General features: G+C 62.2%; 54 protein-coding genes and 5 pseudogenes (1 of these 59 running past the window's edge). 23 read left to right on the forward strand and 36 right to left on the reverse strand.

Annotated elements, in window-relative coordinates:
- Positions 1-12: 12 nt before the first annotated feature.
- Positions 13-296: pseudogene (locus C8K44_RS00005) on the reverse strand (IS21 family transposase); the annotation flags it as partial.
- A gap of 136 nt (positions 297-432) precedes the next feature.
- Here C8K44_RS00005 and C8K44_RS00010 point away from each other — a divergent pair.
- Positions 433-1,356: pseudogene (locus tag C8K44_RS00010) on the forward strand (IS110 family transposase).
- 184 nt (positions 1,357-1,540) lie between these two features.
- Here the strand turns inward: C8K44_RS00010 and C8K44_RS00015 are convergent.
- Positions 1,541-1,692: pseudogene (locus tag C8K44_RS00015) on the reverse strand (IS21 family transposase); the annotation flags it as partial.
- A gap of 263 nt (positions 1,693-1,955) precedes the next feature.
- Here C8K44_RS00015 and C8K44_RS00020 point away from each other — a divergent pair.
- Complete coding sequence (locus tag C8K44_RS00020) at positions 1,956-2,909, forward strand: LysR substrate-binding domain-containing protein (protein WP_245417295.1); 954 nt, start codon at positions 1,956-1,958, stop codon at positions 2,907-2,909.
- Positions 2,910-2,979: 70 nt separating this feature from the next.
- Here the strand turns inward: C8K44_RS00020 and C8K44_RS00025 are convergent, their stop codons facing one another.
- The 4 genes from C8K44_RS00025 to C8K44_RS00040 all read right to left on the reverse strand — a co-directional run bounded on the left by C8K44_RS00025 (position 2,980) and on the right by C8K44_RS00040 (position 5,745).
- Positions 2,980-3,828, reverse strand: a complete 849-nt coding sequence (locus tag C8K44_RS00025; protein WP_109573713.1) for an NADPH-dependent oxidoreductase — start codon at positions 3,826-3,828, stop codon at positions 2,980-2,982.
- 94 nt (positions 3,829-3,922) lie between these two features.
- Positions 3,923-4,369, reverse strand: coding sequence for a copper chaperone PCu(A)C (locus C8K44_RS00030; RefSeq protein ID WP_109573714.1), 447 nt, complete (start codon positions 4,367-4,369; stop codon positions 3,923-3,925).
- On the reverse strand, positions 4,370-4,978 hold the full coding sequence (locus tag C8K44_RS00035) for an SCO family protein (protein WP_245417296.1): 609 nt from the start codon (positions 4,976-4,978) through the stop codon (positions 4,370-4,372). It abuts the gene before it with no gap.
- A complete protein-coding gene (locus tag C8K44_RS00040) occupies positions 4,969-5,745 on the reverse strand; it encodes a transporter substrate-binding domain-containing protein (RefSeq protein ID WP_158282682.1) in 777 nt (258 codons plus the stop codon). The genes C8K44_RS00035 and C8K44_RS00040 overlap by 10 nt, the downstream gene beginning before the upstream one ends.
- 396 nt (positions 5,746-6,141) lie before the next feature.
- On the opposite strand from C8K44_RS00040, the gene C8K44_RS00045 reads away from it, so the two are divergent.
- From C8K44_RS00045 to C8K44_RS00070, 6 genes are all read left to right on the forward strand, one after another.
- On the forward strand, positions 6,142-7,230 hold the full coding sequence (locus C8K44_RS00045; protein ID WP_109573717.1) for an ABC transporter substrate-binding protein: 1,089 nt from the start codon (positions 6,142-6,144) through the stop codon (positions 7,228-7,230).
- A 71-nt stretch (positions 7,231-7,301) separates the two neighbouring features.
- Positions 7,302-8,141: an ABC transporter permease gene (locus C8K44_RS00050; protein ID WP_109573718.1), complete on the forward strand. Its 840-nt coding sequence runs from the start codon at positions 7,302-7,304 to the stop codon at positions 8,139-8,141.
- A 31-nt stretch (positions 8,142-8,172) separates the two neighbouring features.
- Positions 8,173-9,261, forward strand: a complete 1,089-nt coding sequence (locus C8K44_RS00055) for an ABC transporter substrate-binding protein (protein WP_109573719.1) — start codon at positions 8,173-8,175, stop codon at positions 9,259-9,261.
- A 35-nt stretch (positions 9,262-9,296) separates the two neighbouring features.
- Complete coding sequence (locus tag C8K44_RS00060) at positions 9,297-10,361, forward strand: ABC transporter substrate-binding protein (protein WP_109573720.1); 1,065 nt, start codon at positions 9,297-9,299, stop codon at positions 10,359-10,361.
- 60 nt (positions 10,362-10,421) lie between these two features.
- A complete protein-coding gene (locus C8K44_RS00065) occupies positions 10,422-11,201 on the forward strand; it encodes an ABC transporter ATP-binding protein (RefSeq protein WP_109573721.1) in 780 nt (259 codons plus the stop codon).
- A gap of 2 nt (positions 11,202-11,203) precedes the next feature.
- Complete coding sequence (locus C8K44_RS00070) at positions 11,204-11,677, forward strand: tetratricopeptide repeat protein (protein WP_109573722.1); 474 nt, start codon at positions 11,204-11,206, stop codon at positions 11,675-11,677.
- 223 nt (positions 11,678-11,900) lie between these two features.
- On the opposite strand, the gene C8K44_RS00075 is transcribed toward C8K44_RS00070, so the two are convergent.
- Positions 11,901-12,131, reverse strand: a complete 231-nt coding sequence (locus C8K44_RS00075; protein ID WP_281062978.1) for an aminotransferase class I/II-fold pyridoxal phosphate-dependent enzyme — start codon at positions 12,129-12,131, stop codon at positions 11,901-11,903.
- Positions 12,132-12,436: 305 nt separating this feature from the next.
- On the opposite strand from C8K44_RS00075, the pseudogene C8K44_RS00085 reads away from it, so the two are divergent.
- Both C8K44_RS00085 and C8K44_RS00090 read left to right on the forward strand, forming a co-directional pair.
- Positions 12,437-13,137 (forward strand): annotated as a pseudogene (locus C8K44_RS00085) (IS6 family transposase).
- Between the two features lie 177 nt (positions 13,138-13,314).
- Positions 13,315-14,052 carry a hypothetical protein gene (locus C8K44_RS00090; protein ID WP_199226972.1) on the forward strand — a complete coding sequence of 246 codons (738 nt, stop codon included), beginning with the start codon at positions 13,315-13,317 and terminating at the stop codon, positions 14,050-14,052.
- On the opposite strand, the pseudogene C8K44_RS00095 reads toward C8K44_RS00090, so the two are convergent.
- The 6 genes and pseudogenes from C8K44_RS00095 to C8K44_RS00120 all read right to left on the reverse strand — a co-directional run bounded on the left by C8K44_RS00095 (position 14,039) and on the right by C8K44_RS00120 (position 18,601).
- Positions 14,039-15,448 (reverse strand): annotated as a pseudogene (locus C8K44_RS00095) (ISNCY family transposase). The gene C8K44_RS00090 and the pseudogene C8K44_RS00095 overlap by 14 nt on opposite strands.
- 144 nt (positions 15,449-15,592) lie before the next feature.
- Positions 15,593-15,919: a type II toxin-antitoxin system RelE/ParE family toxin gene (locus tag C8K44_RS00100; RefSeq protein WP_109573725.1), complete on the reverse strand. Its 327-nt coding sequence runs from the start codon at positions 15,917-15,919 to the stop codon at positions 15,593-15,595.
- Entirely contained in the window at positions 15,916-16,155 is a 240-nt protein-coding gene (locus tag C8K44_RS00105; RefSeq protein ID WP_109573726.1) for a type II toxin-antitoxin system ParD family antitoxin, read from the reverse strand. The genes C8K44_RS00100 and C8K44_RS00105 overlap by 4 nt, the downstream gene beginning before the upstream one ends.
- Positions 16,156-16,421: 266 nt before the next feature.
- Positions 16,422-16,628, reverse strand: coding sequence for a hypothetical protein (locus C8K44_RS00110; protein WP_109573727.1), 207 nt, complete (start codon positions 16,626-16,628; stop codon positions 16,422-16,424).
- A 49-nt stretch (positions 16,629-16,677) separates the two neighbouring features.
- A complete protein-coding gene (gene dgoD, locus C8K44_RS00115) occupies positions 16,678-17,826 on the reverse strand; it encodes a galactonate dehydratase (protein WP_109573728.1) in 1,149 nt (382 codons plus the stop codon).
- Between the two features lie 37 nt (positions 17,827-17,863).
- Positions 17,864-18,601, reverse strand: a complete 738-nt coding sequence (locus C8K44_RS00120) for a FadR/GntR family transcriptional regulator (protein ID WP_109573729.1) — start codon at positions 18,599-18,601, stop codon at positions 17,864-17,866.
- A gap of 199 nt (positions 18,602-18,800) precedes the next feature.
- Between C8K44_RS00120 and C8K44_RS00125 the strand changes: the two genes are divergently transcribed.
- From C8K44_RS00125 to C8K44_RS27830, 7 genes are all read left to right on the forward strand, one after another.
- Positions 18,801-19,793 (forward strand): arabinose ABC transporter substrate-binding protein, encoded by a 993-nt coding sequence (locus C8K44_RS00125; RefSeq protein ID WP_109573730.1) that lies wholly within the window; start codon positions 18,801-18,803, stop codon positions 19,791-19,793.
- A 68-nt stretch (positions 19,794-19,861) separates the two neighbouring features.
- Entirely contained in the window at positions 19,862-21,373 is a 1,512-nt protein-coding gene (gene araG, locus C8K44_RS00130) for an L-arabinose ABC transporter ATP-binding protein AraG (protein WP_109573731.1), read from the forward strand.
- An 11-nt stretch (positions 21,374-21,384) separates the two neighbouring features.
- A complete protein-coding gene (gene araH / locus C8K44_RS00135) occupies positions 21,385-22,335 on the forward strand; it encodes an L-arabinose ABC transporter permease AraH (protein ID WP_109573732.1) in 951 nt (316 codons plus the stop codon).
- A 1-nt stretch (position 22,336) separates the two neighbouring features.
- Positions 22,337-23,215, forward strand: a complete 879-nt coding sequence (locus C8K44_RS00140) for an aldose 1-epimerase (protein WP_109573733.1) — start codon at positions 22,337-22,339, stop codon at positions 23,213-23,215.
- Positions 23,212-23,991, forward strand: a complete 780-nt coding sequence (locus C8K44_RS00145) for an SDR family oxidoreductase (RefSeq protein ID WP_109573734.1) — start codon at positions 23,212-23,214, stop codon at positions 23,989-23,991. Before C8K44_RS00140 ends, C8K44_RS00145 begins: the two co-directional genes overlap by 4 nt.
- A gap of 424 nt (positions 23,992-24,415) precedes the next feature.
- The gene (locus C8K44_RS27825; protein ID WP_245417329.1) at positions 24,416-24,646 is read left to right on the forward strand and encodes a hypothetical protein; all 231 of its coding nucleotides are present in this window, start codon (positions 24,416-24,418) and stop codon (positions 24,644-24,646) included.
- A 25-nt stretch (positions 24,647-24,671) separates the two neighbouring features.
- Positions 24,672-25,040, forward strand: coding sequence for a flavoprotein (locus C8K44_RS27830; RefSeq protein ID WP_245417323.1), 369 nt, complete (start codon positions 24,672-24,674; stop codon positions 25,038-25,040).
- 9 nt (positions 25,041-25,049) lie between these two features.
- On the opposite strand, the gene C8K44_RS00155 is transcribed toward C8K44_RS27830, so the two are convergent.
- The 5 genes from C8K44_RS00155 to C8K44_RS00175 form a co-directional block, all read right to left on the reverse strand.
- A complete protein-coding gene (locus C8K44_RS00155) occupies positions 25,050-25,688 on the reverse strand; it encodes a 2-dehydro-3-deoxy-6-phosphogalactonate aldolase (protein WP_109573735.1) in 639 nt (212 codons plus the stop codon).
- 13 nt (positions 25,689-25,701) lie between these two features.
- The gene (locus C8K44_RS00160; protein WP_109573736.1) at positions 25,702-26,637 is read right to left on the reverse strand and encodes a 2-dehydro-3-deoxygalactonokinase; all 936 of its coding nucleotides are present in this window, start codon (positions 26,635-26,637) and stop codon (positions 25,702-25,704) included.
- 25 nt (positions 26,638-26,662) lie between these two features.
- Complete coding sequence (locus tag C8K44_RS00165) at positions 26,663-27,943, reverse strand: TRAP transporter large permease subunit (RefSeq protein WP_109573737.1); 1,281 nt, start codon at positions 27,941-27,943, stop codon at positions 26,663-26,665.
- Complete coding sequence (locus tag C8K44_RS00170) at positions 27,940-28,482, reverse strand: TRAP transporter small permease (protein WP_245417298.1); 543 nt, start codon at positions 28,480-28,482, stop codon at positions 27,940-27,942. The genes C8K44_RS00165 and C8K44_RS00170 overlap by 4 nt, the downstream gene beginning before the upstream one ends.
- 75 nt (positions 28,483-28,557) lie before the next feature.
- Positions 28,558-29,559 carry a TRAP transporter substrate-binding protein gene (locus C8K44_RS00175; protein ID WP_109573739.1) on the reverse strand — a complete coding sequence of 334 codons (1,002 nt, stop codon included), beginning with the start codon at positions 29,557-29,559 and terminating at the stop codon, positions 28,558-28,560.
- 473 nt (positions 29,560-30,032) lie between these two features.
- On the opposite strand from C8K44_RS00175, the gene araD reads away from it, so the two are divergent.
- The 3 genes from araD to C8K44_RS00190 all read left to right on the forward strand — a co-directional run bounded on the left by araD (position 30,033) and on the right by C8K44_RS00190 (position 33,524).
- Positions 30,033-31,748 (forward strand): L-arabinonate dehydratase, encoded by a 1,716-nt coding sequence (araD, locus tag C8K44_RS00180; RefSeq protein WP_109573740.1) that lies wholly within the window; start codon positions 30,033-30,035, stop codon positions 31,746-31,748.
- Positions 31,749-31,759: 11 nt separating this feature from the next.
- Entirely contained in the window at positions 31,760-32,683 is a 924-nt protein-coding gene (locus C8K44_RS00185) for a dihydrodipicolinate synthase family protein (RefSeq protein ID WP_109573741.1), read from the forward strand.
- Between the two features lie 139 nt (positions 32,684-32,822).
- A complete protein-coding gene (locus C8K44_RS00190; RefSeq protein WP_158282683.1) occupies positions 32,823-33,524 on the forward strand; it encodes a FadR/GntR family transcriptional regulator in 702 nt (233 codons plus the stop codon).
- A gap of 96 nt (positions 33,525-33,620) precedes the next feature.
- Here the strand turns inward: C8K44_RS00190 and C8K44_RS00195 are convergent, their stop codons facing one another.
- Genes C8K44_RS00195 through C8K44_RS00210 form a run of 4 tightly spaced genes read right to left on the reverse strand, consistent with a single transcriptional unit; the run spans position 33,621 to position 37,543 of the window.
- Entirely contained in the window at positions 33,621-34,814 is a 1,194-nt protein-coding gene (locus C8K44_RS00195; RefSeq protein ID WP_109573743.1) for a hypothetical protein, read from the reverse strand.
- A 20-nt stretch (positions 34,815-34,834) separates the two neighbouring features.
- Positions 34,835-35,842 carry a succinylglutamate desuccinylase/aspartoacylase family protein gene (locus C8K44_RS00200; protein WP_109573744.1) on the reverse strand — a complete coding sequence of 336 codons (1,008 nt, stop codon included), beginning with the start codon at positions 35,840-35,842 and terminating at the stop codon, positions 34,835-34,837.
- An 11-nt stretch (positions 35,843-35,853) separates the two neighbouring features.
- Complete coding sequence (locus C8K44_RS00205) at positions 35,854-36,198, reverse strand: RidA family protein (protein WP_109573745.1); 345 nt, start codon at positions 36,196-36,198, stop codon at positions 35,854-35,856.
- A 40-nt stretch (positions 36,199-36,238) separates the two neighbouring features.
- Positions 36,239-37,543 carry an alanine racemase gene (locus tag C8K44_RS00210; protein WP_199226973.1) on the reverse strand — a complete coding sequence of 435 codons (1,305 nt, stop codon included), beginning with the start codon at positions 37,541-37,543 and terminating at the stop codon, positions 36,239-36,241.
- 102 nt (positions 37,544-37,645) lie between these two features.
- On the opposite strand from C8K44_RS00210, the gene C8K44_RS00215 reads away from it, so the two are divergent.
- Positions 37,646-38,593: an amidohydrolase family protein gene (locus C8K44_RS00215; RefSeq protein ID WP_109573747.1), complete on the forward strand. Its 948-nt coding sequence runs from the start codon at positions 37,646-37,648 to the stop codon at positions 38,591-38,593.
- Here C8K44_RS00215 and C8K44_RS00220 read toward each other — a convergent pair.
- Genes C8K44_RS00220 through C8K44_RS00235 form a run of 4 tightly spaced genes read right to left on the reverse strand, consistent with a single transcriptional unit; the run spans position 38,561 to position 43,078 of the window.
- The gene (locus tag C8K44_RS00220) at positions 38,561-39,493 is read right to left on the reverse strand and encodes an ABC transporter permease (RefSeq protein ID WP_109574035.1); all 933 of its coding nucleotides are present in this window, start codon (positions 39,491-39,493) and stop codon (positions 38,561-38,563) included. The genes C8K44_RS00215 and C8K44_RS00220 overlap by 33 nt on opposite strands.
- A 38-nt stretch (positions 39,494-39,531) precedes the next feature.
- Positions 39,532-40,503 carry an ABC transporter permease gene (locus C8K44_RS00225; RefSeq protein ID WP_109573748.1) on the reverse strand — a complete coding sequence of 324 codons (972 nt, stop codon included), beginning with the start codon at positions 40,501-40,503 and terminating at the stop codon, positions 39,532-39,534.
- Positions 40,500-42,008: a sugar ABC transporter ATP-binding protein gene (locus C8K44_RS00230; protein WP_109573749.1), complete on the reverse strand. Its 1,509-nt coding sequence runs from the start codon at positions 42,006-42,008 to the stop codon at positions 40,500-40,502. The genes C8K44_RS00225 and C8K44_RS00230 overlap by 4 nt, the downstream gene beginning before the upstream one ends.
- Positions 42,009-42,028: 20 nt before the next feature.
- Entirely contained in the window at positions 42,029-43,078 is a 1,050-nt protein-coding gene (locus C8K44_RS00235; protein WP_109573750.1) for an ABC transporter substrate-binding protein, read from the reverse strand.
- 802 nt (positions 43,079-43,880) lie between these two features.
- Between C8K44_RS00235 and C8K44_RS00245 the strand changes: the two genes are divergently transcribed.
- Complete coding sequence (locus C8K44_RS00245; protein ID WP_109573751.1) at positions 43,881-44,645, forward strand: IclR family transcriptional regulator; 765 nt, start codon at positions 43,881-43,883, stop codon at positions 44,643-44,645.
- A gap of 50 nt (positions 44,646-44,695) precedes the next feature.
- On the opposite strand, the gene C8K44_RS00250 is transcribed toward C8K44_RS00245, so the two are convergent.
- The 3 genes from C8K44_RS00250 to C8K44_RS00260 all read right to left on the reverse strand — a co-directional run bounded on the left by C8K44_RS00250 (position 44,696) and on the right by C8K44_RS00260 (position 48,593).
- Positions 44,696-45,871: a Rieske 2Fe-2S domain-containing protein gene (locus C8K44_RS00250; protein WP_109573752.1), complete on the reverse strand. Its 1,176-nt coding sequence runs from the start codon at positions 45,869-45,871 to the stop codon at positions 44,696-44,698.
- Between the two features lie 13 nt (positions 45,872-45,884).
- Complete coding sequence (locus tag C8K44_RS00255) at positions 45,885-46,850, reverse strand: PDR/VanB family oxidoreductase (protein WP_109573753.1); 966 nt, start codon at positions 46,848-46,850, stop codon at positions 45,885-45,887.
- A 75-nt stretch (positions 46,851-46,925) separates the two neighbouring features.
- The gene (locus tag C8K44_RS00260) at positions 46,926-48,593 is read right to left on the reverse strand and encodes a thiamine pyrophosphate-binding protein (protein ID WP_199226974.1); all 1,668 of its coding nucleotides are present in this window, start codon (positions 48,591-48,593) and stop codon (positions 46,926-46,928) included.
- Positions 48,594-48,909: 316 nt separating this feature from the next.
- Between C8K44_RS00260 and C8K44_RS00265 the strand changes: the two genes are divergently transcribed.
- The gene (locus C8K44_RS00265; protein ID WP_109573754.1) at positions 48,910-50,094 is read left to right on the forward strand and encodes an amino acid aminotransferase; all 1,185 of its coding nucleotides are present in this window, start codon (positions 48,910-48,912) and stop codon (positions 50,092-50,094) included.
- Positions 50,095-50,225: 131 nt separating this feature from the next.
- Here C8K44_RS00265 and C8K44_RS00270 read toward each other — a convergent pair whose 3' ends face one another.
- The 7 genes in view from C8K44_RS00270 to C8K44_RS00300 are tightly spaced (at most 47 nt apart) and all read right to left on the reverse strand, a layout consistent with a single transcriptional unit that may run on beyond the window.
- Positions 50,226-51,401, reverse strand: a complete 1,176-nt coding sequence (locus C8K44_RS00270; protein ID WP_158282684.1) for a 4-hydroxybenzoate 3-monooxygenase — start codon at positions 51,399-51,401, stop codon at positions 50,226-50,228.
- Positions 51,402-51,443: 42 nt separating this feature from the next.
- Positions 51,444-52,112, reverse strand: coding sequence for a 4-carboxy-4-hydroxy-2-oxoadipate aldolase/oxaloacetate decarboxylase (locus C8K44_RS00275; RefSeq protein ID WP_109573756.1), 669 nt, complete (start codon positions 52,110-52,112; stop codon positions 51,444-51,446).
- On the reverse strand, positions 52,109-52,765 hold the full coding sequence (locus tag C8K44_RS00280; protein WP_109573757.1) for an RraA family protein: 657 nt from the start codon (positions 52,763-52,765) through the stop codon (positions 52,109-52,111). The genes C8K44_RS00275 and C8K44_RS00280 overlap by 4 nt, the downstream gene beginning before the upstream one ends.
- Positions 52,762-53,424: an RraA family protein gene (locus C8K44_RS00285; RefSeq protein WP_109573758.1), complete on the reverse strand. Its 663-nt coding sequence runs from the start codon at positions 53,422-53,424 to the stop codon at positions 52,762-52,764. The genes C8K44_RS00280 and C8K44_RS00285 overlap by 4 nt, the downstream gene beginning before the upstream one ends.
- A complete protein-coding gene (locus C8K44_RS00290) occupies positions 53,421-54,437 on the reverse strand; it encodes a protocatechuate 3,4-dioxygenase (RefSeq protein WP_109573759.1) in 1,017 nt (338 codons plus the stop codon). Before C8K44_RS00290 ends, C8K44_RS00285 begins: the two co-directional genes overlap by 4 nt.
- Positions 54,438-54,484: 47 nt before the next feature.
- Positions 54,485-55,510 (reverse strand): amidohydrolase family protein, encoded by a 1,026-nt coding sequence (locus tag C8K44_RS00295; RefSeq protein ID WP_109573760.1) that lies wholly within the window; start codon positions 55,508-55,510, stop codon positions 54,485-54,487.
- A 43-nt stretch (positions 55,511-55,553) separates the two neighbouring features.
- Positions 55,554-56,651 carry the 3' portion of an FAD-dependent oxidoreductase gene (locus C8K44_RS00300; RefSeq protein WP_109573761.1) on the reverse strand. The gene runs 564 nt beyond the window's last position, so the window shows 1,098 of its 1,662 coding nt (coding positions 565-1,662); its start codon lies beyond the right edge, outside the window — the gene reads right to left on this strand; the stop codon is at positions 55,554-55,556.

Raw genomic sequence — 56,651 nt, forward strand, 5'->3', positions numbered from 1 at the left:
GAACACCTCCTAAACTGTGCGCTCGCCCTGTTCGGGATGGCGAGGCCCTTGGCATAGGCGACGCATTTGTCGGCCAGCCAGCCGTTCAGATCCTCCAGCGTCTTGAAGCGCAGCCTGGGCGTGAAGAAGCGCTCGCGCACCAGGCCGACCTGGTTCTCGACTTGTCCCTTCTCCCACCGCGACGCCGGCGTGCAGGCCTCTGGCTCGACAAGGTAATGTCCGCACATCTGCGCGAAGCGGCGGTTGTAGCGGCGATCCCTGCCGATGAAGATCGCGTCCACTGCCGTCTTCATGTTATGGGATGGACGCCTCCCTCTTCTCCGTCACCATTGGGTGACCAACCTGACGGAGGAAAGTATGACAAAGGGTTTGCTCGCAATCGATCTTGAAAAGCAATCCTTCCACCTGCATGGAGTAGATGGCGATGGCGCGATCATCTCGCGCAAGGTCAGCCGTGCAAAGCTCGCGAACATCGTCAACGAATTGGCACCAAAGACGATCGCGATGGAAGCTTGTGCCAGCGCCCATCATTGGGCTCGCTGGTTCATGGCTGACGGCCGACAGGGCCGGTTGATCAACCCACGCTTCGTAAAGCCGTTTGTGCGCGGCTCGAAGAACGATGCAGTAGACGCGGAAGCGATTTACGAAGCAGCGACACGTCCGACCATGCGGTATTGTGCCGGTGAAGTCGATTGAACAACAAGATCTGCACTGCATCGCATCCGGGAGCGTCTGATCGTCCAACGCACTTCGCTCATCAACCACGCTCGCGGATTGCTGGCTGAATATGGCATTGTGTTGCCGCAAGGACCATGGCGGTTTGCCGCCCAAGCACCAGCGGCCATTGCGCAGGCCGAACTTTCCGATCTCGCGCGCGAGCTGTTCGAGGAGTTTCTCGACCAGCTCCGAGACGTCAACACCAGTGTCGCCAAACTCGATGCGAAGATTGTCGAGATCTGCAGGGCTCACGAAGATTGCCGACGATTGGCGGAATTGCCTGGGGTCGGGCCAATCATCGCGACCGCGCTCGTCGCCAGCGTCGCTGACGCCCGTCATTTCCGCTCAGGTGGCGAACTCGCCGCATGGATTGGGCTGGTGCCGCGACAATATACAACCGGTGGCAAGCCTCGCCTCGGCGGCATTGGCCGACGCGCCAACCACTATCTGCGCCGGCAGATGATCCATGGCGCCCACGCCGTCATCAGCCGACTTGCAAAGCATGGTGATCGTCGCTCGGTCTGGCTGAAGGCGATCGTCGAGCGCCGCGGATTCAATAGGGCGCTCGTCGCGCTGGCCAACAAGACGGCGCGTATCGCATGGGCGCTGCTAACGCGAAAGGAGAGCTACGCCGGCTGATCTGCCGCCGACGAGTCACGGATCGCCGCAAACGCGGCGATGAGAGCGAGGTGGATACTGATGGCGCAACGGCGCGGACCGCAATTTCCCATCAAGGCCAGGAGCGTATTCGCTCCAGCGACAGGCAAGATAGATTCACGCATCCTTTGCCGCCGGTTACCAGCACCTGACCTTGCCCAGGAGGCGTCCATAGATTGTCGTAGATGCCGCGCGTGCAGGCCCCACCGAAGAAGGCAACACCTTCACCGTCACCGTCACGCCGTCCAGCAGGACGATCTCGTGGCTCCAGTCGAACTGGTAGGCTTCGCCCGGCGCGAAGCTCAGCGGGATATAGGCCACGCAGGCATCGCGCCGTGATCGCCTGCTTTCGAGCAATGCGAGATGAAGCGACCACGAGCCGGCGTTGACGAAACCAACCAACTTTCTTGCGGCCCTTCCTCAAGGACGGTTTGGCGGAAAAGTTTTCCAGCAGCGGTTCGCTTGCAGGTCGACAGGTGCTTGAGCGCCAAGCCTCTAGTCTCTTTAATCTACTAAATTTGTAGAATTAAGGATGAAGGCTTTTGGCAGAGAAAGCTGGGAAAAACAGGCGGCACATTCACGTGCCCACGCTTGCGCGCTTGCCGCCGCTAACGTCGTTGCGGGCCTTTGTCGCTGCGGCACGGCACCTTAGCTTCACTCGCGCCGCAGAGGAACTGCACGTCAGTTCCGCGGCCGTCGGTCAGCAGATCCGCTCATTGGAGGAATATGTCGGTGAGCAGCTGTTTCATCGCAACACCAGCCCGCTGCAGTTGACGCCGGCAGGCCGCGTGCTGATGCCGGGGCTGACCGAAGCGTTTGAGACCGTTCTTGATGCCGTCTCACGACTGGCCAGCGATATCCAGGATCAACCTGTCAGAGTTTCGGCCGCGCCTTCTTTTGCTGGAAAGTGGCTGGTCTCGCGGCTCGAGCGCCTGCGATCGTCGGTGCCGGACCTTAGGGTGCAGGTGAATGCCTCGACGGTTCTTGCCGACGTCGAGCGCGAGGACACCGACTGCGCGATCCGCTTCGGCAACGGCGCCTATCCCGGCCTGTTCGTCGAGCGCCTGTTTTCGGAAGCGGTGGTGCCGGTTTGCAACCAGGAATTTGCGGACAGGTACGATTTGCATCCGCGACTGAAGACGCTGCAAGGCATCCCGTTGTTGCACGAGGAAGGTCCCGAATACGACGGCTCGTGTCCGGACTGGCCGACCTGGCTGCGCGGCGAAGGCATGTCGACCCGCTTCATCGATGACGGCGTTCGGCTCAACCAGTCGTCCCTGGTGCTGGAGGCAGCGGCGGCAGGCCAGGGTCTTGCTCTCGGCAAGGTGCGCCTTGCCAACGCCGACCTGCGCTCGGGGCGCCTGATGACGCCTTTCGGAAAACCGCAACCGGTGGAGTTCGCCTATTATTTCGTGGCGGCGCCGCGAAAACTGAAGTCGCCACCGGTGGAACTGTTCCTGGGCTGGCTGCGGGCGGAAGTGCAGTTGGTGCGCGACATCGCCGTGCCGATCGAGGATCAGACTGCGGCCAACTAGCGGCTCAGCACGCGAATTCGGGGTCAGGTAGATTTGGTCGGCCTCGATCGAAGATATTTGCGGCTCTGCTTCAGCGCAGCTTGAAACCAAGTCCCGTCAGCTCCTGGCGCAGCTGGTCACGATTGCGCAAGGCCTCGGTGCTCGAGATCCGTTTGGCGGCCTGCTCGGTCCAGTCGATGGCCGGCATCCGCTGTTCGGCCTGAAAGCCGCGCAGGGTCTCGTTATAGGCCTTGAGGTCGGCTGGGTCAGCCGTTGTGTAGCGCTCGCGATGCAGTACCACGCGCTGGGGCAGTCGCGGCTTGACAGCCGATGCCGCGCGGGAATTCGGCACGCCGACGGTCATGCCGAACACGGCAACGACTTCCGGCGGCAATCCAAGCTCGATGGCGACCGCCTGGGGATGATTGCGCAGTGCACCGATGTAACAGGTGCCAAGGCCGAGCGCTTCAAACGCCACAAGCGCGTTTTGTGCTGCGAGTGATGCGTCGATGGCGCCGATGAGGAAGCTTTCGAGATAGTCCAGGCCAAAGGAGGGGATGCCTCGTTCAGCAGCGGCAGTGCGCAGCCTGGACAGGTCGGCCAGCCATACGAGCAGCACGGGCGCTTCCTCGATCTGGCGCTGGTTGCCGGCGAGGGCGTTGAGACGCGACTTCAGGTCCGCGTCCTCAACGACGATCACATCCCATGCCTGGAGGTTGGACGAGGACGGTGCCGACTGAGCCGTCGAGATGGCGAGTTCGAGCGCGCCGTCCGGCAATCCCTGGGGCAGATAGCGACGGACCGTACGATGCGACAGCATCGTCTCGATGGTTTCGTTCCAGTCTGCAGCTGGCGGGGAGCCGTTGCGATAGCGCCCGTGCCAAAGCGGCTGCAGGCGGTCCTGCAACGGGAATTCGGAGACGTGAGGGGCATATGTCATGCGCTTGGAATCCTGCTTGGGGCGTTGGGAACTGGCTGTTCGGTGTCCGGCGTGCGAATCGGCGAGAGCGTCTTGGGGGCTTCGATGGCCAGTTCTATCTATCGCCAGCATTGCGAAATGTAAGTTGAAGCGGAACGCGCTCACCCTCCTTCAGGGGTTGCTTAAGCCCGATGAGCATCAGGTGGAATGAACCTTCAGCGAATTCGACGCGGCCGTATGCGGGGATGGCGATGCCGTCGAGCCGCGGTCGCTTCTTGGCCACGCCGTCAATGAGCGAGGTTTCGTGGATTTGGATCCTGTCCGCGAGCGCGCCGCTGGCCCAAAGCAATACATCCTCGGCGCTACCGTCATTGGTCCGCTTCATGTAGGCTGCGCCGTTGGTCGCCGAGGGCGGCGTTGCATATGCGAACGGGTGACTGATCGAGACCGCGCCGACTTGAAGCCGTGTGCCACGACTACGCCGCTCGACAGGGCCAGCGCCAAGACCGCCGGCAAGATAGGTTTCTTCCACATGAAAGCTCTCTGAGTTCTGGTGGCTCATTTAATCGACGGCCAAAAGCCGCTTCAGCTTCGCGATCTGAGAGGCGTGTTCCTCAAGATATTCGATCTTGTCGAAGAGGCGGCCTTGCCGATCCATCAGGTAGATGATGGCGGTGTGATCCATGGTGTAGTCGCCACCGTCGAGAGGCACCTTCCTGTAGGTCGCCCTGAACAGGCGCGCCATGGCGGCGGTTTCCTCGGCGCTGCCGCGCAGCCCGACGATGCGCTTGTCGAAGGCGCCGAGATAGCTTGACAAGTAGTCCTGCGTGTCCCTCTCCGGATCGACGGTGACGAACACCGGCACGAGCTCGTCGGCGGCGCGGCCGAGTTCGGCCAGGATGCCGGTCAGTTCGAACAGCGTTGTCGGGCAAACCTCGGGACAATGGGTGAAGCCGAAGAACACCAAGTATGGCTTGCCCTTGAGATCTGCTTCCGTGAAGCGGGCTCCGCGCTGCGTCGTCAGTCCGAAAGCGCCGCCGATTTCATAGGCTTCGCCGGTAGGCAGCACAGCCGGGTTCGGGCCGGCCAGCGCAGGCGCGGCGGTGGTTGCCAGCGCGGCGATGAGAAGGAGCAGGGCGGGCTTGTGCATGGCGTGGTCTTTCAATGGCAATCCGGTGCATCCTGGTCGAGATAGACCTCGAACGCGACATTGCGGGCCCATTTGCCCTTCAATTGCTCCCAAGCAGCCGGTGTCGCTATCTTGGCGAGCGCAAGCTTTACGGCACCGGCGAGGGCCATATCCTGCTTGTCCACTGCGGCCGATAACGCGACGTCCGGCGTGGCAGGCAGCGTCGCGGAGAACTTCTGCCATCCCTGCTCGCGGAATAGGCGCACCAAAAGCTGCTCGTCGTGCAACGCCGCGTCGCACACGCCGGTGCGCACCAGGACCAGCGATTTTGCTGGGGTGTCTTCGATGCGGACGATGGCGCCGCTTCGCCGCGCGAGCGCCCGCGAGGCGGAATTGCCGCGCGAAACACAGACGGTTCGGCCAGTCAGGTCCTCCCAGCTGTCGATGTCGGTATCCGTGCGCATGGCGACCGTTGCGCCGGAGGCAAAGCCGACCGGCAAAAGGTCAGCCTCGGCGGCGATGGGGTCAGTGTCGTCGACCCTGGCCAGCACGATCTCGACATCGTGGCGGGAAAGTGCGGACGCGCGATCCTGGGTCGCGAGTTGGACAAGCTCCAGCTTCCTGCCGAGCTGCGCTGCGATCTTCTCGGCAATGAGCACGTCGAAGCTCTCGGGCGTGTAGAGCCGAAATTCACTGGTCGCGGGTGCCGGGGGCACGAAGTCCACCCCGACGCGCAGCGGCGCATTGGGTGCGCCATCGGCCGGCGTGCCCGCCGAGAGCGAGGCGAGCAGTCCGGCTGCAGCCAGCAAACTGCCGGATCTGATGGTGCACCACCGGCGCGGTGATCTATCTCGTGCCTCGGTCAAGACGGGGTTCCTGCATCTTGGTATCGACGGTTGTCTAACGCAGAATAATGTCGGGGAGATTGTAGTTATTGTTGATCATGTTGTTAAATAATCTTTATCTGGCAGATTTTCATGGCCATTCGGCAACGACAATGGTCGTATGGTAGCAAGGATCGTCCGAAAATCTACGTTGATCGATAAAATAATCTCTGAATTCGAACAAAATGAAACCAAGAGTGCTTATTGCCAGCGCAAGAATGGCTGCGTTGACACAAAATATTACGGAAATACCCTCCAGGACTGTTGGATTTTCCCAAGCCCGGTGCACCGCTGCCAGGGCAGCCGACCAGGAGAACAGTGATGAACCTCAGATCGAAATTGCTGGCCGTGGCCGGCGCAATCGGCATCAGCGCCACCAGCGTCTTGGCGTTGGGCACGGGAAGCCAACCGGCCTTGGCCAGCGCCAAGGAGCCACTGACCTTTATCAATTTGCCCCAGGCGGCATGGACCGTCGTCGGCCAACGCAAGGGCATCATCCAGGAAGAATTCGCCAAGATCGGCATAACCGACATCAAGCTGATCAATCCAGGAACGGCAGAACTGTCCGGCGCCGAGGCAGCGCTGCTCGATCGCGGCGGCCTCGCCATCGCACAACGCATGATGTACCCCGCGACCGTCCACAAAGCGAACGGCATCGATGCCGTGATCGTCTGGCAGTCGTCGCCTTCGGACAAGTTCCGGACGCCCTTGCTCGCCAAGGCGAGCTCTGACATCAATAGCCCGGTCGACCTCAAGGACAAGAAGTTCGGCGGCAGTCGCGTAGGCTGCGGCTGGACATCGCCCACCGAGATCCTCAACGAAGCAGGCGTCCCGCTGGACACCCGCATCCGTAAGGGATCGGTCCGCCAGGAGACGATCACGAATTCGGCGGCGACGTCGGCAGCACTGCTGAGCGGTGCCATCGATGCCACCGCCACGCATATTGCACTGCCGGCTTCGGCGGCGCTTTGGCTTTCGGGCGAGGTCAAGGTCGTTGGCCGCAGCCCGGACAATGGCGTCTATGTCAATTCGGCCGGCCGGGTTTCCTATTTTGCCATGCGGCCCTTCGTGGAGGCCTATCCCGAAGCGATCCAGGCATTTTTGATTGCGCATGAACGGACCAAGGCGTGGATCCAGGAACATGTCGATGAATCCGCCGAGATCATTGGCGAAGAGCTGCGCATCCCGGTCAACATCGCAAAGTTCCAGATCACCGATCCGTCGTCGTTCGAATTCATGCAAGGCGAGGCGTCGGCGGACAATGCCAAGAAGGCGATCCGTGACTTCCAGAAATACTACATCGCAGCAGGCGACGAGATCCTCCAGGAACGTTTCCTGACCGACGAGACGATAGAGCAGTTCGTCGACGCCCGCTTCTTCAAGGGCGGCGCATATTCCGTCTACAACTGATCCCGCCCAACCGCATCCGATCGGCCGCCCCAAGCGCGGCCGATCCATTACCAAGAAATCTGGAGCACACAATGAGCGTCACCACGGTGAATGCGACGACGCCGGCTGTGCGCAAAACCCAGCAGCCGGACAAAGCAAACAAGAGGCGCGTGAAGCCGCGTGACCTAGCCATCGGCCTAGTCCTGCCGCTGACTATCCTCTTGCTCTGGCAGGTTGCTGCGCAACGGGCCTGGATCTCGCCGATTTTCCTGCCATTACCATCGACGACCCTGTTTTCCTTCTTCGACATGGTGGAGCGGCAGAGCTTTCACATAGACTTCCTGGCCAGCATCAGCATCGTCACGCAGGCCTTCGTGTACGGCACTTTGCTCGGCGTGGGTCTCGGCATTGCTGCGGGCCTGTCGCAAACCGTGGAGCGCATTTTCGGGCCGACGCTTGACGGCATTCGCCACATCCCCGGCATCGCTTGGCTGCCGCTGATCGTTCTCTGGGTTGGCATCGGACCCGCGGCCAAGATCGTCGTCATCACCAAGACGGTGTTCTTTCCCGTCTTCCTCAACACGCTTCAGGGCATTCGCGCCGTCGAAAAGAACTTTATCGAACTCGCCGACGTCCTAACCCTGACCCGATGGCAGCTGGTGCGCAAGGTGATCATTCCTGGAGCCATGCCCAGTATCCTGGTGGGAGTGCGCTACGGCGCGAGCCTGGCCTGGGCGCTGGTCGTCGTCGCCGAAGGACTGAGCGGCATGGAAGGCATCGGCTACCTGATCTTCCGCGCCCAGTCGCTGCTGATGACCGACCAGTTGCTGGTCTGCATGGTCGTTATCGGCGTCGTCGGCTTCCTCATCGACCGCTCCATGGCCCTCCTTCAACGCCACGTCCTGCGCTGGAAGCAGGGTTTCGAGGGCTGATCCTCACCGCTGGCACGAAGAAAGAAATGACATGAACACGGCATACAAACCTTCATCCAGCGAGCTCGCTGCAAGCACGCCGCGCGACTTGCTTTACACTATCTGCCCCGTCCTGGTCGCGTCGAACGTGGCCCTCGAACTCGGCTGGATCGACGACGAGTTCGCAAGGGTCGGTGCATCGGCGATCTATCTCCGGTCGATCGCTGGCGAAGCCGCCTGGAAAGCGCACTACGACCACTCGTCCGAGCGGCTATTGCGCGATGGCGGCAACAGCCCCGCGGTGTGGGCCCAGGCCGATCTTCGCCCGACCATCCTGCTTGGCCTGACCCAGGCGCAGCCGGCCGGCAAGATCATCGTGCGCGCCGATGACGACATCCACCACGTCGGTGAGCTGAAAGGCCGCCGTGTGGCGATCTATAAGAGTCTCAAGTCAGACAAGATCGACCATCGTCGAGCGACCAGCCACCACGGCATTCTCGCAGCACTCGCCCTGCATGGCCTAACGCGAGACGACATCGAATGGGTCAATATCGAAGACCATGATGGTCATCTCGAGACACCAACACGTACCCCTGCCGGAATCTGGGCACAGCGCCATAGCCAGGTCGACGCCATCGTGGCCGGCGCGCACAGCCGCGAGGCCCGGGCGCTTGGCGAGGGCAAGGTCGACGCGATCTACGACTATTCGATCGGCACCTCGCACCTGCTCGAACGCAGCGGTCGCTTCAAAGTGATCGAGGATCTCGATCTCTATCCGGACTGGACGCTGAAGATCGCCAACGCGCCGCGCACGATCACGGTCAGCAAGGAGTTCGCCGAGGCCAATCGGGACGTGGTCTTGGCCTGGCTTCGCGCCTCGATCAGGGCAGGGCGCTGGATCACCGCCAATCCGGAAGCTGCTGCCGAGGTCTTCCTGCGGACGACCATCTATCCTCATGCCGGCGCAATCGCCGATGCACTGCGCAGCTTCGACCTGGTGCCAAACCTGTCCGAACAGAACATCGCCGGCCTTACCATCGAGAAGAACTTCCTGTTGTCCAACGGTTACATCAGGAACGACTTCGACGTCCCGGCCTGGGCGGACGCTTCGTTTCTCGACGAGGCACTCGCCTCGCTCTGATCCCCTAACAAAAAATCGAAACTAGGAGAGTTTTCATGGTTGAAGTTCTGGAACGCGCGCCGGCGGGAAAAACCGTCGAGGTCGGGGCCCGTGAAGCCTACTACACTATCTGCCCGGTATTCGTGGCATCGAACGTCGCACAGGAATTCGGCTGGATCGAAGAGGAGTTCAACAAGATCGGGGCCAAGCTGTCTTACCTACGCGCGCTCGCGCCTGAACAGGGCTATCTCCCCCATTTCGGTCACCAGCTCGACCACCTGTTCCGCGACGGTGGCAACATTCCTTCGATCTGGGCGAAGGCCGACGTGACAGACACTACGCTGATCGCGCTGACGGCCGGCCATCACGGCGGCCAGATCGTCGTCCGGGCCGACTCCGACATCAACCGCGTCGGCGACCTGAAAGGGCGTAGGTTCGGGCTCTACAAGAGTCAGAACAGCGACAAGGTCGACTGGTGGCGTGCGACGGGCGCACGCGGCATCCTGGTTGCGCTGAAGCTTGCCGGACTGCAACGGTCCGACGTCGAGATCGTCGATGCGCCGGCCGAGGACCGCGGCTTTGGCAACGCCAGCCGTCCCTCGGAACTGTGGTCGCAGCGCCGGCGTGAGGATCTCGTCTATACCGCCGAGGTACGTCTCCTCGAAGAGGGCAAGGTCGACGCGGTCTATACCAGCCATGGACGTGGCCAGACGCTCGAGCGCACCGGCAAGTACAAGGTCATCGAGGACTTCTCGCGCTATCCGGACTGGACACTCCAGGTGGCGAACAGCCCCTACGCGCTGACCGTCAACAGCGACTTCGCACGCAACAACAGGGACATCGTCGTGGCGTTCCTGAAGGCGACGGTGCGCGCGGCGCGCTGGATCAACGCCAACCGCGAAGCGGCCGCCACTGTGCTGAACCGCGTGACCTATCACCAGACCCCGGCGGATACGGCAGCAGCGATCGAAGCCACCGATTTCCTGCCCAACCTGTCGGCGCAGAACCTGGCCGGTCTCGACATACAGAAGAAGTTCCTCGTCGACCACGGATACGTGAAGCGCGACTTCGACAGCAGGAAGTGGGCTGACGCCAGCTACCTTGAAGAAGCGCTTAGGTAGCTTTGATCTTTGAATCGAGCCTCCCGGTCGACCGGGAGGCTCCCAGCAGGCAGGACGGCCATGAGCGAGCGCGGCAACCTTGAAATCAGTAACGTCAGCAAATCCTACCAGGTGGAGGGGAAAGAGCTGCGGGTGCTGGACCACATCAATCTCAAAGTGGCGCCGGGCGAGTTCATCTCGATCGTCGGTCCGTCGGGCTGCGGCAAGTCCACGCTGTTGCGCCTTGTCGTCGGTCTCGACGACAACTACGGTGGAGAAATCCTACTGGATAACAAGCCGATCAGCGGCACAAGCCTGCAGCGGGGGATCGTTTTCCAGGATCACCGCCTGCTGCCCTGGCTGACGCTCGAGGACAACATCGACTTGGCGCTCGAGAATTCCGGCCTGCCCAATGCGCAGCGCCGGCGCGCAGTGGCCGAGCACGTTGCGCTGGTCGGCCTGACAGGGTTCGAGAAGGTCTATCCGCACCAGCTGTCCGGAGGCATGTCGCAGCGCGCCGCTATTGCCCGCGGGCTTGTATCTCGCCCGGAGATCCTACTGCTCGACGAGCCGCTGGGAGCACTCGATGCGCTGACCCGGCTCAGGCTGCAGGAGGAGCTGCTGCGGATCTGGAGGGCCGAACGCGTCACGATGCTACTGGTCACTCACGACGTCGAGGAGGCGATCTATCTCAGCGACCGCATCGTCGTCATGCATTCCACGCCGGGCCGCATCGCTAGCGACATCAAGGTCGACCTGCCCTGGCCACGTGACCGCGCCAGCCACGAGTTTGCGGATGTCAGGCGTGAGATCCTGCGCAGCATGGATGCCTATTCGTCGGTGGCGGCACGGGCTGCGTAACGATGGGTCTCACAGTCGCGCACACCATTCTGGCTACAGCTTTCGTGGCGGCGATTGCCTGCCAGGCAATGGCGGCGGACACCCCGCCGTCGAGCGCGCTGCCCGATCTTTCGGCCATCACGGCGAAGATATACGCAGAACGCTATGCCGAAGCCGCCGACGAGTTGCAGAAACTCACGGCCACCGTCCAGAACGCCGATCTCTACAATCTCCTCGGCTTCAGCCTGCGCAACCTTGACCGCGATGAGGAGGCAGGCAAATGGTATCGCCACGCATTGTATTACGATCCCGACCACAAGGGCGCGCTCGAATATCAGGGCGAACTGTTCCTGAAGCTCGGCCAGCCCGAACGCGCCAAGGCAAATGTCCAGAAGCTGACGTTTCTATGCCCCGACGGGTGCGACGAGCTCGATGCCCTAAACCTGGCTATCGCCGAATCCCACGGCACGGGCATGTCATTGCAAAGATTCCCCTGACCGGGGCCCCGCACTCGCCATCATCGATATCCATAGCTATTTCGTCGACCAGACCGACCAGACTTCGGCCTTGACTACGACTGATGCAACGACAGACCGGTTAAGGTGGTGGAGGCGCCAGATCGTCGGCAACAAGCCGGAATGGCATACCGAAGCCGTCTGGGGGAACAACCTCAGAGCCCGCCCGGACTGTAAAACCCCGGTTCACGTCAAAACAAATGCTTTAGTGTTCAGTTGCAGCCTCGAAAGCAGGACGGCTTGCCTCGATCATGTCTGCAGTGCCCGTCAGGCTGATCCGGAAGTCTGTAGGCCGGTCGAAGAGCGTTCCCGGCATCACGAAGACACCTTGATCCGCCAGTCTGCGGGTGAAGCCAACTGAGTCGCCGCCCGGCGCGCGCCCCCAGAGGTAGAATGTGCCTTCTGGCTTGGTCATGCTGTAGCCCCATTGCGTCAGCCGCCGTGCAGCCGGTCGCGCTTACGCTGCAGTTCGCCGATGTCGATGCTAATCCTTTCAAGATCGCCGACCGCATATCGCAGGGGCGCATCGGGAAAGTTCCACCTGCCACCGACCTGCGAAGTCAACGCCGCCGCACGCAGGACTTCTTTGTCGGCCTCGGGTATGGACGGGCAGGCGGCGAGGTAGCCGATACACAGGCCCGGCGCGAGCAGGATTTTGCGGTAGCTGTAATCGATGGGCGTGTGGAGATAGGCGTTATCAAACTAACTCGCGTTCAGGGATTTGCGGCATAGACCGATGGCATGAACACCGCGACCGTCAGCTATAAGCGCCATCGTTTCCCGCCGCAGATCATCGCCCATGCCGTCTGGCTCTACTACAGGTTCCCATTGAGCCTGCGTCTGGTCGAGGAAATGCTGCCGGAGCGCGGGATCGGGGTTTCGTATGAGACAATCCGCCGGTGGGGCAGCAAGTTCGGGCGGGATTACGCCCGCCGCTTGCGCCGCAAGCAGCCAGCCGAAACGATGTCTGTCACTTGGATGAGGTCGTCATCACCATCGCCGGCAGGAAACACTGGTTATGGCGCGCCGTCGACTAGGATGGCTATGTGCTCGATGAGATCGTCCAGAATCGCCGCAACACCAAGGCAGCCAAGCGCTTGCTAACGCGGCTGTTGAAGAAGCAAGGCGCTGCGCCGAAGCGCATGATCACCGACAAGCTGCCCTCCTATGGAGCAGCCCGGCGACAGGTGATGCCGGACGTCGAGCATCGGTCGCACAAGGGATTGAACAACCGGGCGGAGAATGCACATGTGTCGCTGCGAAAGCAGGAGCGGATGATGCAAGGCTTCCGATCACCAGGAGCACTGCAACGCTTCGTTTCGATCTTCTCGGCGCTGCGCAATCTCTTCGTTCCACCTCGCTCAAAACGCTTCGCTCTCGCCACACATTTTCACCGCCTGCGGGCCATGGCGGAATGGAAAGCCGTGACCGTGATCAACTGACATCAGCGGCTGCAGGTCTCAACACGTTTATCAGACAACGTGACATCGCCGGTCCGGGTTGCAAGGGCAGATCGGGGCGGGTGAGAGACACCCATCGGCTTTAGCTTTCTCAGTTTCAATTATTGCGTTCCTGGTAGATGTTGCAGGCAGCTGAATGTGCAGGGGCAGGATCTCGCGGTGCTTCCGGAAATCAAGCTGATGGGTGATGTCGATGTAGCCGCGCTGTCGCCGCTGCTTCGCGGCATGACCAAGACTGTTTCCTACGCAGAGACCCAGGGAGGCATCAGCCTGACCGCGTCGGGGGCGATGAACCGCAAGTTCGTCCACTGGGCCGCTGTTCACTTCGATTGGCCCGGCTACACGTCGGACGACTTATACAGCATCAACAAGGTTCTCAACGAAGCCGATATGCCGCCGCTTTTGGTCGTCCGTGACATGGTCAAGTACTTGCGGCTTCTGCGGCGGCGAAAGGATGTACTGGTACCAACCCAACGCGGCCGAGACTTTCTGGCGAGACCGCAGGCCTTCTTCGATCTGATCGCGACGGATTATCTTTATGCTTATATCCATTACAGGCAGACGCAGGAGGCCGTCCGCAATCGGATGCGTTGGTGGCACGTCTTTCTCAATCTTATTAATATGAAAGCAGAAACGGGCTGTTCGTTGGACGACCTGGCGAACGAGGTATATCCGAGCGAATCGTACCTGGAGCCAGCAGAAATGACTGTCGAAACCTGGGCGGAAAGGTCGGCGCTCCGCTACGATATCATTCGACCGCTGTGCTGGCTGGGATTACTGCACGAAGATCGCGAGGGGCTGACGATTTGGCAGGATGGGACCTACCACAAGACACCGTTGTGGCCTGCCTGCTTAAAGCTAGACTCCGACATGCAATCCGAACTCACTCTCCATTGAGCCGTGCCGGGTAACTTTGTCCTTGCTCCACCGCACTTTGCTGGGAAAGCGCCTGCCGCCGCCGAGCAATGATCGCGGGATCGGTCATGAAATCCGTCCGCTTACCCGGCTTGCGGCCACGCGGTTTGTAGCCAATCTTCTCGCTGTTCGTCTTCACGGCCGGCTTCGTCTGCTGCTCCTGACGTTCCTTGATGTAGGCCAGGACATCACCGAGCCGCTTGTTGTCGATGATCGCCGCATGGCTCACCCGCTGGTCCTTATCGAACACCCGATAGGGCAAGGAATGCCCCTTCCACCGCACATCTAATCGACCATCCGCATATGCGTAGGTCTCGACATAGCGACCAGCTAGGCCGCGTGTCACCTCGGTCTCCACCAGCATGATCCGCTGGCGCTCAAACGAAAACGTCAACTGCGATGCGACATAACGCTGCTCACGTTTGCAGAGAATCTCGTTGAGCCGATCCGGGGCCAGATTTATCGATCGGTGCAGGTCATCTGGCCGGGCAGGGACGATCGCAAACCGCGCATTGTAGTGCTCCATGAAGGTCGGCAGGAATGCATTGCCTGCCGCCATGTCGTCGATGCCGCCCAATCGCAATTCCTTGACCAGCCGATCCTGCAGCGTCCGATTCATCCGCTCGACGCGGCCCTTGGCTTGGCTCGAATTTGCACAGAGTATCTCGATACTTAGCTCTGAAGGCGCACGCCCGAACTGAGTCATGCCCTGACCACCCCTGGCATCCTTCTTCGCTACCCGGAACACCGAATGTTTGTCGGAGTAAAAGGCGACAGGTGCCCCATGTTGCCTTAGGTACAGCGCCAGCGCTTCAAAGTAAGTGAACGCGCTTTCCGAGCGCACAAAGCGCAACTCCATCAACTTGCCCGTCGCATCGTCGACGAACACCAAAAGCGGGCACGGTGGCCCACGATCCTCGAACCAGCGATGCTAGGAGCCATCGATCTGCACCAGCTCGCCATAGGCCTCACGCCGCAGCCGCGGCTGATGGAACGTCCGTCGTTGTTGGCGTGACAGCCAAAGACCAGCCTCCGACATCCAGCCGCGCAATGTCTCGCGCGACACCTGCAATCCGTCACGCGCGGCAAGCTTCTCGGTCGCCAACGTCGGACCGAAATCCGCATAGCGTTCGCGAACCAGCGTCATCGCGTAATCCCGAACACCGTCACTGATCCGGTTGTTCGACGGCCGACTGATCGCCTTGTGCCGGATCGACGCCGCACCGCCAGTACTGAGCCGCTCCAAGTGTCGACGGACCTGGCGCGTGCTCAGATCGAGCACATGCGCCGCCGACACCAGCGTCATCCGGCCGGCGACGACTTTTGACAAAACCTCGATCCGCTGCAAATCGCGCTCGCTCATCGCAATCAATCCCATCCGCAAACTCCCGCGTCGTCAAAACGCGGGTAGAGTGACATTCTTACTTTGCAGGATCAGGACATTCTAACTTTGCGGCTACACCGATATGCCGGGTAATCTAAATTATGGAACTAGCTGATTGATATTATTAATGAAACTGGCTCAGTCTGCCGAGTTTTGGAGCCACGCTGGAATGTCACGCTTGCCATGTAGTATGCGCCAGACGTCGATATGATCCGCCTGCTCACTATAGAAAATTACATACGGGTGGCGCTTGAGACGCACCGTGCGCAACCCGGGCAAGCCAAGCTCATATGCATATCGCAATAAGCCCGATGCAGGCTGATCTGCGATCAATGCGTATGCCTTCTGGAGGTCATCGACGAAACCCAAGGCGGCGTTGACGCCTGCTTGCTGGCCGTAATGATCGAGCGCGTCTTCGATATTTAGTCGTGCTAGTGCTCGAGGGATAACTGCCCTCTCGGTCACGATTTCTGGTGACCCTGGGCTCGCGTTCGGAGGCTGACGAAATACCCGTCGTCGATCGGAGTAGTTGTTTCTGACGACGCGCCGTCGAGTAGCAATCGACGCAGGTTCTGGCGATCCTGATCGCGGCGGATCAGTTCGCGAACATATTCGCTGCTCGTGCCATAACCTCGCCCGGAGACCTGCTGGTCGACGAAGCTTTTCAGGCTATCCGGCAGTGATATGTTCATGGTGCTCATGACAGGAAAAATAGCTCCTATGGCAAAAATTGGCAAGATGCGTTGACTATGACGACGAAGCCTTTTGCACATCGAGCCACGTCAGGTAGATCGCCAAGCGTGACAACGGCGATCGCGCCGCTGTTGCCCAAGGGCTCCGAATTCGCAATATCGCGCAAACGCCGTTCGATGCTTGTCGTGGGTATAGCGATTGCCGTTCATTGCAATGAACATGGGCGGCAAGCGGAACAGGAACGGTTCTGTCGCAAACTCATCTTCAGGACGGATTAACCCAATGCCCGGCGCCGTTGTACAGCGAGGATATCGAACTGCTCGGCGAATGACGGTGCCGGATTGCAGGCGTACCTTGCCTGTCGTTTGCGCATCATGTGAACCATCTCGATGCCGGACAGGATCGTCGCGGCGCAGGTCATCGTCGTCAGCTTTTGAGAACGGTTGATCTGTAAGGCGAATTTGCGCAAGCTCTTCGTCAATCGGCCGTCGGCATGCTGGCGATATTTTTGGGCAATCGATCAAAGCGCCTTACCACTCTGCGAACGAACCGTCCTTGTGTCGCCAGATGGGATTGCGCCAGCGGTGGCCTTCCTCGGCGCGTTCCTTGACATAGTCCTCGTCGACATCGACGCCGAGGCCTGGGCCATCCGGAATTGTGACGTAGCCGTCTTCGTAGCGGAATACGTCCTTGTTCTTGGCGTAGTCGATGAGGTCGTTGGTCTTGTTGTAGTGGATGCCGAGGCTCTGCTCCTGGATGAACGCATTGTAGCTCACTGCGTCCAGTTGCAGGCAGGCGGCGAGCGCGATCGGGCCGAGCGGACAGTGGGGGGCAACCGCCACGTCATAGGCTTCGGCCATGGCGGCGATCTTGCGGCACTCGGTGATGCCGCCGGCATGCGAGAGATCTGGCTGAATGATGTCGACAACGCCTTCCTGGAGCACGCTCTTGAAGTCCCAGCGGCTGTAGAGACGTTCGCCAAGCGCGATCGGCGCCGACGATAACGCGGCGATCTCCTTCAGCGCCTCGCGGTTTTCGCTGAGCACCGGCTCTTCGATGAACATCAGCCTATAGGGCTCGAGTTCCCTGACCAGCACGCGCGCCATTGGCCGGTGAACGCGGCCATGAAAGTCGACGGCGATGCCGACATGCGGGCCGACTGCCTCGCGTACCATGGCGACTCGTTCGATCGCCGCATCGATCTTGTCGTGGCTGTCGACGATCTGGAGTTCTTCGGTTCCGTTCATCTTGAGCGCGGTGAAACCGCGCGCGACGACGTCCCTGGCGCCTGCCGCGACTTCCGATGGCCGGTCGCCACCGATCCAGGAATAGACTTTGATGCTGTCGCGGCATTTCCCGCCAAGCAGCTCATGCACCGGTACGTCGAGCGCGCGGCCCTTGATGTCCCACAGCGCCTGGTCGATGCCGGCGACTGCGCTCATCAGGATCGGACCACCGCGGTAGAAGCCGCCGCGGTACATGACATTCCAGTGGTCCTCGATGAGCCGGGGATCCTTGCCGATCAGATAGTCGGCGAGCTCATGAACCGCAGCCTCCACGGTGTGGGCGCGGCCCTCGACCACAGGCTCGCCCCAGCCGCTCACGCCCTCGTCGGTTTCGATCTTGAGAAATAACCAGCGCGGCGGGACGATGTAGGTCTTCAGTGCGGTGATCTTCATGGTGCAGGCACGACTCCAGATGGGCTGCTACGCCCGTTCAGTCTTTCTTGTGCAGGCTCTTCGCCCGCGCAAGGTCGCGGGCGGCGAGGTCGAGGATTTCGTTGGCAGCGTGTCGCGCGGCGACTGCGTCGCGCATACGCAGCGCCTCGACGACGCCGTAGTGAACCTTGACGGCTTCGTCGCGCCGGTCGACGGAGTTGGCCGTCGCTTCCAGTGCGAAATTCAATGCCGTTTCGATCATCCCGCCGATCTGGCGAAAGATCGGGTTGTGGCACGCACCGTAGAGCACCTGGTGAAAGGCGGCGTCCGAGCGGGCGAAACGCGCTACGTCGCTTCCCGCGGCTTCCATGCCTTTCCAGGCGAGTTCAAGGTCGGCGATCTCCTGCAGCGATGCGCGCGTCGCGGCAAGTTCAGCGACCAACGGCTCGATGGCACGGCGCGTCTCCAGGATGGAATCGAACAGTTTGGGATCGAGCGTGTTCGGCCCATGCCACTCTAGCACCTGAGGGTCGATGATGTTCCAGTTGTCGCGCTCGCACACGACCGTTCCGATGCGCGGGCGGCTGAGAACCAGCCCCTTGGCTGCGAGTGTCTTGAGCGCCTCGCGGATGACGGTGCGGCTAACGCCATGTTCGGTGCAGAGATCGTTCTCGCTCGGCAGCGTGCTGCCTACGGGATAGTTGCCGGCAAGAACCTCCGAAGCAATCGCGCGCACGATGTCGGGCAAGACACGCGGGCGCCGTGACTTTGCTGCCGATGGCTCGGTGATATTCATGCCTTCTCCTCCCCAAGAGCGTGTTTCTCGTTCTTATGTCCGCTTCGCATACCGGACAATGCGCCCTTGCGATCGTCCATGACGGTATCGCAAAAGCAGGCTATCCTATTTATCATACAAGAGCAATTGACTGGTATGATAAAAGACGCTAGCGTTTGTCATCCGGGCCGAGCGCCCGGTAGCTTTGGGAGGAATTCACATGCGATTGTTGAAGACGGCGCTCGTCGCGGGCGCCCTTGCGGTTCTGTCTGCCACCACCATTGCATCTGCCTATGCGCAGGAAACCAAGATCGGCTTCATCGTGAAGCAGCCTGAGGAACCCTGGTTCCAGGACGAGTGGAAATTCGCCGACCAGGCCGCCAAGGAAAAAGGCTTCACGCTCGTCAAGATCGGCGCCGAGGACGGCGAGAAGCTGATGTCGGCGATCGACAATCTCGGCGCCCAGGGCGCCCAGGGCTTCATCGTCTGCACGCCCGACGTCAAGCTCGGGCCTGGCATCGTCGCCAAGGCTGCCGCCAACAACCTCAAGTTGATGACCGTTGACGATCGCCTCGTCAGCGCCGACGGCAAGCCGATCGAGGAAGTCCCGCATATGGGCATTTCGGCAACCAAGATTGGCGAGGCCGTCGGCCAGGCCATCGTCGACGAAATGAAAGCCCGTGGCTGGAAGGCCGAAGAAGTCGGCGCCATCCGCGTTTCCTACGACCAGCTTCCAACCGCCGTCGACCGCGTCGAAGGTGCCATCTCGGTGCTCAAGGCGAACGGCTTCAAGGCCGAGAATATCTTCGATGCGCCGCAGGCCAAGACGGACACCGAAGCCGCGCTCAATGCAGCAACCGTTGTCCTGAACAAGAACGCCAACATCAAGAAGTGGGTCGCCTTCGGCCTCAACGACGAGGCTGTTCTGGGTGCCGTGCGTGCATCAGAAGGCGTCGGCATCGCGGCTGACGGCATAATCGGCGTCGGCATCGGCGGCGCGGATTCGGCCATCAACGAGTTCAAGAAGCCAGCAGCCACCGGCTTCATCGGCTCGGTGATCATTTCGCCGAAGCGCCATGGCTATGAGACCGCACTCAACATGTACGAGTGGGTCGCCAACAACCAGGAACCGGAAAAGCTGATCCTGACTGCCGGCGCGCTCGCCAAGCGCGACGATTTCGAAAAGGTCCGCGCGGAACTCGGCATCGAGTAATTGCCGCCACATTGAACGGTGTCCGGCGGCGGTGTTTTGCCGCCGCCGGACATTCAGGAGGACCGTCGATGCCATTTCTCGAATTTTCCCACATCTCGAAATCCTATCCTGGCGTCCATGCCCTGTCCGACGTGTCGTTTTCCGTCGAGAAGGGAGCCGTCCATGGCCTCATGGGCGAAAACGGTGCCGGCAAGTCGACGATGATCCGGGTGCTCTCGGGCGACCAGCATGCCGACTCCGGCGATATCGTCATCGACGGCCAGTTCCAGAAGTACGCCTCCACGCGTGACGCCTTTAATGCCGGCGTCATCGTCATCCACCAAGAATTGCAGCTGGTTCCGGAGCTTACGGTCGCAGAAAACCTGTGCCTCGGCCGCTTTCCTGCCAATGCCGGTGTCATCCAGGCCAGACAGATGTTTGCAGAGGTCGGCACAAAACTGAAATCCGCCGGAATCGACATCGACCCGCGCCGCAAGGTCAAGACGCTCTCCATTGGCGAGCGCCAGATGGTCGAGATCGCCAAGGCGATCATGCTCGATGCACGTGTCATAGCGCTCGACGAACCGACCTCGTCACTGTCGTCGGGCGAAAGCGAAATCCTGTTTGCCCTGATCGAGCGCCTGCGCGCCGAAGGCAAGGTGATCCTCTACATTTCCCACCGCCTCGACGAGGTCTTCCGGCTTTGCGACAGTCTGACCGTGCTGCGCGACGGCAAGCTTGCGGCCCATCACCCAAGCCTTGAAAACGTCACCCGTGAACAGGTAGTCGCCGAGATGGTCGGCCGTCAGATCTCAAACGTTTGGGGCTGGCGCGCGCGTACGGGGGGAGACGTCCGACTCAAGGCTGAAGGCATCGCCGGCGACAAGCTTGTGCAGCCGGCCAGCTTCGAGGCGAAAGCTGGCGAGATTCTCGGCTTTTTCGGCCTGATCGGTGCGGGCCGTTCCGAGCTGATGCGCCTGGTCTATGGGGCCGACGCGCGCAGCGGTGGAACGATCAGTGTCGATGGACAGGCGATCCATGCCGTCGACCCGCGCCAGGCCATCCGCGCCGGAATCGTGCTGTGCTCGGAAGACCGAAAGCATGACGGCATCATCCAGGGGCGCTCGCTGGAGGAGAACATCAATATCTCCTCGCGTCGCCACACCGCGCGCTTCGGTATCCTCGATCCGCGCAAGGAAGCCGAAATCGCCGAGACCTTTATCAAGAAGCTCAAGGTCCGCACGCCGTCGCGCAAGCAGGACATCCTGAACCTGTCCGGCGGTAACCAGCAAAAGGTCATCCTTGGCCGCTGGCTGTCTGAACAGGGCGTCCGGGTGCTGATTGTCGACGAGCCGACACGCGGCATCGACGTCGGTGCAAAGTCGGAGATCTACGAAATCCTCTACCAGCTCGCCGAACAGGGCATGGCGATCATCGTAGTGTCCAGCGAGCTGCCCGAGGTGATGGGCATCTGCGACCGTATCCTAGTCATGTGCGGCGGCCGCATCTCGGCGCACATCGATCGCGACGATTTCAGCGAGCGTGCAATCCTGGCGGCAGCGCTTCCCGACAAAAAAACGCCAGACGCAATCGCTTCGTAAAGGGACTGAGCATGACGAATTCTTTCAAGAAGGTACTGCTCGGCGACCAGGGTCTCGTGGTGATCTTCGTCCTGGCCTTCGCGCTGGTGTCGGTCTTCGTCCCGAACTTCCTGACCGAGCGCAACATGCTGGGCCTGCTGCAGTCGGTCGTCACCGTCGGCATCGTCGCCTGCACGATGATGTTCTGCCTGGCGGCGCGGGATTTCGACCTGTCGGTCGGTTCGATCGTCGCCTTTGCCGGCATGGTCGCCGTCATGGCCTCGAACGCCACCGGGTCGATCACCGTCGGGATCCTCACGGCCCTGCTGTGCGGCGGTGCTGTCGGCCTGATCAATGGCGTGGTCATCGCCAAATTCCGCATCAACGCGTTGATCACCACGCTGGCGACGATGCAGATCGTGCGCGGACTGGCGTTAATTGCGTCGGACGGCCGGGCGGTCGGGATCAACGATCCGAACTTTTACCAGCTCGCTCTGTCCAAGCTCCTGGGCATTCCAACCCCGATCTGGGTGCTGGCGATGCTGTTTGTGGTGTTCGGCTTCGTGCTCAACCGCACGGTGTTCGGCAAAAACACGCTCGCCATCGGCGGCAATCCCGAAGCGTCGCGCCTGGCCGGCGTGAATGTCGACTGGACGCGCATCTGGATATTCACGCTGCAAGGCATGGTCTGCGCCGTTGCCGGCATCCTGCTCGCCTCGCGCATCACCTCGGGACAGCCCAATGCGGCGATCGGGCTCGAGCTGTCGGTCATTTCGGCCTGCGTGCTCGGCGGCGTGTCGCTTGCAGGCGGCCGAGCGGCGATAGCCGGCGTGATCGTGGGTGTCATGATCATGGGCATCGCCGAGAATGTGATGAACTTGCTCAACATCCCGGCCTTCTACCAGTACATCGTCCGTGGCGTGATCCTGCTGCTCGCCGTGTTGCTCGACAACCTCAGGTCCAGCGCGCTCGGACGCCGTTGAGATGCAAGGACTTGTCGAGCTTGAAAACGACCGCCTGTCGCTGCGGGTAAGCACCAGTGGCGGGGCGGTCGTCGCCGGCCAGACGAGCGATGGGCGGCCCTTCCTGCGCCGACATGGCGACGGCGCGTTCGACGTTTTGCGGTCGGCGTGTTTTCCGCTGGTTCCGCTCGGCAATCGCGTCGACCAAAACCGCTTCGAGCTTGGCGGCAAGAACTATCGCTTCAAACCCAACACAGCCGAGCCGAACTACATCCATGGCGATGGCTGGCTGACCGAATGGACCATAGAAGATGCATCGGCCACACATGTCCGACTCGCTTTCGAGCAGGCACGCTCCGCCAATTCGCCGCACATCTATGGCGCGGTCCAGACAATCTTCCTTGACGGCGCCAGCGTAGCCATGGTGCTTTCGGTGACAAACCGGGGAGACGAGACACTGCCATTCGGCATCGGCTTCCACCCCTATTTTCCCCGCACCGAAGGCACCCGGCTTATGGCCCCGGCGGCGACATGGTGGACCGAGCGTGAGGGTTGCCTGCCCGGTGTGCGTACGACCATCCCGGGCAGTGCCGATTTCGCGACGCCGCGCCGGCTGCCGCGCCGCAGGCTGAACAATTGTTTCGAAGGTTGGAGCGGGCAAGCGCGGATCATCTGGCCCGAAATCAAGCTGGCCGCGGACATATCTGCCAATCCCTTGTTCTCGCGCTACATGCTCTATGCGCCGGAGGACGAAGGGAGCTTCTTTTGCCTGGAGCCGATGTCGCATACGCCCAATGCGCTGGCGATGTCGTTCCCGGAGGCCCTCCATTTGCTTTCGCCCGGCGAGACGCTTTCCGGCGCCTTTTCGATCACCGTTTCTGACTGCGAGGAATTCCAATGAGCGACCGTCTTGTCGGCAAGCGCATTTTCGTGACCGGCGCCGCTCAGGGCATTGGCTTGGCCGTCACCCAGGAGTGCCTGAAGCAAGGCGCGAAGCTCTTTGTCGTCGACCGTGATGGAGAGCTGCTGCGCGAGACGGTCGAACGTCTCGATGCGGACAAAGGCATGCTCGAATATGCCGAAGCCGACATCTCCGACGCTTCGGCCATCGCTGCGGCCATGGCGCAGGCCAGCGAGGCCATCGGCCCGGTCAACGCCCTGATCAACAATGCCGGCATCAACGTCTTCAGTGCGCCGCTCGAAACCACCGATGAGGAGTGGCAGCGCTGCTTCGACGTCAATCTCAAGGGTGCGTGGAACTGCTGCAAGGCAGTACTGCCAGGCATGATTTCGGCCGGCGGCGGGGCGATCCTCAACATTGCCTCGACGCACTCCTTCACCATCATTCCGCACACATTCCCCTATCCACTGGCCAAGCACGCGCTGCTCGGTCTCACCAAATCCTTGGCGCTCGAATATGCGGCTGCCGGAGTGCGCGTGAATGCACTCGCGCCCGGCTATGTCGAGACGCAGAAAAACATCGACTACTGGAACAGCTTTGCCGATCCGGAGAAGGCGCGTGCCGAGACCCTGGCGCTTCACCCCGGCAAGCGAATTGCCACGACGACCGAGATAGCCAAGGCGGCCGTGTTCATGATCTCGGACGAATGCCCATTCATGAACGCCGCCTGCCTCGTGGTCGACGGTGGCTTGAGCGTTCTCCAGCACGCTGTCTGATCGTTCGATCACGCGAGTGGAAAGCCACGTAAGAGGCGTGGGTTTCGGTTCCGGCACGTAGAGGTTTGTCGCGTCCCTTCTCCGCTCACAGTCGATCCCAATGCCGCTTTGTCGGTTGGTGTCGACAATCAAACGAGGAACCCCGGGCGGCATTCAATGATCTCAAGTGCCAGAAGTGCATTCCAGCGCTTCATTTGAGCGTCGGTGCCTGTCGGCCTCTAGCCAGGAAAACTTCGGCAACCCACCCGAAATGCATTTGTCGGCTAGGCGGGGATCCGTGCAATCCAAGCAGCTTCTAAGGCCCAAGCTCCGCATCCCTCGATAGTCGCACCCCTCGAAGTGCGGGAAAACATGCCGGACGAATCCACCCGCTATCCATAATGCAATCGCATTGACGTCATATGCGCCCGATTGAAGAGCTTGTTTGTCGCGCAGAACCTTTCCGACGCGCGTTTTCGGGACGGAAAGCTCTCCCGCGGAGGGGCTTGGTGGCAAGCTGAGCCTGGACGCGACGCGCAAGATCGGCACCGAAACCCATCTCGTCTCTTCACATGGTGCCCGGGCAAGCATCGCGCATGAACTGGGCGAATATGGTCTTACCAGTCTCGCCGCATCTGCCAGCCGCACCCATGGCCAGCGGCTCGTTCGGGGCTGACGGCATAATTGTCGTTTCATTCTCGATGCGGACGCTGGCTGCCCTGGCTCATGGCCTCGGCGACAATCTGCTAACGCGCGCTGCCGATGTTACCCTCAAGGAAAAACACCGTCTGGTGGTAGCGCCGCGCGAAGCCCGTTCCATGAAGGTCATATCGAGCCTATGCTCCGGTTGGCACGCCTGGGGGCCGTCATCGCATCGCTGGTGCCGCCGCTGTATACCCTGTCGTCTATCGAGCAGTTGGTGCGCGAGATCGCCGCGCGCCTCGTCAATTGGGCCGGCATCGATCCAGGTGACGCGCTTACACGATGGGGTGAGGGCGCAGAATGCGCCACTTCGACCGGGCGCAGCTGCCTCACATCGCACGGCCAAGGCCAGGCGAATTCAAGCCTGACCGCTTCACTCAGTCAACATCGAAAGCTGCGTCATAGGATGCAATGATGTCGCGCGCCTTGTTGCGGACCGTTTCAGCGCTGTCGCCGGGTGCGTAGAGGTTTGTAGCCAGGCCGAAGGTGCTGATACCGATTTTCCTGTAATCGGCGAACGATGCTTCCGAGACCCCACCGACCACGCCGACGACCGTATCCTTGGGAAGGATGGTCTTGATGGCTGCGACGCCTGAAGTGCCGAGCACGCCACCTGGGAAAAATTTCAAAGCCGAAGCCCCGCATTTGACCGCCAGTAGCGCCTCGGTTGGCGTGAAGACGCCGGGCATGGTCAGCATCTTGTGCTCCGACGCGCGCGCGATGACTTCGGGTTCGATGTTGGGGCTGACGACCAGGCGGCCACCGACATCGGCCAGCCGGTCCACCTGTTCGGCCGAAAGTACGGTTCCGGCACCTATCATCGCCTTGTTGCCGAAAGCGTCGATCACCCGGTGGATAGAAGTGTAGGGATCGGGCGAGTTGAGCGGGATTTCGATCAGGTCGAAACCTTCTTCGATCAGCGTGCCGACGACCGCTTCGGCTTCTTCAGGCTTGATGCCACGCAAGATGGCGACGAGGGATCGCTTCAGATTCGGCCAGGCGATGTTTGATGCCATGTTTTTGTTTCCTTTATGCCCAGATTGAATGCGCTGCCGAAAAGAGGCCACGCCGCACGGCGTCATCGGCATCGATATGCCTGACGTTCAGGCCGACGCGCTGGAGCGCCGCTTTGTAGAGACCGACGATGGCGCCGGATGCGACCAGGGTGACGTCCGCATAGTCAGGGAAGTTCTGCCTGGCAGCCAGTGCCTCCGCCCCGATCAGCAGGCCGGAAAGATGCGCAGCCCCCTCTGACTTGGTCTCGAAATTCAGCAGCTGTGCAGCACGCACGCAAAAGAGCCTGCTCACGCTAAGCGACAAGTCGCTGGCCGCCTTGTCCAGCGCTTTGACAAAGGCCGGTGCATCAGCTCCGAACGGGATGTCGCCGTCCATCGCGAAGGCCAGCGTGGAGTGTTTGCTGAACAGGCTGAAAAGTTCACCGGTCATAAAGGTGGCGAACCGTCTCACCCATCCGTCTTCGAGTACCACCCATTTGCTGTGGGTGCCGGGCATGCACACCAGTTGTCGCGCGGCCATGTCGCCCAGGCCCAGCAACTGGGTTTCCTCGCCGCGCATCACTTCTGGCGCCAGCGGATCACGCTGGGCGATGCCGGGAAGGATGCGGATGTCGGCAAAACCGTTCGGCACGCCGACGGCACAAGCCGCGAAATCGGCGAGGCGCGTCGGCGCGTCGACATAAGGCGCCTCGACCCAACCCTGACGCGCTCCTGCCATGCCGCAGATCAGGATAGGCAGGTCCACCGGCGCATCCATTGCGGCGAGGTGCGCGCGCAACACCGGTTCGAAACCAGACGTCGCGCAATGCGTCATGCCTTCGCGACCGCGGCTTTCGGCCAGCACGCGACCATCGCGCGCCATGAGCCAGGCGCGGAAGCTTGTGGTACCCCAGTCCACGATCACGCAGCAGGCTTCTTGTGATGTGTTCAAGGTCGAGCCTCTTGGCATGACTTCGGAGGACGCGTGGTGGCCATCATTGGGTCATCCAGCGCAGCGGCGCCATCACCAGCTCCGGGAACAAGACGAGCAGGAACAGCACAAAGGTTTCGGCCAAAAGGAATGGCCAGATGCCCTTCATCAAATTGCCCATCCGCATCTGCCCGACGCCGCACACCACGTTGAGCACGGTGCCGACCGGTGGCGTGATCAGGCCGATGGCATTGTTCATGATGAACAGTACGCCGAAATAGACGGGATCGATGCCCGCCTGCTTGAGCACCGGCACCAGCACCGGGGTCAGGATCAGGATGGTGGGGGCAAAGTCGAGCGCGGAGCCGACGATCAATACCAGGACCATCAGCACCAGGATGAGCAACGTCTTGTTATCCATGATTGGCTGGAGCAGTTCGACCATCTGTGCCGGCATATTGGCAGCCGCGATCAGCCAAGCCGAGACGGAAGCTGCGGCGACGAGGAACATCACAACCGCGGTGGTCTTGGCGGCATTGAGCATCAGGTCGTAGAGCTGGCTGAATTTCAGTTCGCGATTGATGAAGAGCCCGACGATCAGGGAATAGGCTGCAGCAACGACCGCGGCCTCTGTCGGTGTGAAGAAGCCGAACTTCAGGCCGCCGATGATGATCACCGGCAGCATTAGGCCCCAGAAGCTCTCGATGGTCAGTCGAAGCCGCTCGCCCATTGGCTGCTTTGGAGCTACCTCGATCTTGTCTTTTCGCGCGACGAACATCCACGTCAGCATCAGCGACGTCCCCATCAGGATGCCGGGCACGATACCTGCGATGAAAAGCTTGGTGATCGAGACCTGGGCGGCAACGCCATACAGGATCATGCCGATCGACGGGGGGATGATGGGCGCGATGATGCCGCCGGCGGCAATCAGTCCACCCGAGCGATATGGATTGTAGCCGGCCTGCCGCATCATCGGCAAAAGCACGGCGGCAAGCGCCGCGGTATCGGCTACCGCCGAGCCAGACAGCGAAGCCATGACGACCGCGGCGCCAATCGCCACGAAGCCGAGGCCGCCGCGCAGATGGCCGACCCAGGCCATCGCCATGTGGATGATGCGCCGGGTGATACCGCCGGCGTTCATGAACTCGCCCGCCAGCATGAAAAACGGCACGGCGAGAAGCGGAAAGCTGTTGGCGCCATCCCACATGTTTTGCACGACGATCTGCGGATCGGTCATGCCCATGTGGAACATCAGGGCAAGGCCCGAGACGATCAGGGCCATGGCGACCGGCATGCCGATCGCCATCGCCGCCAGCAGCGAGATGACGAAAATCAGGATGGTCATTTGCGCGCCGCCTCAACGCTGGAATCGACTTCGTGCATGCCCTCTTCCTCGACCTGGATGAGTTCGTCGTCGCGGACCTTGCCGCGCGCGAGCCGAACCAGATTGTGGAGGCACAGTGCCGCCATCAGCGCACCGGTGAAGTAGGTGACGCCATAGACCCAGCTCATCGGCAGCTGCATGACGGTGGAAACAGTGGTCGCGTTGATCTCGTGCTGCATGAAGGTGCCAACGAAGATGTAGACGCTGCACACGAAGATCAGGATCTGGGAAATCATCCAGCACAGCCGCCGCCATCTGACGGGGAGGGCGAGCACGACGGTATCGACGCCAAGATGCCGGTTTTCGCGCATCGCCACCACGGCACCGATGAAGGTAAGCCAGATGAACAGGAAGCGCGGCAGCTCCTCGGAGACGTCGATGCCTGTATTGAAGCCAGCACGCAAAATGACGTTGCCGAGCACCATCACGAACATGCTGGCCAGGCAGATCACCATGACGGCTTCAAGCAGTTGAAAAAATCTGTCTACGAGACGCGGCACAGCTCGGATCTCCTGGGGTTTTCGACACGAAGATGCCGCGGACGTCTCCGTCCGCGGCATAGGTCAGAGTGCGGTTTAGTTGGCAGCCTTGCGCGCCGCTTCGATCGCGACTGTGAATTCCTGGACGAAGTCGGCGCCGACCGAGGCGGTGTATTTCTCGACCACAGGCTTGACCATTTCACGCATCTTGGCGAGCTCGGCTTCCGGCATCGTGTCGATCTCGATTCCAGTTTCCTTGAGCTGATCGGTGATCTTGCCGTCGTTTTCGGCGATCAGCTTGGCCTGGTAGGCGGATGCGTCTGCGGCAGCCGTCATGACAGCGTTTCGGTCAGCTTCCGGCAGGGCGTCGAACCAGGTCTTCGAAGCCACGATCGCGACCGGCGAATAGACATGGTTGGTCAGCGTGATGTATTTCTGCACTTCGTAAATGCGGTTGGCGTAGATGTGGGCCAGCGGGTTCTCCTGGCCGTCCAGCGCCTTGGTCTCGAGCGCCGAGAACACTTCCGAGAACGACATCGTCACGGCATTGGCGCCGAGCGTTTTCCAGGTGTCGAGCGCGACTGGGTTCTGCATCACGCGCAGCTTAAGGCCGGAGATGTCGTCCACCGATTTGATCGGCTTGACACTGTTGGTCAGGTTACGGAAGCCGAATTCGCTCCAGGCAAGACCGGTCAGTCCGATCTCGGACATGCGGTCGAGCATCTTGCGGCCTACCGGCCCGTTCAGCACGGCGCTGGCTTCCTCGCGATTGGCGAACATGAACGGGAAGTCGAAGATCTGGACTTCCTTGATCTTGCCCGAGAGCGGGGCGACGCCGCCAACATAGAGCTCAAGCGTGCCGCTCTGGGTGGCCTGCAGCATCTTGTCGTCGCCGCCAAGGATGCCACCGTCGAAGACCTGGATCTCGACGCGGTTCTCGGTCGCCTTGGCGACGTCTTCAGCAAACTTCTTCATGGCCACGGCTTGCGGATGCTCGGCCGGCATGCCGTGCCCGAGACGGGCAGCTGTCGCGGGGGCCACAAGACTTGCCAGGCCGGCGGCTGCCGCCAATGTGAGTGCGAGCGTTTTGAGACGCATGGAAAACTCCTCTCTCTCTTCAGGTTCTTGTCGTGGGGGCTGTGAGCGGGGCGATGGCGTTGCGTATTGAGCCATTCCCGATTGGGTCAATTCGATGGGTATGTGCGAGTCCGCTTTGAGGCGCGCGACCGTGTGCCGCGGACCACCTTGGGTGCCTGCCGGAAGGGGCGACCGAGCAATGGGCTACTCCACGAAACAAACTTGGCCACACGCCCTCCCAGGCAAAAGTTGCATGCTCTTGACGCTCCAATAACTCCGATTATAAGAGAAAACAAGACTGAATGCCGAGTGACTTTGGGGAACCGAAAACGGCAGGCACGCGCCGGTTCGAGCATTGCATCCGTCGCCAAAGGGAAGCGTTCGGCGCAAGCCGGCGCGTTCGCGTGACATGGTTGGGTCATACGAATGGCCGACCTCAGGCGCACAACCAATTCGTGTCGCAAGACACTGGACAACAACGGGATAGACAAGACGTGACACGGAAATTGCGTTCGCAGGCCTGGTTCGGGGGCTTCGGCAAGGATGCCTTCATTCACCGCAGCTGGATGAAGAACAACGGCCTGCCCGACGATGCCTTCGACGGTCGCCCGGTGATCGGAATCTGCAATACCTTCTCCGAGTTCACTCCATGCAATGCGCATTTTCGCGGACTGGTCGAGCATGTGAAGGCCGGCATCCTCGAGGCAGGTGGCTTGCCGCTCGAATTTCCCGTCTTCTCCTGTGGTGAATCGAACCTGCGTCCTACTGCGATGCTGTTCCGCAATCTCGCTTCGATGGATGTCGAAGAAGCAATCCGCGGCAACCCGATGGACGGCGTGGTCCTGATGGCCGGTTGCGACAAGACCACGCCGTCACTGGTCATGGGCGCTGCGTCCTGCGACGTGCCGGCGATCGTCGTGTCGGGCGGGCCGATGCTGAACGGTCGCTTCCGAGGCAAGCCGATTGGCTCGGGCACCGACGTCTGGAAATTCTCCGAGGACGTGCGCGCCGGCGTGATGACCGAACAGGAGTTTGCCGCCGCCGAAAGCGCCATGTCGCGCTCTCCCGGTCATTGCATGACCATGGGTACGGCTTCGACAATGGCGTCGATGGTCGAGTCGCTTGGCCTGGCGTTGCCCGGCAATGCGGCCTATCCGGCGGTCGATGCCCACCGCGCGCGCCTTGCCCGCCTCTCCGGCCGACGCATCGTCGAGATGGTCAAGGAAGATTTGCGCCTGTCGGCCATACTCACGCGAAAGGCGTTCGCCAACGCGATCCGCATCAATGGTGCGATTGGCGGTTCGACAAACGCGGTCGTGCATCTGCTTGCCATCGCCGGCCGCACTGGCATCGAGCTTTCACTCGACGACTGGGACCTCTTCGGCCGCGATATCCCGACCATCCTCAACCTGATGCCGTCGGGCAAGTTCCTGATGGAGGAGTTCTGCTACGCCGGAGGCCTGCCGGCGGTGATGAAGGAAATCGCAGACCTGCTTGACCTCGACGCCCTGACGGTGACCGGCAAGACGGTAGGCGACAACATAGCATCCGCCGAGAATTTCAACGACGAGGTGATCCTGCCCCGCAACAAGGCGCTGACCCAGCAGGGCGGAATTGCGGTTCTGCGCGGCAACCTCGCGCCGAACGGCGCGATCCTGAAGCCGTCCGCCGCGTCCCCGGAGCTCATGAGTCACCGTGGCCGCGCAGTGGTGTTCGAAAACATCGAGCACTACAAGGCGCGGGTCGACGATCCGGCCCTCGACATCGACGAAACCTGCGTCATGGTGCTCAAGAACTGCGGCCCCAAGGGTTATCCCGGCATGGCCGAGGTCGGCAACATGGCGCTGCCGCAAAAGCTCTTGGCAAAGGGCGTGCGCGACATGGTCCGCATCTCGGATGCGCGCATGTCGGGCACCGCGTTCGGTACCGTCGTGCTGCATGCGGCACCCGAAGCGGCCGTTGGAGGCCCGCTCGCGCTCGTCGAGGACGGCGACATGATCGAACTCCACGTCGAAAACCGCCGCCTGCATCTTGAGGTCAGCGACGAAGAACTTACGCGCCGCCGCGCGCGCTGGACCCCGCCGTCACAGGATATGCAGGGCGGTTATCAGAGCCTCTATGTCGAGCGCGTCATGCAGGCGGATCGAGGTGCCGACCTCGACTTCCTGGTCGGCTGCCGTGGCCACGATGTGCCACGCGAAAGCCATTGAGGGAGAAGTCGATGTCACGTTTTACTGTTGCCGACATGCATGGCATCCACGCCATTCTCTACGCGCTGTTCGATGATCAGGAGCGGCTCGATCGGGCGGCGATGCGCCGGCAGGTGGAGGTTTGCCTTGAGGTCGGCGTCCACGGCATGGCGGCACTCGGCCTTGCCACGGAAGTGTCGAAGCTCACGGATGCCGAGCGCCGGACGGTCATGGACTGGATCGCCGAGGACACCTGCGGAAAGGTGCCGCTGGCGCTCACCATCTTCGGCGCGTCGGTCGCCGAGCAGATCGCACAGGTGCGTCACGCCGAAAGCGTTGGTGCCGATTGGCTGATCCTGCAGCCGCCGATGGTCGGCCAGTATGGCGCGGCCGAATACATCCGCTTTTTCGGACGCGTGGCAGAAGCCACGGATCTTCCGGTCGCCATCCAGAACGCACCCGCTTTCATGGGCCGGGGGCTGAGTTCCACCGAAATCAGCGATCTCGTGCATCAGCACCCCAATATCCAGCTGGTAAAGGGCGAGGGTCCGGTGGTCGATATCGCCGGCCTGGTCGAGGCGACCGGCGGCAAGCTGCCTATCTTCAATGGCCGCGCCGGGCTCGAAATGCTCGACAATCTGCGTATCGGTTGCCGCGGGCTCATCCTGGCGCCGGACTGCATCGACTATGCGGTCGCGGCCTATGAAAGCTTCCGGGCCGGCGACGAGGACGGTGCGCTTGCGACCTATCGCCAGATGCTGCCGGCTGTCGTTTCCACCATGCAGGGATTGGAGAATCTGCTGTGCTACGGCAAGCGCCTGTTTGCACTGCGCAGCGGATTGGCTGTTCATGATCGCGGCCCGGCACTGCGCCCCAACGTCACGGGCCTTGCCATGATCGAGCGTTTTGCCGCCGATCTCGGACCGCTGGCGCGCAGGACGAAAGCCACGGCCTGATCGAGCTGCCAAGTGTCGTCGCCCTGTGGATGCGGCCGGTTGAAATGCTGTCGAGGGTATGAATTATGACACGCACCGGTGATTTTGCCGGCGCACTACAGCAGGTATGTTGCGGCACACAAGGTCGGGATCGGATTCGATGACAAAGCCAAGGCCGATGCCAGAGCGAGGCTTGCCGGCCCAGATCGCCGCCGATATCGGCCGGCGCATCACCCGTGGCGACCTCAAGCCAGGGGACATTTTGCCCAAGGAACTGGAACTCCTTTCGAGCCTCCAGGTCAGCCGCACGACTTTGCGCGAGGCACTGAAGATTCTTTCGACCAAGGGCTTCATCGAGGCCAAGCCGCGCATGGGCACGCGCGTCCTGCCGGCGGACAGGTGGAACACGCTCGATCCCACTGTCTTGTCGTGGCAAGACGACTCCGAAAGCAGCGAAACGCTTGCCGAAGAGTTGTTCGAGATACGCCTGTCCATCGAACCGATGGCGGCGGCCTTGGCTGCGCGCCGCTCGACTGCCGCCGACAGGGCGGGCATTCGCCGGGCGTTCGAGGCGATGTCACGCCGATATGATGATGAGCGGCAGTCGATCGAGGCCGATATCGCCTTCCATCTCCAGATCATCCAGGCGGCGCATAACCGCTTCTTGCTTCCTGTCTCCTCGGTGATCCGTGCCGCATTGACTGTCAGTATCCCCAAGACACTGAGGACGTTCGGCATCGAGCATTCACTCGACATGCACGAGGCCATCGCCATTGCTATCGAGAAGGGTGATGAAGAGGCTGCTGAAGAGGCCGCGCGCAAGCTGATCCAGGACACCTATCAACGAAACTTCCGGACCTGAAGGCCGCCGCCATTGCATGCGTTGAGCTTGGATTACTTCCCCAGCAGGTACTGCCGGGGAGGCGACGAGTATGGTTGCCAAGGGTTGATGAGCGTATCAGCTGTTGTTTTGTCCTCGCCCGATGGCAGCGCCGATCCAGTCCAGTCGTGCGGCCGGAATAAGCCCGTAATTGTAGAAATTGATTCCGTCGACATTTGTCGAAAGGGCCGGCGCGACCTTGGCGGCGAGCACTTCAGGCCCTGACATTTCAGGATAGTAGAGGCGGTAGCAGGTGCCGAGGAATTTGTCTGGCCCAAGTGCCTTTCGCCCTGTCGCCAATAATTCCGTCACCTCGTTTGCCTCCATGCCATAGGCGGAAAGGATGACGCCGTCGCAGGCCTTGCCGATTGCAGCCAGGTCCGAACCGCCGAGCCAGCCTTCCTTGAGGTCGATGACCACGATGCGCGTTGCCGGATCGGCGACCTCGCGCAGTTCGGCGACAAGGCTGGTAACTGGTTCGAAACGCCAGGCCATGTAAGCGTGCAGCTGCGGCCATGGAGCGAAGGTGTCGAGGCCGCGAGCGGGAAAATCAGGGAAGCGGGGTTGGGGCGTGGCGCGCTCGCAGGTGTCGGTTACCCATTCGCAAACGAGCCGGCGCGCCGCCTCGCCATCGGCCCCGGCTTTTGCCGCACGTGACAGGCAAGATGGGCAGAAGCAGAGCGACAGCAGGAAATCGTCTTCCGCCGTCAGGCCGACGCCATCCTTCTCATGATGATACTCATGGGCGAAACTCATGAAGGTCGGGGTTTCGAGCTCGATCATGTCGGGCCGGTAGGTCCGACTGATGTCTTCTACCAACGCACGGACATAGGCACGGGCACCGGCATTGGACGGGCACAGGCTATAGTAGTTCGGGTCGCCGAACGCATTTCGCGTGACTGCGCCGGGGTACAGCATGCCGAGCCGCGTGTTGTGCAGGCAGACCGTCCAGCACGACACTTTCAGCCCGCCGGCATCTCGGCGCCTGATGAGACCGGCGAGGACATCGCCGCCCTCGGTGATGACGTCCGCGACCTTCGGCCGGATGGCGAGCCCGTCCCAACGATTGGGCGTTGGCTGGAAATAGATGGTACCGTCTTCTGGAAAGTAGGCTTTGCGGCGCGGGCTGCGCGGCTGCAGGAAGCGGCCGGCATGATAGGACGTGGCCAGGCTGACGGTGTTCATCCCGGCGCGCTCGGCCAGTTCGCGTTCGACGGTATCGTAGCCGATATCCTGGATGTCCCAGGGGTAGGTCCACGTCGAAAGATGCATGGATTTCCTCGCAGCTTGCGTCATGCTGAAACCGGTTCGGCAACCTGCATCAGGCAGTCTCCGGCTTCGCACATGGTGTGCAGCCGGCGCGAGATGACTATGCCGGCCTCGGCGAAATGAAGTGCTTCTTCGGCATCGTCGAGCCGCTCGAGATCATGGTACCAACCAGCGAGCTGGCCGGCGGCGACGTGCTCTCCAAGTCGGGCTGCCGGCTCGAACCAGCCGCGACGAGTGGTGTAGATGCCCTGGCTGTGACGCGACAATGACAGCAATCTCGTTTCGAGTACTCCGGTTGAAGACGCCAGAACCGGCTCCTCAATCACGCCGACCCCAAGCAGAAGGTTGTCGATGGCACGCGCGGTGATCGCCATGGAATCGACCGTAGCGGTCCCGCCGCCGCCGAACTCGCCTGAGATGCCGATCGCACCTGCACGCCGCGCAGCACCCATCGATGTGGGGGAGGCGGCGCCATTGTCGGCGACGAAGCCATAGGGCATGCCGAGTGACTTCATGAGAGCGACGCCACGCTGGTGCCGTTCCGGGTCGGCATTTCGTTCGACCAGCGCGGTTGGCAGGTGTTCCATCGAGGTGCCGCCGGAATGCAGGTCGAAGACGATGTCGTGGCGCGCAAACAGGTCGCTTTCAAGGAAATGCGCCAGCCGGCTGGTCGGCGTGCCCGCAGGATCGCCGGGGAAGGCGCGGTTGAGGTTGCCGCCATCGAGCGGCGAGCAGCGCTTGGCCGCCATCACCGCCGGTGCATTGGCCATCGGCAGGATGGTGACGCGCCCCTTGATGAGGGCCGGGTCGAGCTTGCGGATCAGCCGCGCCAGCGACAGCTCGCCTTCATATTCGTCGCCATGGTTGCCGGCCATCAGCAACACCGACGGACCCTCGCCGTTGCGGATGAGGCAAATCGGCACCTTGACATGGAAATAGGGCGAGCGGTCGATCGAAAACGGAATGCTCAGATGGGCAAGCGTCTTGCCGTCGCGGTCAAAATCGAGGCTATGAACGAGGCCGGAATGCATGGAACTGCCCCTTAGATTGCGGCGACCGCAGTGATCTCGATCCTGAGATCGGGATCGGCGAGGCGTGCCTCGACGCAGGCGCGAGCGGGCAGGCGCTCGGGATCTACCCAGGCGTCGTAGACGCTGTTCATCGCTTCGAAATCGCCGATCTGCGGCAAAAACACGTTGACCGCGACAAGCCTCGATTTGCTGGTGCCGGCTTCGGCGAGCAACTGGTCGATCTTCGACAAGACGTCCCTCGTCTGGCTCTCGATACCGGCCTTGCGGTCGTTTGCGACCTGTCCGGCAATGTGGACCATGCCGCCATAAACGACTGCCTGCGACATGCGCGAGCCGGACTGGAAGTACTGGATCATTTCAGGTCCTTTCAAGTTTTCTCAAGTCGGCAAGCGCCGGTCAGCCGAAATAGGTGGGGAACGCGCTGCGCACACGCCCCGTCCCGTCGACGCCGAAAATCACGCGATAGCGATCGAGGCAGGTGCAGGGGTGCGAGATGCCGAACTCTATGACGTCGCCGACGGCGAGGTCAGTTTCAGGTGTAAGGGACAGGAATGCGTGCTGGTCGTTGAGCTTGACGACAGTCGGCAAAGGGGTGGCCAGCTGTAACGGTTTGCCAGAGCGATAGCGGCCAAGCACGACGGGAAAGCCCTGGTCGAAGGAGACGTCGCGCATGCCCATGCCGCAAATGGCGACGCCGGGCTCCGGGAGGGACAGCACTTCCGCCCACAGCCGAAGAGCCGGACGAAATGATTGCCGGGCTGAGGTCGCGATGCCATCGAGTGCGAAACCGCCGCGTTGATCGACAGCGGCCATGGCTCGGTCGTAGACGCCATTGTCGTGGAAGAAGATCGCGCCACTGCGCAGCAACAGGATGGCGTTTGTATCGCGCGAGACCGGCGGCGCCAGTTTGGACACCACCTTGTCGAAGAACACTGAACCGCCAGCGCTAACGATCAACGGGGTGTCAGGACCGACCCGTTTTCGCAGCAGCGTAAAGACATCGGCCGTGAGCTCCAGCAGCCCCGATATCGCCGCGTCGGTCTCGTCCTGGGTTGGCCGCCCGGCGGCGCCTTCGTAGGTTGCAACGCCTGCGGCGACGAGGCGGCCGCCAGTGCCGAGGATCGCCTCGAGGATCGCTTTGGCGTCGTCGAGCGTGCGTGCGCCGCCGCGTCCGGCGCCGGTTTCGACCAGCACGCGCAGTGGCGGTAGCGCGTCATTGGCGCGCCATATCTCGATAAGGGCTTCGACCGATGCGACGGAATCGGCGAAGACATGCAGGTCGGCTAGTGGGTTGGCCGCCACCAACATGGCGAGCCGGCCGGCGCCACCGATACCTCCGACCTCGTTGGCGAGGATCAGCCTGGTGAGCCCGGCCCGAAGCATCACCGAAGCCTGCCTTATGTCGGCGACCGTTGTGCCCCAGGCACCAGCCTCCACAAGCGAACGCGCCAGATCGGGGGACATCGGCGTCTTGGCGTGCGGTGCGATGTCGACGCCGGCTTGCCTTGCATAACGCAGGAACAGGTCGCGATTGCCCGCAAATGCAGTCTCGTTGAGGGTAAGCACCGGCAACGACATGTTGCCGTCGGCGGGGTGCCAACCCTTAGAGCCGACGAGGCTGCTGTCGAGGTCTGATACACCGGGCGGTACGCCGCGAATACGGTCGTCGAGCGTGAACTTTTCGCGGGCTCCTGTCAGCATGGCTGGTGCTTCCGGTTTCATGTGATGCTACCCATTCGCGCGGCCGGAACGCGCGTTCCGGCGTGTAGTTGTGTCCGGTCTGGACGAAAGAGGGAAAAACGCGTGGCGCAGGTCTATTCCGGTCCGATCATCGATGCACATCATCATCTGTGGGACCTTGGCCTGGATCGTCATCCGTGGCTGAGCGCGACCGCGAATGATCGCGGCAGCCTTGGCAACCTTGGACCGCTGCGGCACAACTACCTTCCAAGCGACTATCGGCGCGATGCCAGGCGACACGACGTCGTCGGCAGCGTGCATGTGGAAGCGGGCTGGGCGAGCGATGACAATGTCGGTGAGACGCGCTGGCTCGAGAGCCTCGACAAGGCGCAGGGCGTCGCTGTTCGTTACGTGGCGCAGGTGCGGCTTGCGAGCAAGAATGCGGCGGCGATCCTCGAAGCTCAATCGGCGTTTGCCCGCGTCGTTGGCGTGCGCGATATCCTGAGTTGGGATACCGATCCGGCAAGACGCTTTGCGGCGCGCGACGGGATCATGGATGAGCCTTCGTTCCGTGCCGGTCTCGACCTTTTGCAACGCCATGGCTTTTCGTTCGACCTGATGGTCTTCCCGCGCCAGCTTGCCGGCGCCGCCCGGTTGGCCGCTGCCTTCCCGAACCAGATCTTCGTCGTCAACCATTGTGGTAGCCCGATCGACCGCGACGCCGACGGTATGCAGGTCTGGCGCGACGGACTGCGAATGCTTGCGCGCCTGGACAATGTCGCCGTCAAGATTTCGGATCTCGTCGCTTACGATCATGACTGGACGCTCGAAAGCCTGCGGCCGGTTGTCATGCACTGCATCGAGTGTTTCGGCCCCGAGCGCGCGATGTTCGGCAGCGACTTTCCCGTTGCTGGCCTACATGCGACGTTCGACGAGGTGTATGACAGCTTCAAGGCCATCACGGCAGACCTTTCGGGGGCAGAACAGGGCGCACTGTTCTTCGACACGGCCAAGCGCATTTACAGGCTGGATGACAACTCATCGGCGGGCGGCCTCGCGACCGGAGAGTAGCAGCAAGCCGAGGATCAGCGAGCCGAACAGGATGCTGCGCCAGCCTGGCGAAGCGTTGACCACGGTGATCAGTGCTGTGATCGTGACCAGAAGGATCGAGCCGGGAATTGTTCCGGCATAGGTGCCGAGCCCACCGAGGATCGAGGTGCCACCGAGCACGACCGCAGCAATCGAAGCCAAGAGATAGGGGTCGCCGATGCCGACGTAGCCCTGACCATTCATGCCGAGAACGAGCACGCCGGCGAGCCCCGCCGTTAAGCCGCTAATACCGTAGATGGCGATCGTGGTGGCTGGCACCGGCACGCCTGACAGCTCGGCGGCGCGCGGATTTGCCCCGATCGCGAAGATTCTTGCGCCGAACGGCGTGGCGTGCATGACGAACAAAACAAGCGCCGAAATGACCACCCACAACAACACACCGGCTGGAATGCCGGCTGGGCGGGCATTGCCAAGCCAGCCGACCAGCGGGTTCTGCACGGATACGGCGCTGCCGCCGGCGATGATGATGAGCAGGCCTTGCAGGAACGTCGCCATGGCGAGCGTCATGATCATCGGGTGGACCTTGAGGTAGGCGACGCCGAGCCCGTTGACCAGTCCGATGGCGGTGGTCATCGCCAGCACAATCAGGATCGCAGACAATCCGGTTGGATCGGCCGACGAAGAAACCAGGGGCAGGCCGACGGCCGCGACCGTGACGATGGCTGCAACAGACAGGTCGATACCGCCGGCGACCACAACGAAGGTCTGCCCTGCGGCGACCAGGCCAATGACTGCGGCAAGCTCGACCAGATAGCGCAGATGGCCGAATGCTCCGAAGCCGCGCGTGGCGAGGCTAGCGACGATCCACACGGCGGCGACCACCAGCAAGGTCAGGAACGGCCGGCTGCGCAGTATGGTCATGATGCGGGCCTTGGGCGACATGGATTGGCTCGCGCTACTCATCTTTGAACCTTGCGGAATTGCGGCAGCGCAACGGCGCCAATGATAATCAGGCCCTGGGCGACATATTGAGCGACCGGGGTGAACCCGAGAAAGAACATGACCGAGATCATCAGGCTGAGCAGCAGGGAGCCAGCGAGCGCGCCGCGCATGGTGCCCTGGCCGCCGAGGAAGCCGATGCCGCCAAGCACCGCGGCGGCGATCGAGTTCAAGGTGAAGGCCGCGCCGATGACCGGATCGCCAGATCCGGTCTGCGCGGCTACGAACAGTCCCGCTCCCGTCGACAGCAGGCCGCTGAGCGCATAGGCGGCGATGCGCGCGGCATCGACCGGCACGCCGGAACGGTAGGCACCGACGGGGTTTTCGCCGGCGGCGTAAAGGCTGAGGCCGAGCGGTGTCGCGAGGTACAACTTCCACAACAGCACGATCGCCACCAGCAGCAAAAATGCCGCCGGGGTGTTGCCGGCCAGCAGGTCAGACAACCATTCGGGCATGGCCCCGCCGGGCCGCGGCAGGATGAGAAGTGCAGCGCCGCCGATGATGAACGAGCCTGCGAGTGTCACGACGATGGCCGGCAAACGCAGCTTGACGACGATGAAGCCGGTGATGGCGCCGATGCCGAGGCCTGCCGCCGCCACCAGCGCGGATCCGCCGGCAACACCGAGGGGGCCCACCATTGTCGTTGCCGCAATGACGGCACCGAGGCTGACTGTCGCGCCGATGGCGAGACTGATGCCCCCAGTCAGCATCAACAGGGCCTGCGCCATGGCGACCAGGGCGAGGGGAAACCAGCTCTGAGTGAACTTGGCGAAGCCGGACATGGTGAACAGGCCCGGGAACAGGAAGCCATATGCGACGATGAAGGCGAGCACGACCGCAAACAGGCCGCGCACGCCGACATTGCGGCCGGCCTGAACCGGCCAGTACAGCCTGCCGGAGTGCTGCCCTGATGTGGATGGAACGGCGCTCATGCGGCTACCTTCGGCTTGTCGGCACCGACGGCTGCGGCAACGATGTTTTCTTCACTCAGGGCGTCATGCTCCAGCATGGCGGCAATGCGGCCTTCGCGCACGACAGCGACGCGGTCGCACAGATGCACGAGTTCGGGGGTGTCGGAACTCATCAACACGACGGCCTTGCCGTCCTTGGCGAGCTGGCGCAGCATGATGTAGATCTCGCGCTTGGTCTCGACGTCGACGCCGCGCGTGGGGTCGTTGAGTAACAGCACGAGCGGGTCGTGTGGCATCCATTTGGCCAGCGCAACCTTCTGCTGGTTGCCGCCTGACAGTGCCTGAGCCGGACGGTTAAGGTCACCCTTGATGCCGAGCTGGGCGGCGAGCTTGCGAGCGAGATCACGTTCGCTGCCGCGATTGCGCGGCTTCAATGCCGGCAGCCGCGCGAAGGCGGGAAGCATCAAATTGGTAATGATGGGATGGATAAGGTGCAGGCCCTCACGCTTGCGGTCAGCCGGCACATAGGCAAGGCCAAGCGCGTTGGCCTTTGGCACGCCGCCGGGCAGGGCCTGATATGCGTTGACCTCCGACGATACAGCTTTGGCGGGGATCGCGCCATAAAGACCGAGCAACAGGTCTTCCTGTCCTTGGCCGACCAAGCCGCCGATGCCGAGCACCTCGCCTGTTTTGATGTCGAGATCGACATCCCGCACCAGCCCGGCCGAGAAATTGCGAACCGAGGCGGCAGTGGTTCTCGATGGCGACGCCTGCCACTTCGGAAACAGGTCGCCGGGATCGCGCCCCACCATCAGGCGCACGAGGCCAGCCGCGTCGGTGCCTTCAAGTGGTCGGTCGGCGGTGACCGAGCCGTCCTTCAGCACAGTGACGTGTTGGCACAGCGCCATCACTTCGTTGAGCCGGTGCGAGATGTAGAGGATGGCCGTTCCTTGGCTGCGAAGTCTCTCCAGAAGGTCGGTCAGGATCCTCGTCTCCGTCGCCGACAATGAAGATGTCGGCTCGTCGAGGATCAGCACCCGCGGCTTGCGATAGAGCGCCTTGGCGATCTCGACCATCTGGCGTCTGCCAAGCGAAAGCTCTCCGACCGGTGTCGACAGCGGCTCGTCGAGGCCGACGAGCGCGCATGCCTCGCGGGCTTGGGAGGCCAGACTAGAATAGTCGACAAGGCCAAAGCGGCGTGGATAAGCGCCGAGCCCGATGTTTTCGGCAATCGACAGATTGGCTGTTAGCGAAAGTTCCTGCTGGACGACGGCGATACCGGCCTGGCGCGCCTCCGGCGGTGTCATGTGCGACACAGCCTTTCCGTCCACTTCAATGGTGCCGCCGTCCGGCCTGAGCGCACCGGACAGCATGTTGATCAGGGTCGATTTCCCGGCGCCGTTCTCGCCGAGCAGCGCATGCACGCGCCCTGGCAGGAGAGCGATGGAAACATTGCGCAGGACGGGGTTGCCGAAGAAAGCCTTCGACACCCCCCGCGCGGCAAGAAGCGGAGCCGTATTCACCACGTCTAGACGTCCCTCACACTTTACTTGCCGGCCAGCAGCTTTTCAAACAGGGCCTGGTCGTAGGACGAGTAGATGTAGCCATCGGCGGGGAAGTCGGCTGCGCGCGCCAAGTAGTCGCCGATGTTGGAGTTGTCGATCACCGGAAGCGGGATCTTCACGAAGGCGGGCACATCCTTGCCTTCCAATGCCTGAACCGACAGCCAGGTAGCGAATGCACCAAGCCAGTTGGGCTGCATGGTCGCCCAACCCTTCAGATCCTTTTCCTTCCACAGTTCAAGGAACTGGCGGGCGTTTTCGCCGGTGATCGGCACCTGCGCGCGGCCCTGCTTGTCGAGGGCGAGCACTGCACCGGCCGACAAAGCGCCGCCGAGCGACAGGATGCCGTCGATCTCAGGGTTGGCAAACAACAGGCTGGTGACGGCTTCCTGCGCCGGGGCGACGTTGTAGGCAGTGTTGGTCTCGGCCAAAATCTTCACGTCGGGGTTGGCTTCAAGCACTGGTGTCGCGCCCTTGCGGCGGTCGTCGCTGACCGAAACGCCGGCCGGGCCGTTGAGCACGAGGATGTTGCCCTTGCCGCCCATCTGCTCGACCAGAAACTTGGCGGCCTGCTCGCCCCACTGGGCCGAATCCGTGTTGACCTTGGCGGTAACCTGATCGGTGTCGACGAGGCTGTCGAAATTGATGATGGCGATGCCCTTGGCGCAGGCATCGGCCAGCACGCGCGCGGGCGCGGTCGAGGATCCGGCGATGAGGATGATCGCATCGACGTCGGAATCAATCATCGACTGGATCTGCTGGATCTGGACGTTGGCATCACCTTGCGCATCGGTGACCACGAGCTTGTCGACCAGGCCCTGCTTTTTCAGCTCTTCGACCTGGGCTTCGAGCGTGCCCTGGGTCTGCTTCATCCAGGTCGGCACGGAATAGATGTTGGCCCACCCGATCGTGTACGGCGCCTTGCGGTCTCCCTTGATGCAGTTGGCGGCGGCCTGAGCCTGCGACACAGCACCGAAGCTCAAGGCAAGACCCAGCCCTAGGGCGCTGGCGGATGCAAATAGCGACAGTTTCATTGTTCTCTCTCCCTCCAAAGATTGTGCCTTGGGGCACCTCCAAACACAGCTCCGCCTCTCGGTTTCCGCGTTGCGGAAGCCGCCGGTTTAGTTGCCTGGTCAGGTTGCTCTAAGACTTCTTGTGTCTGCTATATTGGACAGTATTACCATATAGTGGACAGTGACGTATGTTACGCACAGCTTTGAATAACTTTCAAGCTACTTGGAGCGCCGCTTCGACAAAATCGGATGCTTTGGTGCAAAATGGGACTGGACGCGTTTGCACCTGGCCAGATGCACGACAGCGATCGTTCGAACCAAGCCACGCATCTCTACCTGAGGAGTTTCGCGCCGCAGGTGATCCGTATGCGCCGGGGCTCCACATTGCGCGGTGTCGTGAGGCGTGCGGCCCTGCCTGGTTTCAGGGGCGTGCCACGTGCGTCCACGCGGACGTCGTCTTCGGCCTTGGGCTCATCTTTTAGCTCGGTCCCCAGAACCTCGCTCTCATCCAGCGGGCGTGACGCGCACCCATCCATTTGCGGTTGCCTCTACCGGCTACGTGTCAGAAATTGCCTTCGTGATCATACTCTGGAGCACGGTACTTTTTGCGGCTGGGCAATTCGGATATCGAGCGTCCTTTCTCGAAGACTTCGTCGACCGCTCCGAAGCTCCCAAGTTCCGGCGGTGGCAGGCTAACTCTTTCGAATGTCACCCGGAAATTTGACCAGACAAGTCGGAGAGGATTTTCCCGCCGTCTCGAAATTCGTGAATACTTCTTGCTATGCGTGACATATAACAAGGCACGTGCAGTGGAAGAACAGCGATGAGACGGTCGAACCAAGACAGTGACGACGAGCAGGGATCCTCGTCAACGGTAAAAAGCGTTGAAGTCGCGGTACAGATTCTCGATGCGCTGGCCGATGCTCCGGGACCGGTGCGCGTGACCGAGCTTGCGCGTTCCTTGGACATGACCAAGGCCAGGGTTTCCAGGCATCTGCAGACGCTGACCCGGCTCGGTCTTGTCGACCACGCCAGGGAAGGCGAAGGCTATGTCTTCGGCCGCAAGCTGTTCAAGTTCGGTCGCGCGGCGGTCTATCGCAGCAATGTCGTGGAGATCGGGCGGCCATATCTCAACGAATTGTGCGCGCAGACCGGGCATACGGCTTTGCTGACCACGCCGATCAAGGGCGGCGCGATGGTCGTGCACGCTGTGCCAAATCCATTCGAGCCCGGTATCATGGTACAACCCGGCATGGTGCTGAGCCTGCCCGGATCGCCGGCCGCCAGGCTGTTTTACTATTTCGAAAACAAGAAGCCGGTGCCGCCCCGGGTCGTCGAGAACTTGTCGGCATATGGCGTCGATTTCGAAACCGACACGCGCGGCAACGGGCTCGGTGGCATTGCCGCTCCGATCTTCGAGGCCGACGGCCAGATTTGTGCCGCTCTCGGCGTCATCTTGTCGTCGTCGCTGCTGGTGCCGGAACCCGACGTCCAGTTGCTTGCGACCGTGAGATCGGTCGCAAGCGAGATCCAGAAGCGTTACGCTGACGGGGTGAACGCGCCGTTGATGCCGAAACGATCAGGCTGATCGCCGACGATTTGCCGGCTCGCCACAAGTCGCCGGGAGCCGGCGCTAGATCATGACTTGGGGACGACCCGTGAGCCGGCCGCGAGCTCGACCAGCGCCATTGCCGGATCGAAGACCACGCCCAGTGGATCCTTGCCGCTGGCCACGGCGTCGACCTGCTGGCGCAGGACACGGCGCAGCATGCCGATGCCCTGGTCGGTTGACGTCAGGTTTTCTTCCGAATGGAAGGTGATCGGCCCCTGGCCGACCTGCGCTTCGTAGTCCCCCGGAAGCTTCTGGTGTTCCTGTTCGGACAGCTCATGCCAGAGCTTGCCGGCGTATTTCGAGCGGATTCTGGCCAGCGTGCCGGCTTCGCTGACGCGGCCGACCGAATAGATGCGGAACGAGGCATCGTCCATCGGCAGCACCCAGCCGAGCAGGCTGCACGGGCCGTCGACGGTGGCGACGGGGCTTGCGACGGCGCGTACTGTGGGTATCACCGCCTCGGTGATGCGCTGGTGCTCGCCGGCTTCGAGATCGCGCAGCTGCAGGCTGGAGACGCCGCGGGGCGTGTAGTGGAAGGTCACGCGCGGCATCAGGCTCATCTTGGAATTGAACTGATCGCCGCTGAAGGAGCCGTGCAGGATCGGCACGTGGAAGGGATCGAGTACGTTTTCATAGTGCTGAAGCCAGTTGCAATCGACGATGACCGGACCGCCGCTGCCAATGCTGCTGTCGTCTGTTTCGAGAAACTCGCCGGCTTCGAGCTTCTCGAGCACATCGTATCTCGGCAGCAGCGGCTTGCGATCGAGCGGGCCCATATAGGCAAAGATCAGGCCGTATTTCTCTTCAATGGGATAATGCGGCTGGCGGACATGGCCGCGCGTCTTCGCCCCCATGTCGGGCTCGCAGGGTTGCTCCAGGCAGTTGCCTTCGGTGTCGAATAGCCAGCCGTGGTAGCAGCAGCGAATGCCGGTCTCCTCTACGCGGCCGTAATAGAGCGAAGCGCCGCGATGGGCGCAGCGCGGGTGCACGAGGCCGGGCCGGCCAGTGCCGTCGCGAAACAGGATGAGCTCTTCGCCCAGCGCCCTGATCTTCCTCGGCGTGGCGGTTGCGTCCTCCGACAGGCCGACCGGATGCCAGTAGCGGCGAAGCAGCTCGCCCATCGGCGTTCCGCGCCCCACCTCGGTCAGTTCGGCGAAGTATGTCGGCTTGGGTAACGAATAGGCCGATCCGTCCTTGGTCATTGTGGTTCCTCCCCTAGCGGTCGAGCCGCAGCAGCGCGGTTGTGGCGCGTGAGCAGCAAATCATCATCGTGTTGCCAGCCGCGCGTTCGCCGTCGCTGAGGACCTTGTCGCGATGGTCGGGCACGCCCTCGAGAACGCTGGTTTCGCAGGTGCCGCAGACGCCGTTGCGGCACGACGAGGGCGCGTGGACCCCGGCCTGTTCGAGTGCGTCGAGAATTGTCTGGTCGGCGCCGACGTGGATGGAGAGCCCCGATTTGTTCAGGACGACAGTGAAGCCGCCGTCATCGGCGGCTGGGACAGTCGGCGTGAAAGATTCGTAGTGCACGGTCGAGGAATCGCGGGATGACGTGGCGACCATGAACGCATCCAGCATTGGCGCTGGTCCGCAACAGTAAAGCTGCACGTTTGGCGCTGCCTGGGCGACAATCCGCTCGATATCGAGCAGGCGATCGCTTTCGCTGTCGACATGCAGGTGGACATTGTCGCCGAGAGCCGAAAGCTCATCAAGCAGCGCGCATTCGCCGCGCGAGCGCACTGCATAGTGCAGCGTCCATTCGGTCCCGGCCTCGTGCAGCTGCCGGGCCATGGCCAGCAAAGGCGTGATGCCGATGCCGCCTGCAATCAGGACCGACGCAGCGGACGTTTGCTCGAGCGCAAAGGTCGAGCGTGGCTGTGATATCCTGATGCGATCGCCGGGCCTGGCGCTCGAATGAAGCCAGCGCGAGCCGCCACGGGTGGCCCTGTCGAGGGCAACCGCGATGCGGTAGTCAGCGCCATCAGGCAGGCCGATCAGCGAATATTGGCGCACCAACCCATCGGGCAGGTGGACATCGATATGAGCCCCGGCTTCGAATGACGGTAAAGGGCCGCCATTTGTCGGCCGCAGATCATATGAGAGGACCGTTGGTGTTTCGTAGGATATCCGACGGACAATCACCTCGATTGTCGCATCGCCATCATGTTGGTGACCGTCGTTCATGTTAGCGGCCATCCCAAAGCCGTTTGAAGGGAGGCCCGGCCGCGCGTCCGCGGGATGCCGGGCCTGAGTTAGGGGTCAGCCCAGCGGGTTGGCCGGTGGCGTGACGGGCGAGGGCACGAACGGGTGGATCAGCGCCCAGGGGCTCGGCATCTCGCTGACCGAGACGGTGATCAGGGCCGGGCCCTTGCTGCCCCTTGCCCGCGTCAGCGCGTCATGCAGTCCCGACGGCGAGTCGACCTTTTCGAACGGCAGGCCGAAGGCGCTGGCCAGATGGGCAAAGTCTGGGTTGGCGAGCTCGACGGCGAAGGTGTCGCCGAAGGTGCGCTGTTGGATGCGGCGAACATTGCCATAGTGGCCGTCGACGAAGACGACGACTGACATGTTGCAGCCGTCGCGCGCAAGTGTCGCCAGTTCCTGCATGCCCCAGCCGAAACCGCCGTCGCCATTGAGCGAAACCACGCGCCGGCTCGGATTGCCGTGCGCCGCGCCGAGCGCAGTGTTGAAGCCGTAGCCCAGCGTGCCCTGATAGCCGGGGGTGACGTAGGAGTTGGCGGCGTGGACGGGGAAGGCGATGTTGGAGAAGTAGCCTACCTGGGTCAGCTCGCTGACCAGGATGTCGTCATTTGCCATGCTGGAACGGATGGCCCTGACATAGTCGGTCTGCGGCTGGATCGCGTCGGTCTGCGATGCCGACCAGGCCTTGACCTTGCCGATCTTGTCGGCCGAAGAGCTGCGTGTTTCGGCAGGCAGCGCTGCGAGCAGCGCTTCGGCGGCGGTAGACGCGTCTGAGAGCACCAGGCAGCCCGGTGCGCGCGGTGCACCGGCAGCACCAGCGTCGACATTGACATAGACGTACTTGGTCTTGTCGCTCGCATGGGTCGGCTTGGCGATACCGTCGATGAACCGGGTCCCGACGGCGACGATGACGTCTGCATGGGGGAAGACGGCGCGGCCGCCGAGCGAGGTCAGAGCCAGCGGGTGGTTGTCGTCGAGCATGCCGCGCGCGCCGTCGGTCATGACGACCGGTGCCTGCAGTCGCTCGGCCAGCGCCTGGATAGCCTTGCCGGCGCCAGATGCGGCAGCACCGCCGCCGATCTGGATGACCGGGAATTTCGCCTGCGCCAGGATGGCCGCAGCCGCCTTGACGGCATCGGCCTGTGGTTCGAGACGGCTGAATTCGGCGCGGGCCAGAATCTTGGTCACGCCCTTGGCCTGCAGCACGTCAGGCGGCAGCTCGATGGCGACCGGGCGCGGATGGCCCGAGCGCAGCTGCACGAAGGCTTCGTGTACGAGCGCCGGGACATCCTCGGGGCGGTGGGCGATGCCGTGCCACTTGGTCAGCGACTTCAGGATGCCGCTCTGATCCGGGATCTCGTGCAGCATGCCATGCTTCTGGCCGATCAGCGTCGAGGGAATCTGACCGGATATGCAAAGTACACGCGACGAGCACGCATAGGCGGTGGCGAGGCCGGACAGCGCGTTGAGCACGCCGGGGCCGGGCACCACCATGAACACGCCCTCGCGGCCGGTGGTGCGGGCATAACCATCGGCCATGTAGGACGTCGCCTGCTCATGGCGCGGCATGATGTAGCGAATGCGGTCGGGCTGGCTGCGGATCGCGTCCACCGCCCAGTCGAGCTGAATGCCGGGAATGCCGAAGATGTCGGTCACACCTTCTTCGAGGAGCTGCGCGACCAGCGCCTGTCCTCCGGTCAGCTCCATAGGTTCGTACTTCCCGCTCACGCTACTCTTCTCCGGTTGGTTTCGACCCCGAGGCCAGGTCAGTCCCAAGGGCATTTGCCAGCCCAGGAGCGTCCCAAAAACCCTGCTCGTCGTCACATGAAATGTAAAGTCGTCTCATAATGCGTTACATCGTCTCGCTAGTCAACGACAAAACGAGACGTCGGATCTCAAGCGGAGGCCGGGTCGGGTTACCCATCGTGTGAGCCTTCGAAAAATGCTAGAGGACGCGCGCCGCAAGCGGTCCACCCGGCGAGTCCGAGTTGACCACGTTCAAAATACGCGATAAAGTCTCATAATACGAGACAATGAGGGTGTCATGTTTTCCAATCTCGCCACGCCGACGGCCGATCCGCTGCTCGGGATGATGCAGCAGTTTCGCGACGATCCGAGTGCCGACAAGGTCGATCTCGGCATCGGCATCTACAAGGACGGCCAGGGCAATGCGCCGGTGCTGGCAACGGTCAAGCAGGCCGAAGCCTTCCTGGTGGAGAGCCAGAAGTCGAAGACCTACGTCTCTTCGGCTGGCAATGAGGATTACAACCGGCTGACCCGGGAGCTCATTTTCGGCTCCAATGCCGGCCTGATTGCGCGCTCGCAGGCGATCCAGACGCCGGGCGGCACCGGCGCATTGCGCGTCGCCGGCGACTTCGCCCAGCGACTGAAGCCAGGATGCAGGGTCTTCCTGCCAACCCCGACCTGGCCGAACCATCCTTCGCTGCTGGCTGCGGCTGGTCTCGAGGTGGTCAGCTACCCCTATTACGACGTCGCTTCCGGCACGCTGCAGTTCGACAAGATGATGGACGCGCTGCGCGCCGCTGGCCCGGGCGACCTGGTGCTGCTGCATGGCTGCTGCCACAATCCTGGCGGTGCCGATCCGAGCCTGGCGCAGTGGGCCGAGATTGCCGAGCTGCTCGCTTCGACCGGCGCGATGCCGCTGATCGATCTGGCCTATCTCGGCTTCGGCGACGGGCTGGACCAGGATGCCGCCGGTGTCCGCCTGCTGGCCGAGCGCGTGCCGGAAATGCTGATCGCCAGCTCCTATTCGAAGAATTTTGCCGTCTACCGCGAGCGTGTCGGCGCGCTGACTCTGGTGGCCAAGGACGAAGCCACCGCCAGCCGCGCGCATGGTCACCTGCTGCCGGTCGTGCGCACCAACTACTCGATGCCGCCGGATCACGGCGCCTCGGTCGTCGCGCACATTCTCGGCAATACGGCGCTGCGCAAGAGCTGGGAAGGCGAAGTCGCCGAAATGCGCGGGCGCATCAACGGCATGCGCACCAAGCTGGTCGCGGCACTTGCCGGCCGTACGACGCGCAACTTCGGCTTCCTTGGCGAGCAGCGCGGCATGTTTGCCATGCTCGGTATCACGCCAGCCGACGCCGAGCGGATGAAGGTCGAGCACCATGTCCACATCACCAGCTCCGGCCGCGTCAACGTTGCCGGCTTGACCGACAGCAATGTCGCTCATGTCGCAAACGCCATCGTGGCGGTCTGCGGCTAAATTCTTCCGCTGGCTTTTACCGGCGTGGACAAAAGAACAGGGCGGCGCTCCAGTGGAGCGCCGCCCTTCATTTTTGCCGCGTTGAAGAAAAGATCCGGGACCAGCTTGCGCTGTCCCGGATCATGCAGGTTTCAGATTTCGTAGGGCAGGCCGAGTTGCGCCTTGCGCAGCCGCTGCTGGCCGATCTCGGTGTTGCCCCAGTGGTAAAGCGTCTGGTACTGCATCCTGGTCTGGAAGCTCGTCTGGCCGGGGAAGACGTGCAGGGCCTCGCACATCGAGCAGGCCCAGTGCACCGTCGGCCAGATGCGGCGCAGGCACATTTCCGAGTAACTATCGAGCAGGGTCGTGTCGTTGGCGGTCAGCAGGCGACGGATCGCCTCCGCCATGATCCTGGCGTCGCCGACGGCGAGGTTCAGACCCTTGCCACCGCTGGGCGGCACGATGTGTGCGGCATCGCCGGCAATGGCGAGGCGGCCGTGACGCATCTTCTCGCAGACATAGCCGCGCAAGCGCGCGACGCTGCGCTCGATGATCGGCCCGCGATTGAGCTGGGCGTTGGTGCCGTCATCGAGGCGCAAATCGAGTTCGTCCCAGACCTGCTGATCGCTCATGGCGTTAGGATCGGCGTCGGGCTCGACCTGCAAGTAGAGTCGGCCGACCGAGGCTGAGCGGGCCGAAGCGACGGCCAGGCCGCGCGTCGAATGGGCAAAACCGCGGCGGGCAGCGAGCGGTGCCGCCTCGGCCAGGATGCCGAGCCAGGCGAAGGGATATTCGGTCAGGAAGACATGGTCGTCGGAGCCCGGGATGTGCCTGCGGCTGACGCCATGATAGCCATCGCAGCCGGCGATGAACTGGCACTCCAGCACCTTGTCCTCGCCATTGTGGCGGTAGTGGATACGCGGGGAGTCTCCTTCGATGCCTTCGAGCGTTGAAACAGCGGCTTCGAAGACGATCGGCAGGCCGTCGGCCTCGCGCTGAAGGATCAGGTCCTCGACGATCTTCTGCTGGCCATAAGTTGTCAGGTGCCGCCCGGTGCCGTCGTCGAGCGAGATGTCGGCTTTCTGCTTGTCCCAGCACAGCTGCATCGAGCGCATCGGGATGCCCTCGCGATTGAGGCGCTCTCCCATGCCATAGGTGCGCAACGTATCGACGGTGCCCGATTCAAGCACGCCGGCGCGGACACGCTCCAGCACATAGTCCCGCGTTCGCCGCTCGAGGATCACTGAGTCGATGCCATTGAGCTGGAGGATCCGTGCCACGAGCAGGCCGGCTGGCCCGGCGCCGATGATCCCGACCTGAGTTTTCATGCGTTCACCCATTTCTGACTGGTTTGCGGCGCCTATCAGGCGTCAGTATTCGAGGCCTTTGTCCTTCAGGCGCCCGCGCAGATTGAAGAGGTCGAGGCTGAGGACGCCCTTGGCGAGTTCTGTGCGCTTGGCTTCCTCGTCGGCGATGCGCTTCTCGGAGAGATGCGCGACGGTGTCGGCAAGTTCACGCGGGATGATGACCACGCCGTCATCGTCGGCGACGACGACATCGCCGGGATTGACCACGGCGCCGGCGCACGAAACCGGTACGTTGACCGAGCCGATCGTTTCCTTGACCGTTCCTTGCGCGCATATCGCAGTCGACCACACCGGGAATTTCATCTGGGTGAGGTCGCGGATGTCACGGATGCCTGCGTCGATGACGAGGCCAATGCCGCCGCGCGCCATGACCGAAGTCGCCAGAAGGTCGCCGAAATAGCCGGCGTCGGAGGGCGAAAACGGCGCGACGACGAGGATGTCGCCCGGCTTGATCAGCTCGATCGCCACATGGATCATCCAGTTGTCGCCGGGCGGCACCAGCACGGTGACGGCACTTCCTGATATGGCAGCACCGGGATAGATCGGCCGCATTTTGGAGCTCATCAGGCCGGTCCGGCCGAGCGCCTCATGGGTGGTGGCGACGCCTGCCTTGGCCAGCCGGGCGATTGTCGCGCTATCGGCGCGCTCGATGTTGCGGACGACCTTGTTCATGACTGGCGCGTCTGCAGCGAGTGGTAGCGATACTTCACGCGGGCATCGCGAAGCGACATGCCCTCGGTGATCGCCTGGCGGATCGCGTTTTCGGCGGTTGCAATCTCGTCGGCGAGGTTGAGAACCTGCTCGACACGCTCGTTCGGAATGACCACGACACCGTCGGCGTCACCGACAAGGATATCGCCCTGGCGAACCAGCGCGCCGCCGATCTCGACCGTGATCCCGATCGCGTCGACCTGGACGCGGTCCTTGCCTGTTTTCATCGAGTAGCTGCGGGAGTAGATCGGGTAGCCGAGCCTGAGGCAGAGGTCGACGTCCCGGCAGGCGCCGTCGATCACTGTGCCGGCAAGCCCCTTGTGGCTGGCGAGCTGGGTCATGATATCGCCCCAGACCGTGCAATCCTCGCGGCCGCGATTGTCGAGCACGACGACGGTGCCGGCTGGAAGGTCGTCGATGAAATCGCCGACATTGCCGGGTGCCAGCACATCGACCGGCACGTAGCGGACGGTGAAGGCACGGCCGACAAGCCTGAACTTGTGGTCGCGCGGCTTGATGCCCCGGCACACGCCTTCGATGCCGAGCCGGTCCATAGCGTCGGACAGGGTGGCGCAGTCGTGTTTTCCAGCGCGTTCTACGGCTTGGTCGGTCATTGCATAGCCTCGAGCATGTCTTCGTAATCGGCGCCGAGCACCTGCGAGACCGGCTTGCCGGTCTTCAGGGCTTCGACCATCAGGCGTTCCTTGGCCGCGATACGCTCGGCGGTCTGGATCACCTTTTGCGCCTTGTCGGCCGCCATGAACACGGCGCCCGAACTGTCTGATATGACGTAGTCGCCGGGGGTGATCGTCACGGTGGCGATGGTCACCGGAACATTCGTTGCGACTTCATGGACGCGACCCCGCGCAGTGCGCACCGTTGTAGAGCGCGCAAAGATCGGAAAGTCGAGCCCGTTGGCTTCATCCAGGTCGCGCAACGGGCCATCGACGATCACGCCTTGGATTCCGGCGATGCGCGCAGCCTGGGTCAGCACGCCGCCCCAGCCGCCGGCGTCGATGCCAGGATGGGACACAACGATGACCGTGTCGGCATCGCCGGCTTCGATGGCGCGGGCACCGAGATGCACCTTGGGCGCATCGGCGGGCGCCGGGCCTTCGGCGAGTGCTACGGTAACGACGCGTCCGGCGACAACGCCGCCGCCGGAGCGGCGGGCGAGGCCGGTGACAGCACCAGTCATGCCGAGCGCGTCGAGTGCATCGGAGACCGAGCAGGCATCAAGCCCGCGCAGCCGCTCAAATAGATCGGCGCTCATGGCTTGACGCCCCACCAGTACATGCCCTGCGCGGTGCCGGTGCCGGCCGCCGAGCGGTAGCAAGGCACGTAGGCGACCTCGTGGAACTCGGTGTCGTAGGCTTCCATTACCCCGGCAGTGGTGATCCAGCTTTTCATTTCCGAGGTGCCCGACTGCAATTCGGACAGCGGGATGTTCTTGAGGAACTCGGCATCCTTTTCGCGCATCGCCTGCATGAAGCGGGCGTCCCAGTCTTCGTCGATGGTGAAGTGGCTCATGCCGCCCGAACCGAACACCACGACACGCGCATCACTGTCCCACGACCGGATCGCTTCGCCGACCACCTGGCCGAACTTGTAGGAGCGCTTGGCCGTCGGCTGGTTCGGCGGGAAGAAGGTGTTCTGGTAGATCGGGACGTTGGGAATGACTTTGTCGCGCATCACCTGGCGGTAGATGTGGCCGAAGGCGTGGCTGATGCCAGTCGTGCGCGGATTGTGGGTCGGCAGCTTGGGCGAGACGGTGATGTCGAATTCGTTCTCGACCAGGTTGCCGATGATGTGCTTGGCGAGTTCCGGCACCGTGTCGTATTCGCGGTACTCTTCCGGCGCATGGCCGGCTTCGCCCTCGGCAACACCCGGCGGCATCAGGCGGCGGCCTTCTTCGGTCGCCGGATGATGTCGGATTTTGTCGCCGTAATAGATCATGTAGGGTGGGCTCAGGTCTTCGCCGTAGATCTCGTGCTGGTCGTTGCCGAAGATGATGGCGACGTCGGCCTTCATGGCGTCGAAGGCGTCGGCGAGGCGTTCGCTGGCGATGTGGCACTTCTCATAGTTGGCGGTCATCGCCTCCATGGTGCTGCGTTCGGCGAGGTTCTCGTGCTTGCGCAGTTCGCAGAGCTGGTCGAAGGAGTAGACCCCGCCGCGGAAGGGGTGCATGCGCGTGCGGTCCGACTGGACGCGCAGCAGCCACTTGTCGGGCGTGGTGTGCAGTTGAGGCCCGTGGGCCGTGCAGATGAATCCAACTATTTTCGCCATAGGTAGCCTCCATGTTGTTCCAAGGCTGCGCTTCAGGTGACCTGGCTTCAGGCTTCGATCTTGAAAAGCCGCGCGGCGTTGCCGCCCAGGATTGCCTTGCGTTCATCATCCGAGATGAACGACAGACCGTTGATGTGCGGGATGATGGTGTCGAAGGTTTCGCCGGTTTCCGGATCGATGGACGAGCCGACGCCGGGCATTTCGGCGCCGTAGAGGCACTGCGAGGCGCCCACGACCTTGACCAGGAGCTCGATCGCTTCGCGCGAGTAGAGCACGGTGTCGAAGTAAAGTTTCTGCAGCCGGTCGCGGAAACGCACACCTGACGTCGACATGCCGTTGCGCGGCACCGTGGTCGCATCGAAGCGGCCAAGCTGATAGGGGATCGCGCCGCCGCCGTGGGAGACCAGGATCTTGAGCTCGGGGAAGTCCTCCAGAACCGTCGACTTGCAAAGGCCGTAGACTGCCGTGGTCTCTTCGTTGATGAAGTGCAGCGAGTAGGGCTCCCGTTCGGGCGCCCGCGAGCTTGCCGAATGGATGTGGCCGACGACGTCGAGCTCGCAGAGCTTCTCGTAGAGCGGGTACCAGTAGCGATCGCCCATCGGAGGCGCCATGCGACCGTTGTTTTCGAACGGATCGGGATTGATGAGGCAGCCGCGGAAACCGAACTCCTTCACGCAGCGCTCGAGCTCGGGCAGCGCCTCGGTGATCGGGCTGTCGCCGGTTTGCGGCAGGCCAGCGACACCGTAGAACCGCTCCGGATAGAGCGCGCATTCCTGGGCGATGATGTCGTTGGCATATTCGACATACCAGTGCACCAGCTTCTTCGGCTCTTCCGAATGCATGAGCTGGAACGGGCGCGGCGACAAAAGTTGGATGTCGACGCCGGCTTGGTCGAGGCAGGCGAGGTGACCCATGGGCGCCATCTCGACGCGGTTAAAAGCCTGCTCGAGCGCCTCGTTGGAAACCGGCGGCACCTTACGGCCATGCGCGCCGCGATGCGACAGGATGCTCGCCTTGTAGGCGGGCAGCTGATGCGGCACCGCCATATGTGCGTGACAGTCGATGATCTTCATCGGGCACTCCAGAATTCCACAAAAGGTTGCATGGGGTTCCGCCTCAATTCGCAGAGGCGGCAGCGCCTGTAAGGATGTCGAGCAGGGCGTCGGGGTCGGCCGGAAAGGCATCGCCGCGCCAGGCGACATGTCTATCGGGGCGTGACAGCACGAAGGTTTCGGCATAGGGCCCGTCGCCGCCGTCGCCGGGCACGACATCAAGCAGCCGGATCGGCATGCCGCGCGCCGCTGCTGCCGCCATCAGAGGCTGTGCGTCCTTGGCCGGGTCGAACCGCAGCAAGGTGTAGTCGGGCCCCATCGCGTCGTAGAGCGAGCGCTTGTCCGCCAGCCAGATATGCGGCGTGCGGCAGCCCGGCACCGTCGACGGCGTGAAGTCGGCCATCGAATAGGCCGGCTGCGCTTCGCCATCATAGGAGATGATCGGCGAGCGGTCGTAGTAGTAGCCGAAGTTGAGCCCGCCGCAGCAATATTGCTGGACGTTCAGGTCGTAGATCTTGCGGCCCAGCACCTCGCGCGCGGCAGCACCTTCCGCCGTGTCATCCTCGATGTTGGGGGGCACGACCTTTCGCTCCTTAGCCATGGCGTGTGCATGATTCATGGCGAAGACCGAGACCTGCTCGGTGATCGGCTGGCGTTCGGCAGCATAGGCATCGAGCATGCCTGGCTTGCCCCATCCGGCAATGTTGGCGGCGAGCAGCCAGCCCAGGCACTCGGCGTCGGCGATGCCGGCATTCATGCCGTAGCCGGCATATGGCACCCACAGATGCGCGGCGTCGCCGCAGATGAAAACACGGCCGCGCTGGAAACTATCGGCAACGAGCCGGCGCCCGTACCAGTCCTCGTTGGACAGGACTTCATAGGAAAAGTCTGGCCCAACGCCGAGGATTTCGCGGATCGACCAGTCGCGGTCGACGCTTTCGAAATCCGGCTCGTCGTCGCGCAGGTAGTTGTGCACCAGCCAGGTCTCGCGGCCATCGATGGCATAGACGTTGCCGCTGCGGCGCGGGTTGAGCGAAAAGCTCGCCCATGCCGGCGCGTCGTTCATTAGGCCGAGCAGCTGTGGTGCACGGATGTAGGTCGACTGCACGCGTTGGACGACGGCATTGCCGACGAGCTTGGCGCCGATGTCGCGGCGGACCTG

This window comes from Aminobacter sp. AP02 (assembly GCF_003148805.1).
GTDB lineage: Bacteria > Pseudomonadota > Alphaproteobacteria > Rhizobiales > Rhizobiaceae > Aminobacter.

Coding starts and splice junctions, on each gene's coding strand:
- C8K44_RS00200 (WP_109573744.1), bottom strand. CDS start 35,842: ATGCATTCCGGCCTCGTTCATAGCCTCGATTTTGACCGCGACGGCAAG.
- dgoD (WP_109573728.1), bottom strand. CDS start 17,826: ATGAAGATCACCGCACTGAAGACCTACATCGTCCCGCCGCGCTGGTTA.
- C8K44_RS00195 (WP_109573743.1), bottom strand. CDS start 34,814: ATGCATCTTTCGACGTGGACCTACCCCTGGGACATCCAGGATATCGGC.
- C8K44_RS00265 (WP_109573754.1), top strand. CDS start 48,910: ATGTTTTCCAATCTCGCCACGCCGACGGCCGATCCGCTGCTCGGGATG.
- C8K44_RS00155 (WP_109573735.1), bottom strand. CDS start 25,688: ATGGCATCAAACATCGCCTGGCCGAATCTGAAGCGATCCCTCGTCGCC.
- C8K44_RS00055 (WP_109573719.1), top strand. CDS start 8,173: ATGAACACGGCATACAAACCTTCATCCAGCGAGCTCGCTGCAAGCACG.
- C8K44_RS00295 (WP_109573760.1), bottom strand. CDS start 55,510: ATGAAGATCATCGACTGTCACGCACATATGGCGGTGCCGCATCAGCTG.
- C8K44_RS00030 (WP_109573714.1), bottom strand. CDS start 4,369: ATGAGCCACCAGAACTCAGAGAGCTTTCATGTGGAAGAAACCTATCTT.
- C8K44_RS00070 (WP_109573722.1), top strand. CDS start 11,204: ATGGGTCTCACAGTCGCGCACACCATTCTGGCTACAGCTTTCGTGGCG.
- C8K44_RS00290 (WP_109573759.1), bottom strand. CDS start 54,437: ATGGCGAAAATAGTTGGATTCATCTGCACGGCCCACGGGCCTCAACTG.
- araH (WP_109573732.1), top strand. CDS start 21,385: ATGACGAATTCTTTCAAGAAGGTACTGCTCGGCGACCAGGGTCTCGTG.
- C8K44_RS00270 (WP_158282684.1), bottom strand. CDS start 51,401: ATGAAAACTCAGGTCGGGATCATCGGCGCCGGGCCAGCCGGCCTGCTC.
- C8K44_RS00045 (WP_109573717.1), top strand. CDS start 6,142: ATGAACCTCAGATCGAAATTGCTGGCCGTGGCCGGCGCAATCGGCATC.
- C8K44_RS00210 (WP_199226973.1), bottom strand. CDS start 37,543: ATGCTGACAGGAGCCCGCGAAAAGTTCACGCTCGACGACCGTATTCGC.
- C8K44_RS00235 (WP_109573750.1), bottom strand. CDS start 43,078: ATGAAACTGTCGCTATTTGCATCCGCCAGCGCCCTAGGGCTGGGTCTT.
- C8K44_RS00245 (WP_109573751.1), top strand. CDS start 43,881: ATGAGACGGTCGAACCAAGACAGTGACGACGAGCAGGGATCCTCGTCA.
- C8K44_RS00280 (WP_109573757.1), bottom strand. CDS start 52,765: ATGACCGACCAAGCCGTAGAACGCGCTGGAAAACACGACTGCGCCACC.
- C8K44_RS00145 (WP_109573734.1), top strand. CDS start 23,212: ATGAGCGACCGTCTTGTCGGCAAGCGCATTTTCGTGACCGGCGCCGCT.
- C8K44_RS00025 (WP_109573713.1), bottom strand. CDS start 3,828: ATGACATATGCCCCTCACGTCTCCGAATTCCCGTTGCAGGACCGCCTG.
- C8K44_RS00275 (WP_109573756.1), bottom strand. CDS start 52,112: ATGAACAAGGTCGTCCGCAACATCGAGCGCGCCGATAGCGCGACAATC.
- C8K44_RS00185 (WP_109573741.1), top strand. CDS start 31,760: ATGTCACGTTTTACTGTTGCCGACATGCATGGCATCCACGCCATTCTC.
- C8K44_RS00125 (WP_109573730.1), top strand. CDS start 18,801: ATGCGATTGTTGAAGACGGCGCTCGTCGCGGGCGCCCTTGCGGTTCTG.
- C8K44_RS00065 (WP_109573721.1), top strand. CDS start 10,422: ATGAGCGAGCGCGGCAACCTTGAAATCAGTAACGTCAGCAAATCCTAC.
- C8K44_RS00140 (WP_109573733.1), top strand. CDS start 22,337: ATGCAAGGACTTGTCGAGCTTGAAAACGACCGCCTGTCGCTGCGGGTA.
- C8K44_RS00255 (WP_109573753.1), bottom strand. CDS start 46,850: ATGAACGACGGTCACCAACATGATGGCGATGCGACAATCGAGGTGATT.
- C8K44_RS00205 (WP_109573745.1), bottom strand. CDS start 36,198: ATGATCCAGTACTTCCAGTCCGGCTCGCGCATGTCGCAGGCAGTCGTT.
- C8K44_RS00050 (WP_109573718.1), top strand. CDS start 7,302: ATGAGCGTCACCACGGTGAATGCGACGACGCCGGCTGTGCGCAAAACC.
- C8K44_RS27830 (WP_245417323.1), top strand. CDS start 24,672: ATGCGGACGCTGGCTGCCCTGGCTCATGGCCTCGGCGACAATCTGCTA.
- C8K44_RS00105 (WP_109573726.1), bottom strand. CDS start 16,155: ATGAGCACCATGAACATATCACTGCCGGATAGCCTGAAAAGCTTCGTC.
- C8K44_RS00250 (WP_109573752.1), bottom strand. CDS start 45,871: ATGACCAAGGACGGATCGGCCTATTCGTTACCCAAGCCGACATACTTC.
- C8K44_RS00225 (WP_109573748.1), bottom strand. CDS start 40,503: ATGAGCGCCGTTCCATCCACATCAGGGCAGCACTCCGGCAGGCTGTAC.
- C8K44_RS00220 (WP_109574035.1), bottom strand. CDS start 39,493: ATGACCATACTGCGCAGCCGGCCGTTCCTGACCTTGCTGGTGGTCGCC.
- C8K44_RS00285 (WP_109573758.1), bottom strand. CDS start 53,424: ATGAGCGCCGATCTATTTGAGCGGCTGCGCGGGCTTGATGCCTGCTCG.
- C8K44_RS00165 (WP_109573737.1), bottom strand. CDS start 27,943: ATGACCATCCTGATTTTCGTCATCTCGCTGCTGGCGGCGATGGCGATC.
- araG (WP_109573731.1), top strand. CDS start 19,862: ATGCCATTTCTCGAATTTTCCCACATCTCGAAATCCTATCCTGGCGTC.
- C8K44_RS00060 (WP_109573720.1), top strand. CDS start 9,297: ATGGTTGAAGTTCTGGAACGCGCGCCGGCGGGAAAAACCGTCGAGGTC.
- C8K44_RS00175 (WP_109573739.1), bottom strand. CDS start 29,559: ATGCGTCTCAAAACGCTCGCACTCACATTGGCGGCAGCCGCCGGCCTG.
- C8K44_RS00190 (WP_158282683.1), top strand. CDS start 32,823: ATGACAAAGCCAAGGCCGATGCCAGAGCGAGGCTTGCCGGCCCAGATC.
- C8K44_RS00160 (WP_109573736.1), bottom strand. CDS start 26,637: ATGCCAAGAGGCTCGACCTTGAACACATCACAAGAAGCCTGCTGCGTG.
- C8K44_RS00120 (WP_109573729.1), bottom strand. CDS start 18,601: ATGAATATCACCGAGCCATCGGCAGCAAAGTCACGGCGCCCGCGTGTC.